This is a genomic window from Brevibacillus sp. NPDC058079 (assembly GCF_042885155.1).
Classification (GTDB): Bacteria; Bacillota; Bacilli; order Brevibacillales; family Brevibacillaceae; genus Brevibacillus.
Genome location: NZ_JBHVSO010000004.1, coordinates 402,386 through 460,056, shown reverse-complemented (window position 1 = coordinate 460,056; position 57,671 = coordinate 402,386). Strand labels below are relative to the sequence as shown.

Here is a 57,671-nt window from a genome sequence, read left to right as displayed (position 1 = left end):
TGAATTAACTAATAAAGCGCAAAAGTTAATCGGTTTTTTCAGCAGTATCTTAAACTAATATAATTTATCCCCCTATGGTCAACGTAGCTGATTCGATGTACAGTGTAAAAGGGATTCTCGGAGGCATTCATGCCCCAACCACACTGGAGTCTCTCTTTAAAAAAGTATGTACACCTCGACATTGCAGCCGTGGTTTGTTATCACGGGGGATTCAGTAACGGAAAGGTGAAGGATCAGATCGTAGAACTTAGTCAGGGATGATAGCTCCATACTCACAAAAAACGGCAGCCAGATTCATCGGCTGCGTTTTTTTATGCCAGAGACATGTCCTCACCCGTTAATTCTTAATCATAACGGAAGGAGTAGCCGTTCGCACGAAGATGATCGCATCAAAAGCTTTTGCTGGAACCATCTGCAACGTATACAGCTTCTCCATTTTTCCATACCATCCACTAAAAACATCACCGATTGCACTGATGGGCTGAGCTTTGTTCAAATAGGTGTAAAAATCCGCATGATGTTTTGCCTTTGCAAAGTCAAGGAATCCATCCGCCATGCCAGTCTGTGCAAACAGAACAGCTAGCCGATTATTGCCACTATTTTTTACCGTAAACGCTTTGCGCTCATTGGTAGTGGCGTCATTCGCAAGGAAGGTGCTTTCGTAGAATTCACTTCCGATTGCGTAATATTGGTCCCCCAATGCTTTTGCGAGATGTGCCCCCATGCAGGTTGTCATTCCTGCGGAAGTGGAGGTCTTTTCAATGTGTCCATTATGTCCGGCGATGAACAGGTTGTTGCGACCGTACTGTTTCTTTTCAAAGGATAAAATCCACATTACTTTGTCCGCCATATAGCGATCACGGGTGTTGCTATAGTTCACATTTGTTCCGCGCAGTGTAGCGTTTTGCTTGATTGATTCTGCGAAGGAAGTAGCCAGCTCATACTCTTTCTCAGAGCTTTTCGCGATGTAAACGGATTGGTTTTGTTTCATCTGCTCCATTAAGCTTTTTATGTGGGAGAGCGCTTCCTGTACGAGGGCGATCTTTTGATCATACACCGTCTTATCATTCAGATTCGTAAGCAGCTTCTCATACTTGGATGCGAGTGTCGGATCAACTTTTTTCAAATAGGAGAATAGCCCGTTTTTGTTATGATCATAGCGTTGCATGTCAAAGCCATAGAAATGAATTTGATCTTTGGCATCCCGCTGCTCATTAAAGGCGCGCATCCAAGAGAGAAGGGCGGCCATTTCTTCTGTATGGTAAATCGTAAATCCGATGGCTTTTGCGGCATCCTGCGCAGTTCCGCTGCCTCCTAAAATGTATTCATTGACCTTTTGTCCCCCGCCAAAATCACCTTCGATGGCAAATACGCGATAACCTTGTTTTTCTACCAAATGCTTAAAAATATCTAACTTCAGCGTAGTGAATTGCTTGTTGCCATGTGTAGCTTCTCCAAACCCGATGATGGTTTTTGCAGGAAGCTCCATTTTTGAAACAGGGACAAGGTTTGCTTGCAATGACTGCTGCAAGGTGTTGGCTGATGCAGGATGGAACCCTGTCAATACACTCAGGAGGATGAACAAGCTGATAGTGAATAGGAGTTTTCTCTTCATGTCACTCTCTCTTTCTTGCGCTGATCTATTGTTTATAAGTGGTTTTTCTTACCATTTCCTCTATTATACTCCTTTATGAAGTCGTTTACCTAGATTAAAAAAACGCACCTGGGTTTGAAAATCCCCGGGTGCATTTTCTCTTTGTTATTTTACATATTTCGCCCGATACTCATCTGCCAGCATGGACATGAGAATAGAGTCGTGATAGGCATGGTTGTAATAAAGGGCTTGGCGCTGTACGCCTTCACGTTGGAAGCCGAGCTTTTCATACGTGTGGATGGCGCGTTCGTTAAAGGCGAATACGTTAAGTTCGATGCGGTGCAGATTGAGGATGCCAAAACCATAATCGAGCATCAGCAGGAGGGCTTCGCTCCCGTAGCCTTTGCCTTGATGGGCATTTTGGTCAATAGAAATTCGGATAAAGGCGTTGCGATTATTCCGATCAATATCCCCGATCTGGACGTCGCCAATCACCTGATCATTTTCACACAGGCAGATCAATAAGAGGATACTGGAAGAGTCCTGGCCTTTATTTTCGATGTACTGGTGGATTTGCTCACGCGTGAAATGCTTTTGGGTACCAGTCAGCATACGCGTTTCCTTGTTGAACAAGGAACGGTAGAGTAATTCAGTATCTTCTGTGCCAATCGGTCGCAAAAAGACGCGTTCTCCTTCCAAAAAGCGAACCGCTGCACGTGTATTCTCCTGTGTCATAGACATAGTCGTTGTCCTCCTGTTCGTTCAAAACTTCTTTTTCTTAGGATAACGAGCAAGTGTATACTTGAAAATATGCAGTTTTGTAAAAATGAAAAGGACAGATGGAGGGGGAAATCGAGATGCTCTTGACCCCAAACTGGCAGGAAAACGACAACGAGCCGCAATATGTACAGCTTTATGCATATTTGAAAAAGGAAATCGTCGCCGGACGCTTGGCGGTGAGTAGCAAGCTGCCGTCCGTTCGCAAGCTGGCTGACTTGCTGGGTGTAAGCACAACACCCGTGGAGATGGCATACCAGCAGCTGTTGGCGGAAGGTTTTATCCAAAGCAAACCGCGCAGTGGGTACTATGTGGAGAAATTACCTGATCCTGAAGTGAAGCCGAGTGCTGGTGAGAGCACACAAACCATCCAGCGGCCCATGGTGCGTGACGAGCGAGAGTACAACTATGACTTTCATCTCTCCCGCAATGATTTTTCGTTATTTCCAACCATGATTTGGCGTCGTTTGTACAATGAGACGCTTCATATAGAGCAGCAGGCGAATCTTTTTTATGGGGATCCGCAAGGGGAGGCTGGACTCAGGAAGCAAATCGCTGGCTACTTGCACAGGTACCGGGGTGTCGCTTGTTCACCAAATCAAGTGGTGATTGGGGCGGACCAGTTTGGTTTGCTGTCCCTGATCTGTTTGATGGTAAAGCCGCAGTTCCAACGTATCGGCGTAGAAAATCCGGGATATTTGCTATTTGCCAATACGTTTCGCCAGCACGGATACGACGTGGTACCGATCTCACTGACAGAGGACGGAATTAGTGTCAGTGAGCTATATGAGTCAGGGGTTGGGTTGGTCGCCGTTTCTTCGGCTCATCAATATCCGCGTGGGATGATCATGCCCATATCCAAGCGGCTGCAATTGCTCGAATGGGCCAAAAATGTGGGAGGATACATCATCGAAGACGATTACGACGGAGAGTTTCGTTATCATGGCAGGCCGATTCCGTCCATGCAGGGTTTGCTCCCGCATGCGAATGTTATCTATATGGGGAGCATTGCGCAGGTGTTGGCGCCAGCAATCGGCATTTGGTACATGGTCTTGCCCGAATCTCTGCTGGATACATACTACAACCTGCTGCACGAGACATTGCTGGAACCATCCTCATCCCGACTGCATCAAAGGACGATGGAAGCCTTTATGGAAAAAGGATATTTCGAAAAGCATGTTCGCAAAATGCGCAAGCTGTATCGTAAAAAGCACGATGCACTGCTACTGGCTGTGCAAAAGCATTTTGGCGAAAGAGCGACTGTCATCGGAGCTGATGCGGGTTTTCATGTCCTGCTGCGGGTAAACAGCGCGCGAAGCGAAGAGGAGTTGAAAAAGCTGGCGATTCAGGCAGGCGTGAGAGCCTCGTCCGCGTCGTTTACATGGCTGGTGCCACCCAATCCCTTGCCAAAAGAGTTTTTCCTCGGCTTCGCGGGCATTCCATTGGAAAAAATCGATCCCGGTATCAAGGCACTGAGCCAAGCGTGGTTTGGCGATTGTTGACAAGGCATGAGTACGCCGTTATGCTAAAAGTACGTTTTGGAAAATATGAAAAACAGAATATTTTCCTTGTTTTCGAGAGGGGGGCAAGAATATGCAGGAGCGAATCCTACAATGCGCCTATCATGAGATTGAGACCAAGGGCGTCCGTTTTACCATGTCCGATTTAGCTCGACGCGCAGGCGTTAGCACCAAGACGTTGTATGCGAGCTTTCCATCGAAAGAAGCCTTGATCACCAAAGTCATTGAAGAAAACATCGAGGATTTGCGTAAAGCGGAAGATCAGATTTTACAAGATCCTGACCTCGATTTGATAGAGAAGATGCGACAGCTCCTGGCACTGGTCCCGAACAACTTCTCACGAACGGACCTGCGCGTGTGGTATGAGCTGAAGCGCTACTATCCGGAGCAATGGAAGCGGATCGACGAGTTCAATCAACAGGAGTGGGAGCATGTTCGGATCATTCTGGAGCAAGGGGTAGAGGAGGGCGTGTTTCGTCGTATTCAGCTTCCGATCTTGATTCAGATGTATACGGGAACGCTCAACCAGCTGATTGATCAGCAGTTAGCAAACCAGCATCATGTGACGATTGGCGATGCGTTGGATGCGGTCATCGATATTTTACTAGGCGGCATCGTAGATTCTTCGTCTTCAAACAAGTAAGTAGGAGGAACATAATGAGTTGGGTCTATCTATTAATGGCCATTTTGCTAGAGGTGGCTGGAACAACATCGATGAAGCTGTCTGACGGCCTGAGCAAGCCTGTCCCCAGTGTGATGATGTTTATCTTTTATATTTTGTGCTTCTCATCGCTGAGCCTGGCGCTCAAGGAAATGGAGGTCGGGACTGCCTATGCCATCTGGTCGGGTCTTGGCACAGCGATCATCGCGGTCATTGGTGTGGTGATCTTCAAGGATGCCTTCACTGTCAAAAAGGTAATTGCTGTCGGACTGATCATCGTGGGTTGTGTGCTGTTGAATCTGGGAGACTCCTCTCACGCGCAATCTTCGAAGGATACAGGAGTAGCTGAGGCGAAATGAGTGAGAAAAATGTAAGGGCAATGCTAGTGTTCTTTTGGGTCACCGATGTGGCTTTTATCGTATACTGGCTCATTACATTTTTGGAGCTTCTCCCTGTGGAATACCTGTATCAGGATTACTACGACCCCAATTTGCTCGCATGGAACCTGTCCTTTTTTCCATTGGATATTTTTATTTCCATCACGGGCTTTGCCAGTCTGTACGCCTATCGCAGAGGACGGCACATCTGGAAGCCGCTCGCCATGCTGTCGCTCGTTTTGACATCCTGCTCGGGTTTGCAGGCGATCGCTTTTTGGGCGTTCAAGGCAGATTACGATTGGTCATGGTGGATTCCGAACCTGTACCTGTTGATGTACCCGTTATTCTTTTTGCCGGGCTTGATGCGAGAACTGGCAAAAGTGAAGGAAAGGGATTCTTGACAAATTTTGAGCAGTGGCTATATAGTAGGTCTTAAGTTAATAGTGCTGTGGAGATTGGGAGATCAGCTAATATTTGTAAAATGAGGGCATTGGCTCTTGTTTTGCGAGTATTAGCTTTTTTATTTTCTCTCCAAGCAAACCACAAAGGAGTTAGCGTATTGTAAGCGCTTTACGGGAATAGGTTTACGTTTTTTCCAATAAGGGGGAGGATGGGCCATGTCTATTTATGTAGGGGAATTGATCGGGACGATGATCTTGATCATTTTGGGGGCAGGTGTTTGCGCCGGACAGAACTTGAAAAAGGCGTATTCCCAAAACGGCGGTTGGATTGTGATTACGCTGGGCTGGGGGCTGGCAGTTGCGTGCGGAGCGTATGCAGTAGGAAGCATTAGCGGAGCGCATTTGAATCCGGCACTTACGATTGCACTGGCAAGCATCGGTCAATTTCCGTGGGAGCATGTGCCGGGCTACGTAGCGGCTCAACTGATTGGGGCGTTTATGGGAGCGACGTTCGTTTGGATCTTTTATTACCCGCATTGGCGTGAGACGAATGATGCAGGAGCCAAATTGGGCGTATTTGCAACAGGTCCCGCGATTCCCAATACAGTCGCGAATCTGTTCAGTGAAATTTTAGGTACGTTTTTCTTGGTGCTCGGTCTACTGGCGATTGGAGCGAATAAATTTGCAGAAGGACTGAATCCGTTTATCGTCGGCTTCCTGATTGTCGCAATCGGTTTGTCTCTTGGTGGTACTACTGGCTATGCGATCAATCCAGCTCGTGACCTAGGACCTCGTCTCGCTCATGCTCTCTTGCCCATCCACGGCAAAGGAAAGTCCAACTGGCGCTATGCATGGATTCCTGTTGTTGGACCTATCATTGGAGCAGTAAGTGGAGCGTTTTTTTACAAATGGACGTTTACAGATCATTCGCTGACAGGTGTAATAGCATTAGCGGCTTTCATGGTGATTGCCATCGTTGTCGGAATGACAACCAAAAAATCAATCGGCAGCAAGGAGCGACTCGCATCCGAAAGTGCGCGTTCCTAACATAAAGGTAAGAATGAAGGCGATTCCATATGAGTGAAGGAGGAACAGTTGTCATGGACAATAAATATATGCTTTCCCTCGATCAAGGAACCACGAGCTCTCGCGCTATTTTATTCGATAAATCAGGTGCCATTATCGGTGTTGCCCAGAAGGAATTCACGCAAATCTATCCGAAGCCGGGGTGGGTGGAGCACAATGCCGAGGAAATCTGGGAATCACAGCTGGAGGTTTTGAAAGCGGTTTTACTGGAGAATCATGTGAAACCGGAAGAAATTGCAGGGATCGGGATTACCAATCAGCGTGAAACAACCGTGGTATGGGATAAGCACACGGGTAAGCCGATCCACAATGCGATTGTATGGCAAAGCAGACAGTCCATCGATATTTGCAACCAGTTGAAAGAGCAAGGCTATGAGCAAACCGTTCGTGAAAAGACAGGATTGTTGATTGACGCTTACTTTTCCGGTACAAAGGTAAGATGGCTGCTTGATCATGTGGAGGGAGCACAGGAAAGAGCCGAGAAAGGCGACCTCTTGTTTGGAACCATCGATACGTGGCTGATTTGGAAGCTGACCAATGGCCTTGTACATGTGACCGACTATTCCAATGCTTCGCGCACGTTGATGTTTAATATTCATTCCTTGGAGTGGGACGACGAGCTGTTGAACATGCTGCAAATCCCGAAAGCCATGCTGCCAGCTGTCCGTCCTTCCAGCGAATTGTACGGTTACACAGACGAGAAGCTCTTCGAATTCCAGATTCCGATTGCCGGGATTGCCGGAGACCAGCAGGCTGCTTTGTTTGGGCAGGCGTGCTTTGCAGAAGGGCAGGCCAAAAACACATACGGAACAGGTTGCTTCATGCTGATGAATACCGGAGAAAAGGCAGTTGCATCCAAAAACGGATTGTTGACGACCATTGCCTGGGGAGTGGATGGCAAGGTAGAGTACGCCCTGGAAGGCAGTATTTTTGTGGCTGGTGCGGCGATTCAATGGTTGCGTGACGGACTCAAGCTGATCGAAAAATCATCGGATTCGGAAAAACACGCACTCTCTGTTGACAGCACAGATGGTGTTTATATGGTTCCAGCCTTTGTTGGACTGGGAGCACCGTATTGGGATATGGAAGCAAGAGGTGCGATCTTTGGCTTGACCCGTGGAACAACGGAAAATCATTTGATTCGCGCTGCGCTGGAGTCTCTGGCGTATCAGACGCGGGATGTGCTTGAAGCGATGGAGGCTGATTCCGGCATCCGGCTGCAAAAGCTGGCGGTAGACGGTGGAGCCGTGGCGAATAACTTTTTAATGCAGTTCCAGTCCGATATCCTGAATACAGAGGTTGAGCGTCCGCGTGTCAATGAAACGACTGCGCTGGGAGCAGCTTACCTGGCAGGGCTTGCCGTCGGGTATTGGGGCAGCAAGGAAGATATTGTGAATAACAAAGTTGTGGAGCGCTCCTTCTCACCAGATATGGCGGAGGAAGTGCGCCAGGAGCTGTACGCAGGTTGGAAGCAAGCTGTTACAGCAACGATGGGTTACAAGATTAGGCATTGATTTTTGCGTAAAAGAGGTCTAAAGTTAAAGATAAGTTAATCATGCTGTGGAGACTACGGAGACAGCCAGTATCAGAAGAGCAATGACATTGCATTGCTTCTTTTGGATATTGGCTGTCTTTTTCTTTTAGAGAGGATGAGAAGAACGATGAACGATCAACATGCATTATCATCAAGTCAACGCCAGGCTTGTCTGGATAAAATGGCAAACAAACAACTCGATCTTTTGGTAATTGGCGGTGGGGTGACGGGAGCAGGTATTGCCCTCGACGCAGCCGCGAGAGGTCTGAGTGTCGGACTCGTGGAAAAACAGGACTTCGCTGCGGGCACCAGCAGTCGCTCTACCAAGCTCGTTCATGGAGGATTGCGCTATTTGAAGCAGGGCGATGTGCAGCTGGTGCGGGAAGTAGGCCGTGAGCGAGCTATTTTGTATCGCAATGCGCCACATATCGTCATCCCGGAAAAAATGATTTTGCCCATCGTGAAAAATGGTACCTATGGCAAGCTGGCAACCTCTATTGGTTTGTATGTTTACGATGTGTTGGCTGGAGTCGAAAGAAAAGAACGACGCATCATGCTGAACAAACAGAAAACCGTGGAGGCAGAACCGCTGTTGCGCCGCGATATTCTCAAGGGCGGCGGGCTCTATTTTGAATATCGGACAGATGATGCTAGGCTTACGGTTGAGGTCATGAAAACAGCAAGCTCGCATGGAGCGCTCTGCGTGAACTATACGGAAGCCACTGGCTTTATTTATGAAAACGGCAAAGTCATCGGGATCAGCGCGAAGGATTTGCTTACGGGCACGGAGTACTCCCTCCATGCCAAAAAAATCGTCAACGCAGCAGGCCCTTGGGTGGATCAGCTTCGAGAAAAGGACCACTCCCTGTACGGCAAGCGCCTCCACCTGACAAAAGGTGTCCATCTGGTCGTGCCATATAACAGACTGCCGTTGAAGCAGGCTGTTTATTTCGATGTATCTGATGGGCGCATGTTGTTTGCCATTCCACGCAATAACAGTACGTATATCGGTACCACTGACACGAATTACAAAGGTGTGCTGGAGCGGCCAACGGTGACGAGAGAAGACATGGAGTATGTATTGAATGCGGCGAACGAGATGTTCCCTTCTGTGAAACTGACGGAACAGGATGTCAACTCCAGCTGGGCAGGACTCAGACCGCTGATCCATGAAGATGGCAAGTCCCCATCCGAGTTGTCACGCAAGGACGAGATTTTTTATTCCAAAAGCGGGCTGATTACGATTGCAGGTGGAAAATTGACGGGCTTCCGCAAGATGGCCGAGCGCATTGTGGATGTGGTGGCCAAGCAGTTGACCGAAGAAGAGGGCAGAACATTTGAAGCTTGTCGGACAGACAAAATCGTCCTCGCTGGCGGAAAATTTGACTCCGCAGCCAAGATTCCTGTATTTGTGAAAGCACAGGCAGAGCGACTTCGCCAATGGGGAATCACCGAGGAACAAATCCGCGTTCTGGTCGGAAAATATGGAAGCAACAGTGAGCAAATCGTAACAATGTGCCAGGAGCTTTTGACACAAAATGCTCAAAATGTGTCTCCGATCGAAGCACTGTTGAAAGCAGAACTGCGCTACGCTGTAATGGAAGAAATGGTCATGACCTTGAGCGATTTTCTGATTCGTCGCAGTGGCAGACTATTCTTCGAGAGGGATACACTGGAGCCCGTGTATCGATTGGTGGGAGAAGAGCTCGCTCATGAGCTGCAATGGTCGGATGAGAGGAAAGAACATGAAATAAAAGCGTTTGAAGAGGAATATCATCTAGCGAAAACATTTCAATAGGGGTGATTCGTGATTGGCAAACCAGATCAATCAAAAAATACTTCCTGCAGCCCGGTCATTAAAAGAATTTGATGAACTCATGGAAAGCTGCTACGAGCGCATTATTTTGCTGAATGCTCATGTAGCGCAAGTAAAGCCACTGGGAAAACGGGCCAGAGCGTTCGGAAAAAAACTGCTGATCCATGCTGATCTCATAGACGGCTTGAAGTCTGATGAATATGCCATGGAGTTTCTTGCGCAAGAAGCACAGCCCGAAGGAATCATCACCACACGGAACAGTGCCGTTCTTGCCGCCAAGAAAAAAGGGCTCATTTCCATCCAACGACTGTTTCTCATTGATACGATGGCATTAGATAGCAGCCTGACTCAGCTTGCGAGAACCAAACCGGATTACGTCGAGGTTTTGCCAGGAATCATTCCCCACCTGATCGAAGAAATCACTGTACGAACCAATATTCCGGTTATCGCTGGAGGATTTATTCGTACAAAAGAAGATGTGGATCGTGCTATTCTTGCCGGTGCGACATCTGTAACCACTTCTCGCAGAGAGCTGTGGACGAAATCATAATGGCATATCAGGGTAGTCAAAAGCCGGTCATTCCTGTTCGTAGGAATACCGGTTTTTTTGATAGGTAGATACCCTTTTATTTATAGGGATGTCAGTAGTCTATGCGGATGAACGCCACCGTGCATATACACATATAGTCAGCAAAAATAAGAGGAAAGAAGGCGAGTGCGTGAATTATCAAAGCTCTCAATGGCAATCATCGTATTCTTCGCGGGAAGGACATTCTTCTTATTACCCTTGGCAAAGGGATCGGGAACGGCCACCAGGATGGGATCGTGGAAGGGACTGGGACCACGGTAGAGGAAGAGGCGAGCATAGACCTTTCCGGAGTTGGGAGTTTGACCATAGAAGGAGATGCCCGGATCACTGTCGTTGGTGCCCTCCTGGCTGCTGCGGACGCTTTCGTTAACAGATAAGTAATAGACTAGAGCCAAATCTTGAGACGTATGCGAGATTTGGCTCTTTCTTTGGGGAATAGAGGAAGGCGACACTTAATCGCCAATAATACACCTGATCCTCTTGACACCTTCTTCGATCTGTTCCTCGGTAGTATTGCCGTATCCAAGAATGATTTTATCCGTATGATTGCCTTTGACAATGGCGTGTTCCTCGACCGGGTAGACACGCACTCCGGCTTGCTCCAGTGCGGCCAGGACTTCAGGTGTGAAGCGAACCGTTGGAAAAGCAGCTACGATGTGCAGACCAGCAGCCTCCCCCCAAATGCGCATACCATCACCAAAAGCCAGTTGCAGAGCATCAATCAAGCATTGTCGGCGTTTTTTGTACAGCTTTTTTACACGATTCACGTATTTCTCTAGGTGCCCCTCCTCGATAAAAACTCCTAGGGCAAGTTGATCAATCGAAGGGGCGTGCAAATCGGATAGCCATTTCGCTTGCTGATAGGAAGCTACCAATGCTTTTGGCAGGACGAGGTATCCCTGGCGCAGACCGGGAGAAAGAATTTTGCTAAAGGAACCGATGTAGATGACACGCTCCGAGGCGAGTCCCTGAATGGAACTGATGGGAGCAGTCTCATAGCGAAATTCGCTGTCGTAATCATCCTCGACAATGTAACAGTCAGCTTCTCTTGCATAACGAATGAGTTGAAGTCTTCGCTGGATGGGCATGGTGCCGCCGAGTGGGAACTGATGAGAAGGCGTGACAAATACGAAGCGGGGGCGATGGTCAGATAATGACGGTAGCTGTTCCATATCCATCCCGTGAGCATCTGTCGGGACAGGCAGTAAACGAGCGCCTGTCCTGGTGAAAATACTCTGAATATCGTGCGTGATCGGGTCCTCGATGACTACTTGACTATCAGGACGCAGAAGCACGTTGGCAATCAGGGTGAGCGCCTGAGTTGCCCCGGATGTCATAATGATTTGCTCGGGGTCGCATTGCACGCCGCGCGTTCGATACAAATAGCGACACAAAATCGTGCGCAGCTCCGTGCGTCCCTCGGGACGATTATAGCCAAAGACTGACAGTGGCGCTTCCTGACAAACGCGCTGGACGGTTTTGCCCCAGAGGTTGCGAGGAAAGTGCTCCAGAGCAGGAACACCGGAGCGAAAATCGATCAGCTTGCTCTCGGATTCGTTGAAATGCTGATCCACTTTTGACAACCCAGTCTCTGTCACCCGGGCGTGCTGTTCCAAATAAATGCCCGAAGCAATAAAATACCCAGAGCCACGTCTGCTCTCGATGTAGCCCTCGGCTAATAGCTGCTCGTACGCCTCTAACACCACATTGCGAGAGAGGTGCAGTTCACTGGCTACTTTGCGGGTAGAAGGAAGCTTGAAGCCGGCTGTCAGTTCTCCACTCAAAATCTTTGTGCGTAATTCAGAATAGATTTGTCTGATTAACGGAATGGGTTTCTCTCGGTCAATGGTCATCCAGAGCAAGGCGTGTGAGCCTCCTTACGTAACTGGTCCTCTCGAAATAGTGGGAAACTGGACCTAATCCACACAAGCGTACCATGGTAGGGTGATGGAAGAGAAGAGGTATGCCACTGCCAAAGGAGAGAGAAGGATGACACCAGAAGAGAGAAGAACCGCAGAGATTTTGCGTACAATCGCCCGTGATGAACGAATCAAGGAAGCGGTCAGAACATCGCCCTTGCTATATCCGTTGCTTTTGACTGCTGCGAAACGTTATGTGACAGGCGAAACGCGTGCGGATGCAATGAAAATAGCCCAGCGTTTGGAAAAAATGGGCTACCGTCTATCCGTTGAACACATTGGTGAAAATATGCTGGATTTGCAGGTAGTACATGAAGCGCAGAGGGAATTTCTGGCGCTAACTGCGGAGTGTTCCCAACTTCATACACCAGTCGGAATCTCCTTTGATCTGTCCCATCTTGGCTTGTTATTGGATCAAGAGCTGGCTTTTGCTCACGTAGAAGAGTTGGCGGAGCGGGCGAGGCATAACGGACAATATTTGATGATCAGCATGGAGGAATCGACGAAAACAGAGGCGATCATCAGCATGTATGAGCGCTTGGCACAGCGACATGAAAATGTGGGCATTACCATCCAAGCCCATTTGCACCGCTCGTTAGATGATGTGAAACGGGTGCTCGGACTTCCGGGGAAAATTCGTTTGGTCAAAGGCGCATTCAAGGAACCCCAGGAAATCGCATTGGCGCGTTCAGTGGAGTTGAACGAACGATACCTGGAGCTGGCTGACATGTGTGTGCAAGCTGGGCGCGAATGTTCACTCGCCACCCATGACCAAGCGATTGTAGACGAGCTAGCCCGTCGAGACTATTTGCACCGACCAAATGTAGAGGTCGAGCTGTTATACGGGGTTCGCCCTGAGCTGGCTCATGCCTTGCGAGAAAATGGGGTTCCATTGCGCTTGTACCTCACATATGGGACAGAGTGGTACTTGTACTTGTGTCATCGACTGGCGGAGCACCCGCCTCATGTGCATCAGGTGATTGCCGATATGTTTGAGCCGACGAGGCTTCAGGATGTAGGGTATGGCATGGCATAGAAGGATTACGAAAAACGTCAGAGCACTATCCTGACGTTTTTTCTTTTTTTCACGCGTGCACTTGGTGACCAATCGACTTCATTTTGAAAAAAATTGTAGCTATTTGTCTGGAAATAACGTCAATAACTGTATGAGATGAAAAGATAGGAAGAAAAAAGAATGGTCCGTGGAGGTTTTGAACGAATGAAAACGGCGCAGTGCAAGCGGTGGCTCCTGGCCTTCTGTGCGTTCCTCCTGTTGGTAGCAGGTGTTCCTTTAGGCTTAACGGGGACAGCCTTGGCAGAGGGAAACATTCAGCTAGGAGTAACAGTCGGAATTGAAGGAAAGTACAGGCAAACGGGAATGGTTCCCGTTGTCGTCACGGTGAAAAATGGAGGGGCGGATATTGAAGGGGAGCTGTTTGTCGCCACTGGGGAACAGGGAGACAGTCGCTTTGCAGTTGCCAATTATCAGCCGGTTTCGATTGCAAGCGGAGTGACCAAGCAGGTAACGATTCTCGTTCCTGGATCAGAGCTGCATGGCAATTCTTTTGTGGCCTTGATGCAAAATAATAAGATGATCGCGCAAACGCCGATAACAGGCCTTTCATACAGTGAAGATACGCTGATGATCGGCGTGTTGGCAGAAAATCCTGACACAGCTAATTTCCTTGGTGTACTGCCGAAAGGCTCTATTCATAACCCTGTCCAGCTCTTGACGATGAAGGCAGACAATATGCCAGTGACAGGTACACAGCTCCAGATGATTAATATGCTAGTCATCAACAATTTTGCTTTGGATTCATTGAATGAACAGCAGATCAAAGCGATTCGGGATTGGACGAAATCTGGCGGGATGCTGATTTTAGCCGGAGGAGCACAGTACAAGAAATCCGGAGGCGTTTTGGGTGACTTGTCACCAGTAGAAGTGACAGGAGTGACGAGCGTACAGACACTTTCTAGTTTAAAGGTGGATAAGACCAATCCGATTGCATTAACATCCCCCTTTACTGTAAGCAATGGGACATTGAAGGCAGGGAAAGTTCTGTACAGCGAAGGAAATATTCCGTTGATGGCTGTACATAACGTGGGAGCCGGAAAAGTATTGTACGTCGCCTATGATTTGGCGGCGGAACCAGTAGCCAGCTGGGCAGGAAACAGCCGCTTTTGGGCAGATACATTAGTAAAGGCTTTTGGTTCTTTCATCAACGCTTCAAATAGGAGCGTGATCGACAACGCATGGCCGCTTCAGGATGCTGCTGATCGAGTCCCATCATTGAAAATTCCGGAGGTTGGCTGGTTCGCAGTATTTTTCGGAATTTATGCCCTGGTTGTAGGGCCAGTTCTTTTCTATATTTTGCGGAGACGCCGCAAGCAAAGCTACATGTGGGTGATCGTCCCTGCCCTTTCGGTGGTGGCGGGAATCGGAATCTTCTCGATTGGTGCCATTCAGCGCGGTGTGGGTGTAAAGCTGCACCAGGTAGGTTATGTTGAGCTGCAAAACAACGGACAGGCGAATGCGATAAGCGTAACCGCATTATTCGTACCGAGTAATGACGACTATCGTTTAACTTTAAAGGGAGAGGGCATGACCCAGCCTGTCATTGAAAGAAATTATATCGATCAAGTTCCGAAAACGTGGATTTCCATCCAGCCAGATCAGACCCATATTGATTTCCGAGATGTAGAGTTCTGGTCGATGCGCAAGGTTACGACGGAGCAATCCTTACCGGACGTAGGGAAAATAGAATCGAACCTGTCGTATGAGAATGGCGCACTGAAAGGAACTGTGACAAACAATACGAAGTACTCGCTGCGAGATGTGACGATCTCGACAGGTATAACGGTACAAGAGTTTCCGCAGTTGGCGGCTGGCAGCAGTATCGAAGTGAACTTGCCGTTTGCCTCTCAACATCAAGCAAGGCGGAACCAACATCGGATGAATACGGGGAATGCACTGCCGCAGCATATGCAATCGAATGGCTATGACAGACAAACGCGTGAGCAACTCATCGTGGAAATGCTCGACATGATGGACAGACGTGGTGGTCAGTCTGAAGTGGTAAAACTCGTGGGCTGGACCGATGAGCAAGTTGTTGAGGCTGTCGTACCAAACGAAAATACAGAGAACAGCAGCATTGCCATGGTCACTTCGACACTGCAAGTGAATCCATCCAAGGACGGACACATTTATTATCCGACGGGATCGTTTGATGTGACGATGTCGGGCAGCTCAGTTCCGGTAGATGACTACGGAGATGGCTTTAGACTTCCTGCTGGGGATATTACCTTTGACATCAATCTGAATCAGGAAGGACAGGATCTTGCCATCAGCAATTTGTATTTGTACACCTGGTCAGAGGACAATACGACATTTGAAAAAGAGGTTTACAACTGGAAGACGAAAGCTTTCGAACCATTTGAAAAAGCATTCATGAACAACGTAATGACAAGCGACAAGACCACTACTTATGTTTCGGGCGACGGCATTGTCCGCATCAAATTTGCCCACCAGTTTGAGGATGATCGCCACATTGGGGTTCCAAGTGTCAGTGTGGAAGGGAAGGTGAGCAAGAAGTGATCCAGATCCAAAATTTGCGCAAGCGCTACGGCAAAATGGAAGCGTTAAAAGGACTTTCGCTCGAAATTGACAAGGGTACCGTTTTTGGTTTCGTCGGTCCGAACGGGGCAGGGAAATCGACGACGATGTCCATTTTAGCGACTTTATTAGAGCCGACCAGTGGGAAAGCATACGTAGGCGGCTACGAAGTGACCAAGCATCCAAAGGAAGTACGCAAGCTGATCGGCTACATGCCTGACTTTTTTGGTGTCTACGACAATTTGACAGCAGAAGAGTACCTCGATTTTTACGGCGCGAACTACGATATTCCAGCAGCAGAGCGAAAACAAATTATTCCGCAGCTATTAGAGCTGGTGAATCTCACCCACAAGCGGGATGCCTACGTCGACTCGTTGTCGCGGGGGATGAAGCAGCGACTCGGATTGGCTCGCTCGCTGGTTCACAATCCGGAAGTGCTCATTTTGGACGAACCAGCTTCTGGGTTGGACCCACGTGCACGCATCGAGCTGCGGGAGATTTTGAAGGAACTGCGGGACATGGGCAAGACGATTATCATTAGCTCGCACATATTGCCTGAGCTAGCGGAGATGTGCGACGTCATCGGGATTGTGGAGGAAGGCAATCTGGTTGCCTTTGGACGAGTCGATGAGATTTACTCAAAAATGCAAGAACAGCGGGTATTGCGCATCCGCCTGTTGGATCGGGTTGAGGAAGCAATGACGCGCTTGCGTGAGATGCCCGGCATTACCAGGGTGACACGCGAAGGGAACTGGGTTGTTGCGGGCTTTTCAGGCAATGACGAAGAACAGGTTGAGCTGCTGCGGGAGCTTGCGGTGTCAGGCTATCCTGTTGCCGCGTTTAATGAGGCAGTTGGTGATTTGGAAGAAATCTTCTTGGAAATTACGAAAGGGGTGGGCTCATGAGCGACTTGAGACGATTTCGCAATCCTGTCTTGTTCAATGAATGGAAAATGCGGATGCGGACCAATCGGTCACCGTGGATCATCCTGCTCTATTTGCTCGTTTTGGGCGCAATGACGCTCACGCTGATTTTCTTTATGACAAACGGCGGCAGTTACTACAACCCGAATGATACTCGCGAGCTGTTCATGATGCTGTCTGTGTTTCAGCTCGGGATGATCTGCTTTGTCGTACCGGGACTAACCTCAGGTGTGATTTCTGGTGAGCGCGAACGCCAGACATTGAGCGTACTGTTGACCACGAATGTCAGCGCCACTCGATTGATATTAGGCAAATGGCTGGCGTCGCTCAGCTTCATGACCTTCCTGGTCATTGCGACCATCCCGCTCTATGCCATCGTCTTTTTGTATGGAGGAATTTCACCTGCACAAGTGATTAAGGTGTTTGGTTTTTACGTCATTACGATGTTCGGCATCGGCAGCATTGGTGTGCTCATGTCCACGCTGATCAAACGGACAGGTATCGCTACGGTCGTCACTTATGCCGTGGTGTTTGGATATGCGATTGGATCGAGCATACTGGCGGAAATTATCAAAGAGTTCATTCGGTACCAACGCCGGTCGGGTGGCATGTCATCCGCGAACATGCCGGACTGGCCAGATCTATTGCATAATTTCAACCCATTGTTAGCGATGTTAAACATTTTTGAAGAAGGGCCGCAGATCAGGATTGGGAATGTGGACCCGTTTGCGGTTTACTCCTTGTTTTTCGGGATCGTTACACTGTTCTGCCTTTTACTCGCCATCTATCTCATTCAGCCAGTGAAACCGAGATTTCGCAAAGTAAAAGAGGAGCAATAAGCCATGTTTACCTCTAAATCGAGCGATGAGCTGAAGCCACTGCTTGCGCCTATTCGAAAGCAACTGGGCTTGCGTGTATGGATACAGCAGCTAACGGTCTATGGTTTGTGGGGAATGGGGGCGAGTCTGGTGCTCCTCCTCCTTGCCCGCATCTGGCCGATTCCGTTTTACCAATGGATCGCGGTTGTGCTGCCAGTGCTTGTGGTCATCACGGGTCTGGTGCGTGCGCTTTGGATGCGCCCTACCTGGCTCCAATGTGCGCAAGTGGCAGACGGCAATGGTTTGGCTCAGCGAGTCGTCACAGCATGGGAGAATCAAGAGAATCAGTCGATGGTAGCGGGTATGCAGAGGGAAGACGCCCTACAGCATCTGCGAAAAAATTTGCCGCAAATCGTAGAGAGCGTCCGCATCTGGTCGCTGGTCCAAAGAAAGGTGTATGTCACAAGCAGCTTGCTATTGGTGTGCCTGGTGTTGTTTCTTTGGCCGAATCCTCAAGACTTGCGACTGGCCCAGATGGCTGAGGAAAAGAAAGCAATCGCACAGGTCGAGGAAGAAGTAGAGGCAATCAAGCAGGACGTGAAAAAGAATACAGACTTAACCGACGCGCAGAAAAAGCAGCTGGAGGAAATGCTGGAGCAGGCAAAAAAGGCTTTGGCGAAAGCAGACGACCCGGCAGAACGTCAAAATGCACTGCGCGCTGCGGAAAAACAATTGGAGAAGGTCAGAGATACAGAGCAGCGTAAAGAAAAAGCGCTGCAAGCACTCCAGCGCAGCTTGGGTAATCAAGAAGGAACAAAAGCCGTGGCTGGCGCGATGGAAGCAAAAGATCGACAAGCGATGACTGAGGCCCTGGCACAAATGGCAAAAGCCATGGAAAGCATGCCGCAAAAAGAGCGGGAAGAGATCGCCCGCGAATTCGCAAGTGCAGCAGAGCAATTGAAAAAAGAGGCAGAGTCTGCCGACTCGAAGGAGCTGGAGGATATCGCCAAACTACTGGCGGAGGCAGCCCAGCAAACAGCCCAAGGACAAGTGCCTCAAGCGATGACTGCGCTCGAGAACAGCTTGATGCAAGCCATGACGGGCATCCAACAATCTCAGCAAACCATGCTCGCAGCTATACATGCCGCTGCTTCGCTCAATCAGTCGCAAATGACGCTTGCTAGTGCAGGCGCACAAGCAGGAAATGCTGGAGCGAGTGGAGCTGGGGCAGGTACGGCAGCAACAGGACAGGCGACTCCAGCATCGGGGACACCCGGGAATCAGCCAACTGCGGCAACACCGGGAACAGGTACCAACCCAAATCAAGGGGCGAACCCGGCAAACCAGCCTGGGAATGGAAATAATGGCTCGGGGCAAGGGAATGGCAACGGAAACGGCAACGGCAACGGCTCTGGCGGTCAAGGAAGCGGTCAAGGTGGCGGGGCCGGGTTGGGAAAAGGCAAACACGAGCTCGTTACCGTCCCGACAGATCGCATAGGTGGAGATAACGGACCTGTTGATACAGTCGGAGGTCAACTTGGGTCTGGACCTTCGCAGTCGCAGCAAAGCGGAAACACACAAGTTTCCTCAGGTGGAACGCTGCCGTATGAGGAAGTGTACGGCCAGTATGAGCAATTTGCCCGCGAGAGTATGGAAAAAGGCAGTATTCCCGGCGATTATCAAGAGATCGTGAAGGATTATTTCAGCAAAATAGAGCCTTAGATCATTCAACAACAGGAAGGAGACACGGCGATGGCGCAGCAAACGCTAGAAGATTGCTTGCAGCGAGTAGAGCTTGTCAGGCAGGAAATTGGAAAGGTATTGGTAGGACAAAAAGAGGTGGTCGAGCAACTTCTGTGGGCCGTGTTTGCAGGTGGACATGCGCTTTTGGAAGGCGTACCCGGATTGGGCAAAACGCTGCTTGTTCGGACACTGTCCCAAGCCTTCGAGCTGTCGTTTCAGCGGATTCAGTTCACACCGGACCTGATGCCGACAGACATTACTGGAACGAACATCCTGTTGGTCGACGAGAAGGGACAGCAGTCTTTCCAATTCCAACATGGTCCGATCTTCGCTCATGTCGTGCTGGCTGACGAGATCAACCGGGCGACGCCAAAGACGCAAAGTGCCCTGTTGGAGGCCATGCAGGAGCGAACAGTTTCAGCCGGGGGAGTGACTCGTCCGCTGCCAAAGCCGTTCTTCGTTCTCGCGACACAGAACCCGCTAGAGCAAGAAGGGACATATCCGTTGCCAGAAGCGCAAATGGACCGCTTTTTATTGAAGATCGACGTGCCGTATCCGACAGAAGAAGAACTGAAAATGATCGTGCGGCAAACAACCACGAGCCAGGTGATCACCGTGGAAAAAGTGGCTTCAGCCGAGCAAATTGCTGAGATTCAGCAGGCAGCGCGTGAAGTGCTAGTTGCCGATGCGGTACTGGATTACGCCGTGAAGCTGCTTTTAGCGACGCATCCGGGGGAACAGGCGATTGCTTCGGTGAACAAATATGTGCGCAACGGCGCAGGTCCGCGTGGCGTGCAGTCGATTGTCTCCTTGGCAAAGGTACGTGCGTTATTGGCTGGCCGATACAATCTGGCGTACGAGGACGTGACAGCAGTTGCTCTGCCAGCGTTGCGCCACCGCATTTTCCTCAATTTTGAAGGAGAGGCGAACGGCATCCGACCAGACCGCGTCATTATGGATATTTTGAACGAACTGGGGACGCAGAAGGTATGAATCAACATCTGCTTGATCCGTCATGGCTCGCCAGGCTGGAGCGAATGCAGATGGCTAGTCGCAAAGCGGTCAGCGGCAGCCAGGCAGGAAAGCGAAGGGCGAGACAGCTGGGCAGCTCCATGGAGTTCGCAGACTATCGGGCGTATGTTCCCGGCGATGATTTGCGGCAGCTCGATTGGAATGCGTATGCCCGTTCAGGCAAGCTGTTTTTGAAAAAGTACTTGGATGAAACAGAGCTTCATGTGAACTTGTATATCGATTGCAGTCGTTCGATGAGCTACGGACAACCAAACAAAATGGCTCGAGCTGTCGAGATTGCCGCGGCCCTTGGCTATTTGTCCCTGTGCCATCTAGATCATGTGTCGGTCTATGCATTTGACAGCCGCATTACGGCAGCACTTACCGGACTGCAAGGAAAGAACCAGGCGCATCGCTTGCTCAGCTTCTTATCATCCCTGCAAGAAGGGGGAACAGGTGATATTCAAACGGCAATGCGCCAGCCCGGTGCTGTCAGCGGCAAAGCTAGCACATCCATTGTGCTGTCGGACTTTTTGTTCGAGTCAGGCTATACGGAAGGCATCGCGTATTTGCAGGCGGCCAGACAAGAGGTCACGCTGGTTCAGGTGCTTTCCAAAGAAGAACTTGCGCCCACGTATGCGGGAGAGCTGCGGTTGATCGATTCAGAGACCGGCCAGGCAAAAGAAGTATCCTTGACCAGCCTTTTGATGGAAGAGTACCACAAGAGCTTGCGAGATTATCAACAAGAACTGTCCGCGTTTGCTTATGGAAGAGGGATTGCCTTCGTGTCTGTAGAGGCGGAACAATCGCTGGAATCGATTGTCTTCCATGTCTTTCGTCAGGCCGGCTTGATTCGCTAGAGAGGAGAGAGACAACATGCAGTGGATGGGTTTGGGCAACTTGTGGTTTGCGCTGATTATCCCGGCCATCATCGTCCTCTACCTGCTCAAGCGAAAAGTAGAGGATCGTGTCATACCAAGTACACTCCTGTGGCAGCGCACGATGCAAAACTGGGAAGCAGTGAAACCGTGGGAAAGGCTGCGGCGCAACCTGTTGTTGCTACTGCAATTGCTCGCAGCCTGCTTGCTCGTGCTGGCTTTGATACGACCGGCCGTGCCCACTGAGGGAATCACATCCGACCATACGATTTTGGTCGTGGATACATCAGGGAGCATGATGGCGAAGGAAGGGAACGAGACGCGACTGCAACGAGCCGTTTCACAGGCAAAAGCACTCGTAGAGAAGCTGGGAAGCAGCCAGACGATGACCCTCATCGAGGCAGGGCGTGAGCCGAATGTTTTGGTTTCCAAAAGTGCTGACAAAGAGCCGCTCTTGCAAGCCATCGAAAAGCTTGCGCCGTTTTCTGGGACATCCGATCAAATCGCAGCCTTGTCATTAGCGGGAGCTATTGCAGAGAATGAGCCAGGCAGTGGAGTGGTTTGGATGGGGGATGGAAGCGGGGAACGCAAGCTGGATGGAGGCTCAGTCCCTGCTTTTTCCGGGGGCTTTCAGTTCATGCAGATGGGGAGCACCCGCGAGAATACCGCAATCGGTGTTTTTGTGACTCAGCCTACGGCAAAAGGGGTAGAGGGACTGCTGCGGGTGGACAATCACGGTAGTATGCCTGCGAAAGGAAAAGTCACTGTTTTTGATGAGCAAGACAAGCTGCTGGATACGGATTCTTTTGCGATTGGAGCAGGTAGCTCTCAGACATTTTCGTTTCAGAAGCTGGCGGTGTCTAGCGTTTATCGTGCAGTTATCGAACCGGAGCAGGACGGCCTTTCTCAGGATAATGTCATGTGGAGTGTTCCATTCGCTACAGGGAAAGGAAAAGCAGCGTTGTATTCGCCAGAGGGAAACCGTTTCCTCCATCAAGTATTGCAGACAGTCGGAAGTCTTGAGGTGGAAACAATTCAGCAGTCACCAGATGCTGCGGAGGCTGCGCGTGATCTGTGGGTTTTTGACGGAGTCGTGCCAGACCAGCTGCCAAAAGGAAACATTTTGTTGATTGCTCCGAACAAGAAAACAGAGTGGTTGCCGCTTGCTGGAGAAAAAGAACTGGATCAACAGCCAAGGTCAGTTTCCCCGGATGACCCGCTGCTCAAGCACGTAGATTGGCGGGATGTGCACGTCGCCAAAGGATACGGATTGGACGAGATTCCAGGTATGAAGCCATTGGTACGTGCAGGCGATGTCGATCTGGTCAGAGCCGGAATCATAGACGGTCGACGAATGGTCATCATCGGATTTGATTTGCATGCATCGGACTTTCCGCTGCGTCCTGCATTTCCGATTTTCATGCAAAATGTCGTCAACTGGCTGTCACCTGGTCAAACAGCCCCAATCCCCACGGCACATCCGGGAGAAGTCTTGACCATCCCACTCTCACCAGGAGCGACGACACGTACCTTGACGTATCCGAATGGACACCAGCAGTCTCTTACGGAGAATGCCACGTCGAAAACGATGCAGCTACCGGAGCTGACCGGATTGTATCGTCTTGACGAAGGGGGAGATACAGGGAACAAAAGTACGTATTTTACTGTCCAAATGAATGAGGAAGAATCGAATATTACACCAAAGTCTGTGAGCGTTGCCCGGAAGAATGCCGAAGAACAAAAGGAGAGTGAGGAAGCAACAGCGACAGACACAACAGGAGCACTGGGGACGAAGGAGTTGACCTATTGGTTGGCGGCATTTGCTCTCTTGGTGTTATTGGTGGAATGGAGGGTGTATCAGCGTGGGTATTAACTTTATACAGCCGCTATTCCTGTTGCTATTGCTTCCCGTTGCGTACGTCATCATCAGCTGGTGGCGACATCAACAGCAGATGCCAATCGGCAGAAAGGCGACAATTGCAACCATTCGCTCGCTCTTGTTCCTCCTTCTCGTTTTGGCGTTGGCAGGGACACAGCTGTTGACACCTGTTCAGGCGAAAACGATTGTGTTTGTTGTAGATCGATCCGCTTCCATGAAGGACGATCCGCGTGTTCTCTCTTTTTTGCGCGAGGCGATCGGGCAAAAGCAAGCAGCAGATAAGTATGCTGTCATTGCAGTAGGTGCAGAGGCAGCGGTCGATCAACCGTTGACGATACGCCAAGAGGTACAGCCCCTGGGCGTGGATGTCAACCGGAATGCAACCAATTTGGCAGAAGGAATCCGATTGGCGTCTGCCATGATCCCTACCAATGCCAGAGGAAAAGTCGTCTTGCTGACAGATGGTTTGGAAACAAACGGAGATGCGGCACGGCAGACGAGACTGGCGAGGGAGCGAGGAATCGCTGTAGAGGCTGTTTCCTTACAGCAACCACACGGGGATGAAGTCGTTCTTACATCTGTACAGGTACCGCAAAGACTGTATGCGGGAGAGGAATACGGCATTACCGTTGATGTGGAGAGTACGATAGCGACCGAGGCAACCCTACGCCTGTATGAAGGCAATCGCGAGGCGGGCCAGCAAACAGTACAGATCGGCAAGGGCAACAACCGCTTCGTTTTTTCGCAAAAAGCGATGCAGCAAGGTTTCCATCGCTATCGTGTGGAAATCGAGCCGCGACAAGATACTGTAGCGGCGAACAATCAGGCTACAGCCTATACACAGGTAGCCGGGGCACCAGTCGTACTCGTAGCCGAAGGGCATCCAGGTGCCGCTAGCAACCTCATTCAAGCGCTGGAAGCGGGCAATATCAAGGTGGAGCTGCGCGATCTCGCACTGCTGCCAAAGGAGCTTGAGGGCTACAAGCAATTTGCCTCCATCGTACTGGCAGATGTGCCCGCTACCAGCATGACTGATGCGGATATGGAACGCATGAGGACCGCTGTACGTGATTTGGGCATTGGTTTGATCATGACAGGCGGTAAAGATAGCTTTGGTATGGGTGGCTGGTTCCAGACACCAATCGAAGAGGCATTACCTGTTCACATGGATTTAAAAGGGAAGGAACAGCTCCCTTCGCTCGGACTTCAGCTGGTCATCGACAAGTCGGGTAGTATGAGCTCCGATGCCAGAGGTGCGGATAAGATGGCATTGGCTAGGGAAGCCGCGATTCGAGCGACAACCATGATGAATGCACAGGATTACATCGGAGTGATCGCATTTGACGATGCGCCATGGGATGTCGTAGCTCCACAGTCTGTCACGAAGCTGGATGAAATCCAACAGCAGATCAGCAGAATCCAAGCCGATGGCGGGACCGATATTTTCCCTGCCTTACAGCTGGGCTACGAACGTGTAAAGGCGATGAACACGCAGCGTAAGCACGTTATCTTGCTCACAGATGGGCAGTCTGCGCTCGACGACGATTACGAGGGCCTGCTACAACAAATGACGGCTGAAAATATTACCGTTTCAACAGTGGCGCTGGGTGATGATTCGGACAGATCGCTGCTGGAGATGATTGCCGAGTTAGGAAAAGGCAGATATTACTTTGCCAACGATGCCGAATCCATCCCGAAAATCTTCAGTAAAGAAACAGCATTAGCCAGTCGCACGTTTATTGTGGAGAAGCCCCAAGTACCAGGCTATACAGGGGTGGGAGCTTGGCCTACGCTGAAGCAGACATTGCCTCCGGTGCGTGCATATATAGCAACGACACCAAAGCAAACAGCAGAATCATCCTTGATGAGTGCTGACGATGATCCGATTCTCACCCGCTGGCAGTACGGTCTGGGGCGTTCTGTCGCCTGGACGAGTGACCTGGAAGGGAAGTGGTCACCGGACTGGGTGGCTTGGGGAGGAAACAGCCGTCTGTGGAACGAAATCGTGGCATGGTCTTTCCCACAAATTACAGAAGGCGCTTGGAAGACGACCACGAGCGTGAACGGCGCAAAAGGCAATGTGAGGGTTACGATGCCAGCTGGTGGAAGCATGCCCCAAGAGATGGAGGCAGTCGTTCTCAATCAAGAGATGAAGCGAGAGGTCATCAAGCTTAAGCCGGTTGCGCCAGGCGTCATGGAGGGTGCATTCGAGACGGCCGATCCGGGCACTTACATGATTCAGATCTCACAAAAAAATCAAGGTCGAGTCATGGCGAGCCAAACGACAGGATTGACCGTCTCCTATTCACCGGAATACGGAATACATGCCGATGGAGAGAAAGAACTTCAAGAGTGGCTAAGTGCCGGTGGAGGGAATCAGATCACCAAACCGGAAGAGGCTTTTGGCGGCACGCTTCCTGATAAATGGGACACACAGTCAATCAGTGAGTGGTTGCTGATGTTGGCGGCTTTGCTGCTGCCGATCGATATCGCCGTTCGCCGTCTGCAGTTACCAGATCAATGGTGGGCAAGGCTATCTAGTTTATGGAGATTGCGCAAGTCCACGTCTGCTGATTCTGAACAACAGGCTGTATTGTCTCGCCTCGGCGAGAAGCGCTCTGCGACAAGACGGACACGCGAAGAGCGGACAGATGACCAGAAAGTCGTATCGGCTCCCCTTATTCATTCGGTAGGGGCGGCTGGAAATCGGGTGAAGCCAGCAGCAGTCAAGAACGAGCAGGCAAAAGAGAAGCAGGAGAAGCAAACACAGGCGCAGCCTGACGAAACACTAAACAGACTATTGGCGGCGAAGAACCGGAAAAAGTCTCAGTAACAGATAAAAAGAAAACAGCAACCTGGCGAAAATCGCTACGGACTGCTGTTTTCTTTTTAGAGATGCTCTTCATACACGAGCGGGATTGCTATACCAAAAGCAGTTTCACCTTTAGTTAGGCTCTCTTCCATTGATGCACCAGGATTATTCGCGCGGAAAGCAACTTCATAGGTTTCACCTGGCGCTACCTGGAGGGTGTCCGTCCACCATGGACTTCCTGTAACCTTTTTGCCGTCCCGACTCAAGATGAGCATGTGATGACCGTGCAGATACATCGATTGATCCTGGAAGCTGCGGTTGACGAAAGTCAGCTTTATGAGATCACCCTCTTCCATCATCATCCGTGTCTCAGGAAGCAAGTCGCCATTTACGGTCGACAAACGCTCGAATTGACCGTCATAAAATCCGTACTGACCATCAATGAGCAGTTGATATTCCCGATCAAAATGGGAAGAGAGATCAAAAGGAAGCGCAATCGGACTGCCATAACGTGCAGGGTCAAAGACAGAAAGCTCTGCATCTAAAAAGGGCACAGCATCTTCGGACTCGTCTGGACTTAAGAGCAGCCCTTTGTCATGCTGGTTTGCAGCGGGAGCAAATAGCACAGGACGATTAGGCATCGTAAACTGAATGTCGAATCGACCGCCTGCCCCCGGATGCAAGGCTTGATTGGCAATCAAATTCGGTTCGTTTACCTCGGTTCCGTCAATCGCTACTACCTGAAAAGGAGTTCCTTGTAGCAAATAGGTGACAGGAGCATTTTCGGCGTTTATAAAGCGAAGGCGAACCGTTGTGCCAGGAGCAATCGTTTCGATTTTTCGTGTATGTGAGCCGTTTAACGTTGCGCCTGCCTTTTCGTCCTTGTGATGAATCATGGCGATGTCGCGAATAGGTACGCCTGTAGTCGTAGCCTCGGCTGGCTCGATCACAAGGGCGCCGAACAGCCCGTTCACTACTTGCTCAGGAATTTGCTGATGAGAATGATACCAATACGTTCCTGTTTGTTCTGCGCGAAAACGATAAACAGATTTTTCTCCTTTTGCAATGAGATCATAGCTAGCGGGAGTCTGCATGCCGTGCCAGTGGATGTCTAACCCTTCGGAAATATCCTTGTTCAGAAGGATGATTTCGACGAGCTCACCTTGCTTCATACGCAGCTCAGGTCCGGGATATTGTCCATTCAAGGTCCATGCTTCTACGGTTTTTCCTGATGCTTGACGGATAGTTGTTTTCTGTGCGTTCAGCGAAAACGTTCTATCAGGGGGTTCTTGTTTTAGTTCTGTTGGTCCATCGACACTTCTACGTTTCCCTGTGGAAGGCATCGAATGGGCACTTGCCTTTACAGGGAAAACGAAATCGGGAAGAGCGTGATCGTCCTGATTCTGACCTCCCAAAGGTGAATGATCGGGAAGACGACTCGCTATCATCGCTTGATTTCCCCAGATCGTCGCAAGTAAAGCAGTCATCAGGAAAAACGCGGCAAAACGGATAAAGTGGTGCAGGCGGCGTGGTTTTACCCAATTCTCCGCAGTGGAGTGGTATTGATGCTTCCACGATTGCCGAATCCAGAGCAGGGAAACCCCGGCTAATAATACGCCCCAAGCGAGAAACAAAATGGACGGTTCCAGCGTAACAGCCGGAAAAAAGACTTGAAGGAAGAGTGCAATCAGACAGCCCAAGACGCTTGCTTGCAGCGGAACGAGCAATTCGGGGCAAGATGCGTCTCCTCGCCACTCTGCATCTAATGCGTCGTCTAGATCCGGCGAGTTTGCTTTTGCAGACCTAACATTTTTCTCTTGTAACAAAATGCGGGTATAGTCCGTATCTACTTGTGACTGCCTTGACTCTCTGCCGCCTTTCCCGGTCAACTCCCACAATCGTGGAAAAGTAGAGAGAAGGCAAAAGAGCGATGGAACAAAAATAAAAGGTAAAAAGCCAAGCAACGTATCCTTTATGTAAAGCCAACCAAAGGATTCAAACAAAACCCACGTCATCACCAAATGCCCCGCAAATACAAAAAGGGCCGACCATGAAAAACATAAAGTGATGCGAGCACTGCTTATGAAAGCCCGTTTCGTTGGACGGAAAACGAGCTGGTTTGCCATGATTGTCGGGACCAGCATGACGATGAGAAGGACCAGAAACAATCCTTGATGAATCCCGGCAAGCACTTCAAAATCAGCCATGATCAGTTCCTCCTGTTTACTAGTTCGATACTAATGATATAGAGAAACGGCTGAGTACCAAACGTACCGAGGCAGTATTTTCACTCCGCCTTAAGTCGGAGAAGTGCACTTGATCTATATACAGGATATACGTTACAATTTTGGTATTATTTTTCGGCTTATCAGAATATTGGGAAGGGGACTTTTTCTCATGTCCTTTGATTTTGTACAAACATAACAACGCGCTCGAGCTCCTCCTGCCTCGTCTGGTTTGAAGGCGAACAGACTGGTATACACGAGAGGAGAAGCAGAGATGGAAAATAAGGATTGGATCAAAAGCTTTCAAGAGGAAGTGGAGGCACCATTCGCTGGGTGGGATTTTGCCAGATTGACTACGACAGGCAGGATGCAGGATGCACCACTTGGCTGGAACTACGTCAATATCGTGAAAAAGAACATGCTTGGGATTCGCTCTATGCTGGAAATGGGAACAGGTGGTGGAGAATTGTTTTCTACGCTTGCGCCGTTCCCCGTGGAGACGTATGCGACAGAAGGCTATGCGCCGAATGTAGCGGTGGCAAAAGCCAATCTGGAGCCCTTAGGTGTTCGTGTGTTTCCGGTAGACGGGGAAGAAATATTGCCTTTTGGAGATCAGTCACTCGACTTGATTATCAATCGACATGAAGCTTATTTGCCGTCTGAAATGATGCGCCTGTTGAAACCAGGGGGCACATTTGTTACCCAGCAAGTAGGCGGTCAAGACAATCTCGACCTGAATCGATTGCTGGGCGCTCCGATTCCGCCAGATTACCTACACTGGAATCTGGCCTATGCAGTGAACGAACTGGAGGAAGCCGGCCTTACGATTGTGGAGCAAAGAGAGGAAATGAGCTTTTCGCGTTTCTATGACATAGGTGCCATTGTTTACTACTTGAAGGCTATCGAATGGCAGATTCGCGACTTTACTGTAGAAAAGTACGCCGATGCCTTGCTCGATCTGCACCAGAAAATCGGAGCGGTTGGGTATATCGATATTCCTACCCATCGATTTCTCATGATTGCCCAACAAAAGTCCTAATTAAATCACTACCGATTGTCGATAAGACTGGTAGGGAGTGTTTAGGAAAAGCACCCTTTTTGGGTGCTTTTTTTATCGAGTAACACCGTGTGAGAACAGCAATGCTGATCCTTTTACGAAAAGGCAAACCCTCCCGCAACAATGCGTCCGCTCCCAGGTGGGTGGTTCGCAGTACACATATCGTAACCGGCGAAGGAGAAGTGAAACAGGATGAGTAAGAGCTTGGCAACACGGGTCGTTGCTCTTGTAGCGGTGATCATTGCCGTCATGATGGCAATCAATATTATCATGATTTACGAAAACAGCGTAACTACTGTTGAAAAGACACTCTCGCGCTCAAGCATCAACACAGCATTGCATATCTCCCAAGGGCTTGACTCAGAGAAGATAGCGAAATTTATATCTCAGCCACAAGAAACCGATGACTATTGGACTATCCGAAATACGTTGCTTGAGTACACTGAAAAAACAGGTGCCCTTTATATTTATATTCTTCATACAGACGGTGAAAAGGTAAAGATTATGGTGGATGGAACGGCGAAAGGAGCAGAGGGAGCATCTACAATCGGTCAAGAGACGACCTCTACTGGCATGGCTGATATTGCTCCTGCTCTAGAAGGCGGATCGAACAGTACACCAATCGTCAAAGACCCTGTGTTTGGGGACTACCTAAGTGCATTCGCGCCGATTGAAGATCCATCTGGTCAAGTGATTGCGGTGCTTGGTGTGGATACTGCGGCAGACAAAGTGGAGCTGATTAATGATCAGGTTTTGGATGAAACCATGCCACGTATCATTATCGCTATGATTGTCGTAACGATTATTGCTTTGGTTGCTGTATTCTTCTTGATCAAGAAGATGTTGCGTCCACTGCAAGTTGTACAAGAGGCGTCTATGCGCATTGCTTCTGGTGATCTCACGTCTACAGAGATTTCTGTTTCCAACAAAAAAGATGAGATTGGCCGAATTGTCGTTGCTTTTGGTGAGATGACGACACAGCTGCGTCAAATCATTGGCGGAGTAAAAGAAACAACCGAGCATATCGACAGCATGGCGAATTCCATTCGGGAAGGTGCCAACTCTGTCCGCGAGCAAAACAAAAATATCGTGGTTACCAGCCAAGAGATTGCGCAGGGGAATGAGCAGACAGCAACTGCGATGGAGATGACGGTGCAAACGGTTCAAGAATTCTTGAGCGAGCTGTCTGAATTGAATACGGCGATTGACGAGATGGATGCAGTATCCAATCAGGTGTCCGATATCGGAGAGAGCAGCTACAAAGTATTGCAAGAGTTTTTGGCAGATGGAACAGAGACGAACAAGCAATTTCATGAAGTGCAAAATACAATGGCGATTCTCGAAGAAAAGTCGAGCCGAATTAACGACGTGATTGAAACGATTCAGCAAATCGCCGGACAAACCAATCTGTTGGCGTTGAATGCAGCCATCGAGAGTGCGCGTGCTGGAGAAGCGGGCAGAGGCTTCGCTGTGGTAGCGGGAGAAGTTCGCAAGCTGGCTGAACAGACGGGTGCGGCAACCCACGTCATTCAGGAGAGCATCAAAGACATTCAAGATCAGGTAAGACAAGCTACGGAAAAGACAAATGCGACGCTGGATCGTTACAATGCGGGTACAGAGCGTTTGGATTCCGTTACACAAGGCATTACGGCTCTGTCTGACATGACGCATACGTTGAAGACGTCGCTTTCGAATGTCATGGCAAGTGTAGAGACGATGAAGCAAGGTCAGAACAAGGTGAATGAATCTGTGTTGACGGTTACTGCCATCTCGGAACAAACAGCAGCGGCTACCGAAGAAGTATCTGCTACGATGCATGAGGTGAGTGGAAACGTTGATCAGTTCGTGTCTGAAACCGAGCAGGTGACAGACAGCATTCAGGAGCTGCGCAGCAAGGTGGATACGTTCCGACTGTAGACAAATTGCTTTATCTATAAATGAAAAAACAGCGCTTCTACTGGCAGGATGATGCCGAGAAGAGCTGTTTTTTTGTGTGGCTGTAGTGGAGGGACGAAGCGGCTTTTGATAAAAAGCATTCTTTAACTACAATAGCCCAATGAGCACAAGCACTACACCGTGCAAACCCAACAGAACCATACGCAGCCAGCTGAAAGCCTGTCTCATATGACTATCCCGAATCGGAAAGATCGAATAACCACTGCGCTTTTGCTGGTGGCGCCAGATGCTGCCGATTTGGCTGGCTGTCATGAAGAGAAAGAGCAGGCCAGCAATGACTTTTGCATACGGACCGGGCAATATGAGAACGACGAAGCCTGACAGCAGGATGAGTCTCAAATAAATGCCCGCAAAGTCACCAGAGCGAATAAATTTTTTGGTAAACAAATGACGTCCTGCTGTTGATTGACGGTAAGGCAGCAGCTTCGTCAGGGTAATGAGCCATGAGCGTGACTTCACCTGGTGCTGCATGGCAGGGACATCCCTGAAGTTGTTCACGAACTGATAAAAGCGGTGACGCAAGCCACTTTCGATGACCAGCAGGCGATACCATTGTATGGAATGTTTTTTCTTATAGGTCAACATTTGCGAATGGAGCCAGATCAAGAGCGCAGCGCAGATCAGAGCACCAAATGGGAGAATACCCACGCGTAAGAATTGTCCTTCACTCAATACCCAAGCGAGGAGGATGTACGAAAAGACAAATCGAGCGAGTGTATAGAATCCAATCTTCTTCTGATCAGGCAAACGCAAGAACGTCCAACTGCTGTAAATATTCCAGCCCTTCAAGAGCAGGGGAATGCACCAATAAACCCACAGCTGCACGCCTTGTGCACCTACGACCTCTGTATACATAGGCATGAGCAGGAGTAGGATGATAAACACCACCATGCTCTGAATAGCAAAATTGTAGACGAGCGCCTTCCGGAAATAGCGATCCAGCCTTACTTCGTGCGGAGTCAAAAAAAGCAAATCCGCTTCCAGCAAAAACGTGCGCAGGGGGCTTCTCACAACGACAATAGCAATCACGAGAGCCATGGCATACGGCAAAGGGAACCAAGGCGGGATCATGGCGATGATGCTGCGGTAGTAGAAGGCGAGCAACCCCATTAAAAAGATCGCGACGAACATCAGGCCGCCATTGGCCATGTACTGGGCATATCGAATAAATTCTACTGAAAAGGCATGGAACCGTTTGCGAAATAATTGATCTACGTCTATTTTCACTGGCCGTCATCCTCTACGATATGCAAGTATATGTCGTCCAAGGAGCTATCTGGGAGCCCTGTAATACGCCGAAGCTCCTCTAGCGTTCCTTGGGCTCTAATCTCGCCTTTGTGCAAAATGATGAATCGGTCACAATGCTTTTCGGCAGTGGCCAAAATATGTGTGGACATCAGAATGCCTGCCCCTTGCTCCTTGCAACGGTTCAACCACGTGAGAAGAGAACGAATCCCCAGAGGGTCCAGACCCAGGATCGGTTCATCCACGATGTACAGAGGCGGTTGTACGAGCAACGCCATCATGATCATGAGCTTTTGTCTCATGCCTTTGGAAAACTGCTGGGGAAATCGGTCTTTCATTTCTTCCATGCGAAATTCTTTTAAGAGAGGACGTGCTCGTTCATAAAAAACTTCCTGGTCCAGCCCATGGCTCATCGCCATTAACTCGATGTGCTCCCACAGCGTAAGCTCTTCGTAATAAATGGGAGACTCGGGGATATACCCGTAAGACAAACGATAGTTTTCGGGGTCTGATTGAAAGGTTTTCCCCGCAATGCTGATTTCACCTGCGATTGGTTCCAAGAGACCTAAAATATGCTTGATTGTGGTGCTTTTGCCTGCGCCATTCAGCCCGATTAGCGCTACAATCTCTTTTTCGCGTATGTGAAAGGAGACGTCTTTGATTACAGCGTGGTTGTAAGAGTACCCGCCCGTTACCCCTTTTACCTCCAACAAGGTTGTCATGGTATCCTCCTTTATGAATAAACGGTCTTGTCCCCGTTTATTTGAAAGAAATGCTAGATAGTCTTCCATCTATTTTAGCTGAATTCAGGATTTGGAAATACATTTGTTTGCCGCCTTTTTTTACACGAGACTGAACAAAGAGGGATAACCGTACAAGCAATGCTCCTCTCCGCTACATAAATAAGTAGTATAAAGGACGGACGGGGGAGGTGGAATCTATGACAGCGGGACCATATGAAAATCAGAAAAATATAGATCAGCATATACAACGCATCTATTTGAAATTAGATAAATTCGAAGAACGAATCGATCAGCTTGAGGGACAAATGATAGTAGTCACGAAGTGGTTGGAACGAATTGAACATCAATTGGGACGCATGGAGGATGTGCGTTATGATGTACTGCAAGTTTTGAACAAGCTACAGACTGAGTTAGAAACGAAAGCAGAGAAGACGGAAAAAGACAAAGATATTATCCTGCAATTACTGGCTAACGATAATCGGGATAAGGAAGCACTCGCTCAGTTTATGGAAGTAGAAAAAGACCGGAAACAAGAACGCTTTTTACAGGTTTGGGCAGTTTTAGGTCCTGTCATCGCCTCCGTTCTCTCCTCTTTTTTTACCCGATTTTTTATGTAGCGCATAATATGTTTAGAATGTGGAAAAGTTGTGTAATACGCTTTCCATTTTTCTACCGTAACTTCTTTCTATACTTGGAGGGCAGATTATAGAAAGAGAGGATATCCAAGTGAAGAAGTTTGATCTTTCCATGCTTTCGGTTGCCATATTATTAACGGGGTTAGCTGTTTTAGGGTTTTATCAATCATGGGCAAAAGGCAATGACCCTGTATTGGTAACGGCTGGCGATACCTCCATTACACAAAATCAGCTTTACGGTGAAATGAAGAAAATGTACGGAAAAACAATGATACATGAACTTGTTGCGGAAGCGTTAATCAAGCAGGAAGCCAAGGCGCAAAACGCCGCGGTGACGCAAGAAGATATGGATAAAGAGATTGATTCGATGAAACAACAGGTAGGTTCACCTGAGGCATTCCAAAACTACTTGAAGAGTATGGGAATGACCGAGGCCCAGCTTCGGGATAAGTTGAGCGTGCTCATGACACGGGATAAGTTGTTGGATAAAGCATTCCCGGTTACCGAGGAGCAAATCAAAACCTACTACGATACAAATAAAGAACAGCTGGGGTCACCAGCACCTGAGTTTGATAAAGTCAAAGATCAGATCAAGTTGATGCTGACTGACCAAAATCGTAGTCAGAACTACGGTACCTGGTTAAATACGCTTCAGGAAAAACATAAAGTAGAATGGCACGACCCGTCCTTTGACGATGCACCAGTACCAGGTGATGCACAAACACCTGCTCCATAGTGTAGAACATATACCAAAAGACCTTGTCCTCTTAAATGAGTGCGAGGTCTTTTTCTGTGAAAACGGACAGGAGCGTTTTGTTTAGTAATGGGAGCAATCGGAGAAACTGTGTTCATAATTGCCGATGTGAGGAGCAATCCGAATGGCTCAGATTGGTTGCAGCTTAGACGACAACGTTCACTATATTAAAGAATCGCTCGGATACAGCAATGACATTGTGATTCGAGAGGTAGTCCTAAATAGCCTAGAACCCGTTCGGGCAGCTGTCTTGTATGCGGATGGCATGGTTGATTCGTATATGGTACAAGCCGTATTAATCGATAGTCTCTTATACAAGGCGCGTTTGAAGGAATGGGAAGGGATACGCGAGGAGGAGTTCGTTCCCTTTTTAAAAGAATCGGTCCTGACCGTTGGGGATATGGGGGATTTATTCGACTTTCCCACCTTGTTTACAGCGTTGCTGTCCGGCTGTGTCATCATTCTCATAGATGGCTGCTCGCAAGGAATTCATATTGGTTTGCAGGAGTGGAAGGATAGAGGAGTCACTGAGCCGTCATCGCAAACAGTCATTCGTGGACCGAGAGAGAGCTTCACGGAGACACTCCGTACGAATATTACATTGCTACGGAGACGGATTTCCAGTGAAAAGCTATGGATTGAATTCAACAGAATTGGTGAGGAAACCAAGACAGAAGTCGCTGTTGTGTATATGAAAGGGATTGTAGAAGAGGGGGTTGTAGAAGAAGTACGCAATAGACTGGATCGAATCAGCATCGATGGCATTATGGAAAGCGGAATGATTGAGGAGTTGATCCAGGACGAAGCTTACACGCCTTTCCCCACCATCGCTAACTCGGAGCGCCCGGATGTAGTGGCCGCGAATCTATTAGAGGGACGCGTAGCGATTCTTGTAGATGGGACTCCCTTTGTTTTGACCGTGCCCTCTCTTTTTGTTGAGTTTTTTCATTCAGCAGAAGACTACTATCAGCGCTTTGATTTTAGTACGTTGATTCGCATGCTGCGGTTTGCCTGCTTTTTAATCGCGTTGCTTGCTCCCTCCCTCTATATCGCCATTACGACCTTCCATCAAGAGATGCTCCCGACACAGTTGCTAATTAGCTTGGCGGCACAGCGAGAAGGAGTGCCCTTTCCAGCCTTTATTGAGGCGATCATGATGGAAGTGGCTTTTGAGATATTGCGAGAGGCTGGAATCCGCATGCCGCGTGCAGTAGGTCAAGCCATTTCCATCGTGGGAACATTGGTCATCGGACAAGCAGCGGTGGAAGCGGGGATTGTTTCGGCCGCGATGGTTATTGTGGTCTCGATTACCGCAATATCGAGCTTTATTTTCCCAGCGAGCAACATGTCGATTACCGTGAGGATTCTTCGTTTTCCTCTGATGGTTCTGGCTGCTTCTTTTGGCATATACGGGGTTATTGTAGGGATGCTTGCGTTAGTGCTGCATTTATGCAGTCTGCGCTCATTTGGCGTACCGTATATGGAATCGTTTGCCCCGTTTTCCTTGAAAGAGCAAAGAGACACGATCCTTCGCTTGCCTCGCTGGGCCTTGGACAAACGGCCTGAATCGATTACCAAAAACAATTTGCGTCGCCAATCTAAAGGGATAAAGCCATTACCACCCCAGAAGTAAGCGGCTTTTCACAGCATGTAAAGGAGTGGGCACCAGTGAAAGGGATAAAAGTTCTTCTCTGCATCGTGCTCGTTATTATCCTAGCTGGTTGTTGGGATCGAAAAGAACTAAACGATTTGGCGATTGCTGTCGGGATCGGTATTGATAAAGTGCAAGGAGGCTATCAAGTTTCCGTTCAAGTTGTAGACCCGGCAGAGGTGGCGGCCAACAAAGGGAAGCCTGGACGGGCGCCCGTTACGCTCTTTACCATGAACGCTCCGACCATCTTTGAGGCTGTGCGTAAAATGACTACGGTATCTCCGCGTAAAATATATATGGCGCACACCAGGATGCTCATATTTGGCGAGGAGGTGGCCAGGGAAGGGATCTCTCCAATCACTGATTTTGTCTCACGCGACCATGAGTTTCGAACTGATTTTTATATCGCAGTAGCTAGAGGAACAACGGCCCGCAATATCTTGAAAGTGATCACACCGCTTGAACAAATTCCTTCCACAGAAATGTTTGCTTCTTTGGAGACATCTTCCAAAGTATGGGCGCCTACCGCAGCAGTTACGATGGATCAATTGATTACCGACTTTACCAGCAAGGGAAAGCAAGCTGTATTGACAGGTATCCGCACGGCTGGGCCAGGAAGTGAGGGAGACGAACGAAAAAATGTGGAAGAAATAGATACACCTGTCCTGCTTCAATACACGACATTGGCTACTTTCCGGGGGGATAAGCTGATCACCTGGCTGAGTGAAGCGGACAGCAAAGCGTATAGTTACATTACGGGCAAAGTAAAAAGCACGGTTGGAAGCATGCCTTGCAAGGGGGGAGGACTCTTGACGATGGAAGTCATGCACGCCGACGCCAAAATCGAGGCTACTATGAAAAATGGTGCGCCTGAAATCATCGTTCACATCGGTTTGGAAAATGACATTGGGGAAGTGCAATGCAAGCTAGATCTGACAGAGAAGAATACGATCAAGGAGTTGGAAAAAGAGTCGGAAAAATCAATGGAAGCATTGGCGACAAAAGCAATTGCCAATGCCAAGAAAAATGGCGTAGACATCTATGGATTCGGAGAAGCGATCCATCGAAAATACCCGAAGGTATGGAAGAAGATAGCGAGCAAATGGGAAAAGGAATTTACCAAGCTACCTGTACATGTCATAGCTGATGTGAAAATCAAACGTTTAGGAACCATCAATAATGCCTTTGATGAAAAGTGATTTTGTAACAGGATCAGGGGGAGTCTGCATGTCGACATTTGCTGTCATCGTTGTATCCATAATCGTTTGTGCATACGAGCTGCCCCGATTGATGCGGAAGCAGCAGCGCAAAGAGATCGCTGTCTTTCTCGGGTTGCTTATCATCAGTGTTGGCTTGTACGCAGGAGCCGAAAAAGGGGTTGTCCCCAATCCTGTTTATTGGATGGAAATGGTTTACAAGCCGGTATACGACGGAGTCATGACATGGCTGAAGTAAACGAGGGGCATACTGAGTACACCCCCAGTAAAGGAGAGTAAATAGACGTGGACGGTCTTTTGATGAAGCTGCTCGTTAGTCCGGTGTTGGTCGTTTTGGCAGATGCTCTCTTTCCAGAAGTGAATTTCGCAAATCTATATCAGTCTGTCGGAGTCGGATTTGTCTTGGCAGTCGCCGGATATTTTTTGGATAGGGCGATTCTTACATCAGGGAGTCTTTGGCTGACGACCATGTTTGACTTGATTATCGGCTTTTTGATCGTTTATGGAAGCATTGTGTTTTTGCCGACGGCTCAAATCGCTGCAATCGGGGCCGGTTTTGTTGCGATATTTTTTGGCGTAGCGGAATATATCCAACATGTTTGGTTGATACGCACAGGACGAACGGAAAGTGTATAGTGTTTAATGTACAAACACACTCCTTACAGGGGTGTGTTCTTTTATGCATAAAACAAAACATCACGATCGCTTTGTCACGATTCGCTCAATCCATGACCACGGAAGCCAATTTTTTGCGGTGATCGTGAATGCCACGCCTCGGCCAACCGGGTAGCGGAATCGCGGCTTGGGAGTGGTGGCCGCATGGACAATCGTCGAGATGACTTCGTCGGGTGCAGGTGCCTTTTCTATGATCGCTTCTACGTGACGCATCAGTTGTTTAATTTGGGTGGCGTAAGGAGAGGCTTCATCAAGCGGTTGGTCTTGCATTCCTTTCTCCCAGATTGCTGTACGAAAGGAGCCGGGCTCAACAAGGACGACTTGAACGTGAAAGGGTAGCATTTCAAGACGAAGCGATTCACTGAAGCCTTCAACTGCATGCTTGGATGCAGCATACGGCGAGAGACCGGGAAATCCAAATCGCCCACTGATGCTGCTTACGTTAATAATTCGTCCAGATTGTTGCTGGCGCATATGAGGCAAGACTGCCCGAGTGACGTCGATCAGTCCGAACACATTTACATCAAACTGCTTGCGCCATTCCTCAGAAGAGACTTCCTCAGCAAAGCCACCCAACGCATATCCGGCATTGTTCACCAACAGATCAATGCGCCCATGCTTTGCAATGATGGAGGAGATCGCATCCTGAATTTGTTCCGGAAGCGTAACATCAAGAGAAATGACTTCCAGATGATTAGGATCTATGTGCAAGCTTGCTAATTTGTCAAGAGGGTCTCTTTTTGCTAGATCACGCATAGCAGCAATTACCTGAAAACCAGCCTTGACTAAAGCGACTGATGCGTGCTTACCAAAGCCACTTGAGGCACCAGTGACTAGTGCAATTGGTCTTTTTTGCATGGAATTCTCCTTTGAATTGGGTAATATGGTATAATTTAGCTGCAAAGTTCACAAATTTGTTCATAAATTTGTTAACAAAATCATAACAAATAGCCTTTGTATTAAGGAAAATTTATGTATACTTAAATGGTTACCACGCTTGGGTAGAAGTGTGCAACACTGCCCCTTACTTTCCTGTTTGTTTTTGGAATAGCTGCTAATACTTTTCCTGTTTGGGCATTATAGTTGTGGAAAGTATTGAATGCGATTTCTTAATGCAGATAGAAAAGTTCGAAAACTTCTAGTTGTAGGCGTGGCTAGAACGTTACCAACACGAAGAAAGAGGGGTTCATTGGTATGAAGGGTTGGCAACAGTATTGGCGTCAGTTTTCCCTGTTTGCTCTGCTGGCGCTAGTGTTAACCGGGTGCGGCAAAGATGAGCTCTCAGCGCTCAAGCCCTCTGGTCCGGTAGCTGCGATGCAGTTTGACCTGATGAAGCTGTCCTCCGCTATCATGATCGGCGTCTTCATTGTCGTTATGGCGATCTTTACGTACGTCCTTATCCGTTATCGTAAGCGTCCCGGACAGCAAGGCATTCCTAAGCAGGTCGAAGGAAATCATGCACTTGAAATTCTTTGGACGGTAATTCCATTCTTGCTCCTCATCATCATGGCGATTCCAACTGTTACTACCGGTTTCGCACTGCACAAGGAGTATCCAAAAGAGGAAGCAGTTCAAGTAAAGGTTACCGCTCACCAATTCTGGTGGGAATTCGAGTATCCTGATCTTGGAGTAGCGACTGCTCAAGACTTGGTATTGCCAGTTGGCAAAAAGGTTCAATTCGTATTATCAGCGTCTGATGTTAAGCACGCATTCTGGATTCCTGCATTGGGCGGTAAAATCGATACGAACCCAGGGCAAGAAAACAAAATGTGGCTGCAAGCAGACAAAACAGGCACCTACTACGGTAAGTGTGCGGAGCTCTGTGGAGCGTCCCATGCCTTGATGGACTTCAAGGTAGAAGTGAAGGAACAAGCAGATTTTGACACTTGGGTAGCTAACATGAAGGGCGTTCAGGCAAAAGAACCTGTAGCTGCAACTTCTCCACTGGCTGCAGAAGGTCAACAAATCTTCGATAAGAGCTGTTTGGGATGTCACGCTGTGGCAGGTAAAGGCGGTAAGATGGGTCCAAACCTGACTAACTTTGCAGATCGCGAACGTGTAGCAGGTATCAAAGCACATACGCCTGAAAACATTGCAGATTGGCTGAAAGATCCGCAAAAAATAAAGCCGGGCAACAAAATGCCTAACCTCAACCTCGATGACAACCAAGTGAAAGCGCTTGTAGAGTACATGGAGACATTGAGCGTAAGCGAGAAAAAGTAAAGTAAAACCTCATAAAACTTATTGCATTGACAATCGTCATAGGCAGTGACGCTTAAAAAGGAGGTAAACCCGTGTCTGCACATGCTTCTCATGCACCAAATCGCTCGGGGCTGTGGGATTATCTTACGACAGTGGACCATAAGAAGATTGCGATCCTGTATTTGATTGCTGGTGGAATTTTCTTCTTGGCCGGTGGTTTGGAAGCCCTGCTGATTCGTTTGCAGTTGATGTACCCAGAGATTGAATTAGTTGGTGCCAAAACGTTTAACGAATTAATTACAATGCACGGCACTACGATGATTTTCTTAGCGGTTATGCCGATCATTTTTGCTTTGATGAACGCGATTGTTCCCCTTCAAATCGGTGCACGCGACGTAGCATTCCCGTTTGTTAACGCACTCGGATTCTGGCTATTCTTCTTCGGGGGAGTGCTACTGAACACAAGCTGGTTCTTGGGTGGCGCACCTGATGCTGGTTGGACATCGTATACAACTTTGGCTTTGAATCAATACAGTGGAATCGGCGTAGACTTCTACGTACTCGGTTTGCAAATTGCCGGTCTAGGAACGCTGATTGGTGGTATTAACTTCTTGGTTACCATCATCAACATGCGTGCTCCAGGTATGACATTCATGCGTATGCCAATGTTTACCTGGTCGTCCTTTATTACATCCGGTTTGATCCTCTTCGCATTCCCTGCGATTACGGTTGGTTTGGTTCTGTTGATGTTTGACCGTTTGTTCGGCGGAAACTTTTTCAACCCTGACGCAGGTGGTAACGTTGTTATCTGGGAGCACTTGTTCTGGATCTTCGGTCACCCCGAAGTATACATTTTGATTCTCCCAGCATTCGGTATCATTTCTGAAGTGGTTTCTACATTCTCAAGAAAGCGTCTGTTTGGTTACAGCTCCATGGTATTTGCAACTGCGCTGATCGGTTTCTTGGGCTTCATGGTGTGGGCTCACCACATGTTCACAACAGGTTTGGGCGCAATTGCCAACACGCTGTTTGGACTTGCAACCATGTTGATTGCTGTTCCTACAGGTATCAAAATCTTTAACTGGCTGTTGACTATGTGGGGCGGCCAAATCCGCTTCCCTACCGCAAACCTGTTTGCAGTAGGATTTATCCCAACATTTACAATCGGTGGTATGACAGGGGTTATGCTTGCGGTTCCGCCGGCTGACTACCAATACCATGACAGTTATTTCGTAGTAGCTCACTTCCACTACGTTATCGTAGGGGGTCTCGTATTCGGTCTCTTCGCAGGTCTTTACTACTGGTGGCCGAAAATGTTTGGTAAAATGCTGAACGAAACAATCGGTAAATGGAACTTCTGGACGTTCTTCATTGGTTTCCACCTTACCTTCTTCCCGCAACACTTCTTGGGTCTGATGGGGATGCCGCGTCGCGTCTTTACATACCTCAAAGATCAGAACCTGGATATGGGGAACTTTATCAGTACGATTGGTGCATTTGGTATGACGATCGGTACCATCCTATTCTTGATCAACGTAGTCGTTGCAGCGAAAAGCTCCAAACGCGCTCCTGCAGATCCGTGGGATGGACGTTCACTCGAATGGGCGATTCCTTCGCCGCCGCCGGAGTACAACTTCGTTCAAACGCCTCTCGTTCGCGGTTTGGATGCGTTGTGGGTGGAGAAAATGGCTGGTAACAAAGGCATGACGCCTGCGGAGCCTATTGGCGACATTCACATGCCATCGCCATCGTTCTTGCCATTCCTGATGTCACTCGGATTGTTCGTGGCAGGCTATGGCTTTATCTACCACAACTATGTGGTCGTAGTCATTGGATTGCTCTTAACACTGGGCTGCATGTTTACCCGTTCTGTGAAAGACGATCCAGGGTATCACATTCATGAAGATGAACTCGAAGAGAAAGGGGTTAAGGCTTAATGGCTAACCATCACGCGCATGCAGTATTGCCTGACGAACCGGAAAAAGCCACCCTTGAAGGCAAGAATAAGGTTCTTGGCTTCTGGCTCTTCCTCGGTGGGGAGACAGTTCTCTTCGGTTCCTTGTTTGCAACATTTATCGCTCTTCGTGATCAGGCAAATGGCGGACCAACATCCCAATCGTTGTTTGACATGAATCTCGTTGCCGTGGCAACACTTCTCTTGCTTACCAGCTCGATGACAAGTGTTATGGCAACACTGGCTCTGCACAAGAAAGACCTGAAGAAGATTCAGCTTTGGCTGACCATCACTGTATTGCTCGGTCTCGGCTTCCTTGCTTTGGAGATTTACGAGTTTGTACACTATGTGAATGAAGGACTGAAAATGTCAACGAGTGCATTCTCGTCTGCCTTCTACACATTGGTTGGATTCCACGGAGCTCACGTAGCGTTCGGGATTAGCTGGATCATTCTTTTGCAAGTATCTGCGACGAAAAAGGGCCTGACGGTAGTAACTGCACCGAAGTTCTACCTGGCATGTCTGTACTGGCACTTTATCGACGTTGTATGGGTATTCATCTTTACCGTGGTATATCTCATGGGTATGATCGGTGGAAAGGTGGGATAATCTATGGGAGCACAAGCTCATAATGAAGAGGTACGCAAGCCGAAAGTCAAACACGAGGGTCCGAAAAGACACCTAGTTGCTTTCATCGGATCTCTCGTATTGACTGCACTGGCATTCATTGCAGTGGCGTATGAAGCAATTCCATCAGGTTTTACCGTACCATTCATCGTTGCTTTGGCCTTCGTTCAAGCGTTCTTCCAACTGTATGTTTGGATGCACATGGATCAAAAAGGTCATGAGTTTGCACGTATCAGTATTTTTGCAGGGTTATTCGTAATCCTGTTGGCGATTTTCGTCTTTATTTTCTGGGTTTGGATCTAGGAAGTGGAGCGAATAGAAGAGGACAGACATTGGGTCTGTCCTCTTTTTTTGTGTTTGATTTTATGAGTGGCTGTGTGGGAGGGGAAGAAGCGAATTTCCAGTCTACGCTTCGGCCTACGCCCCGCAAGGGGAGATTCACTGTCCGCTCCGGAAAAAATGGCGGGAGCGCTTCAAACGTAGAAGTTTCGAGGATGTTTTTCATAAGTGAAGCTGAAATTCCCCGCCATTTTTTCCGGAGCTAGGTCGGGCTCCAGAGGCGCTTGGACTGGAAATTCGCTTCTTCCCTACGCTGCTTCACTGAAATCCTCAACCAATGCTTTAAAATATCAAATGCAACCACAGCTGTTCGAAAGTCCTGTCACATGTTTGGAAGGAGACCGCCCGAACAAAGTGAGGATACAGGCGACTGGAAAACATGTGGCAGGGCTTCCCCCGACCACAAAAGATGGAATTGATGGAATTCACCCCATCGAAGCATATTCTGTCAGCCTTTTCCCAGTCATAAACATGAAGAGAAGGAGGGAAAACAATTCGTCAGAGTTTTATTGCTTTTTGAAAAATACTTGCACCTGTCACAAAGGCTTTATATAATAAAAATATTAACATGCGTTAAAATAACGTTATATGAATTAGTCGTCACAAACTGCAACTATAATCTAAGGAAAGCAGGGATCATGATGGTGAAATTGGTAGCAATTTATCGCAAGCCCGAAGATATCGATGCTTTTGATAAGCATTATTTCGAGGTACATGGCCCATTGGCAGAAAAAATGCCTGGCTTAATCAAAATGGAAGTAAGCAAAATCTACGGAACACCAATGGGAGAATCCGACCTGCATCTGATGGCAGAAATGTACTTTGAATCAAAAGAAGCTTTGATGGAAGCGTTGTCATCCCCAGAAGGTCGCGCAGCAGGAAAAGACCTCCGTGGCTTCGCTGGACCAATTGTGTCCATGCATTTTGCAGAAGTAGTTTAATCATGACCACGAAAAGATTGATAGACGAACAAGCGCTCCATCAGAAGCATTACGATGAGATTTGTGAAAAGCTAAAGCAAGATCCATTTGCACAATTTTTGGGCATCAAGCTGATTGAGCTGGGAGAAGGAACGGCGACTGCGGAAGTCACAGTTGCCGAGCATATGCTGAATGCGCATGGCACTGCTCATGGCGCAATCATCTTCTCCCTGGCAGACTTTGTTTTTGCAGCGGCCTGTAATTCCTATGGCAAAACGTCTGTGGCACTGTCGATGAATATCGGATTTTTGGCTGCTGCCATGAAAGGGAATCGCTTGGTGGCAACAGCGACAGAAGAGAAGAAAAACAATCGCACAGCCTGGTATCGCATCCGCGTAGAAACGGAGCATGGCTTGGTAGCGACACTGGATGCATTAGCTTATCGGAAAAGTGATTACTTCGTCGAAATCGACGAAAATGAATAACTGACAGCGAAAATAAAACGGAGAAAGGATGCCAAAAGCCACGTGCTTAGGCTCCTTTCACTGTTTCAAGACGATACGAGAAAGGGGGCAAAGATGTCAGTGGAGATCCGTAATCGATTCAACCACTACCTGGGCATAGAAGTTGTGCACCGAGATGAACAGGGCTGTAAGGTAGCACTGAAAATTCGCCCCGAGCTGTTTAATAGCATCGAAGGTGTCGTACACGGAGGCGTTACGGCGACATTAGCCGATGTGGCAATGGGGCATGGGGCAGCACCTCATGTGGATGGTGTACAGCAATGTGTGACGGTGGAGAGCAAGATTCAATACCTGCATCCTGCTCGCGGTGAGGTACTCGAGGCACAATCCCATGTATTGAAACAAGGAAAAAGCTTGATCGTGATGGAAGCACGCGTGACTTGTGATGGCAAGCTTGTGGCTTTTGCTACCGGCACGTATGCGCGGGTTAACCCGCCTGCACAAGGAGGACGTTGATGATGGAAGAGAGCGTTCGCTTTGAACGTGAAGGACATATAGGACTGATTACGCTGAATCGTCCAGATGAGCTGAATGCGCTGAACTACGATACATTGGAGCGTCTGGGAAGCTTGATTGAGCAGGTGCGTCTGGATGCAAAGGAGATTCGCGTGGTCATCGTGAAGGCAGAAGGGCGAGCATTTAGTGCAGGGGCAGATTTGAAGGAACGCCGTACACTGACGGAACAACAGGTACGCCGCAATGTCCGCAAAATCCGCGATGTATTTACTGCGTTGGAGAGGCTTCCGCAGCCGACGATTGCCATGATTAACGGATTTGCTTTTGGCGGGGGTTTTGAGCTGGCGCTGGCCTGTGATTTCCGCTATGCAGTTGCAGATGCCAAAATGGGTCTGACAGAGGTGAGCTTGGGCATCATTCCTGGGGCGGGTGGTACGCAGCGGTTGTCTCGCTTGATCGGACCTTCCAAGGCAAAAGAGCTGATCCTGACTGCCCGACGCATCCATGCACAGGAAGCGTATCAAATCGGTTTCGTAAATGCTGTTGCAAAAGATACAGAGGAGCTGCGTGAGCTGGCAATGGGGTTGGCGAACGAGATTTTGGCAAATGCTCCGCTGGCGGTTTATCAGGCAAAATCAGCCATTGATCGCGGAAGCAGTGTTGATTTGCAGACAGGTCTAGATATCGAAACCATGTGCTATGAAGTGATTATTCCCACGACAGATCGTCTGGAAGCATTGGAAGCCTTCCGCGAAAAGCGAAAACCAGTTTTTAAGGGCGAGTAATATTTTCAAACAAGTACTCCTACCGAGTCATAAAGCAAGGGAATGAGGGAAGCGACATGATCTTTAATACAGAAATGGAAACGCTACCAAGAGAGAAAATGACGGAACTGCAACAGGCACGCTTGAAAGAAACGGTCAAACGCGTATACGAGCGCGTCCCTTTCCACACAAAAGCATTCAATGAGGCTGGTGTAAAACCAGAAGATATTCAATCGATGGAAGATATAAAGAAGCTTCCATTTATGAAAAAGACAGATTTGCGAGAAAATTACCCGTTCAATCTGTTTGCAGTCGAAATGAAGGAAGTAGCACGCATTCACGGTTCATCCGGGACAAAAGGAAAACCGACTGTTGTCGGCTACACCAAAAAAGACCTGGAGAATTGGGCGGAGATCGTGGCGCGCGCCATTTGCTGTGCGGGCGGAGAGCCGGGAGACATATTCCATAACGCGTATGGCTACGGTCTTTTTACAGGTGGTTTGGGTCTGCACAACGGCATCGAGCACATGGGCGCAGTCGCAGTGCCAGTATCCGGTGGTAATACCTCCCGTCAAATTACGTTGATCGAGGACTTCAAGCCACGTGGTATTGCAGCAACGCCATCCTATGTCCTCAACATCGTCGAAGAGATGAAAAAGCAAGGAATCGATCCACGAGAGACGAGTGTCAAATACGGGATTTTTGGTGCAGAACCGTGGTCGGAAGAAATGCGCGTACAGCTGGAGCATGAGCTCGACATTAAAGCCGTAGACATTTACGGGCTGAGCGAAGTGATGGGGCCAGGTGTTTCCATTGAATGTCATGAGGTGCAGGATGGTCTGCATATCGCAGAAGACCATTTCTACGCAGAAATTATCGATCCGAATACAGGAGAAGTGCTCCCATACGGACAAGAAGGTGAGCTCGTATTCACGTCGCTGACGAAAGAAGCATTCCCGGTTGTGCGCTATCGCACGGGTGATATCGCTTCCCTCAATTCTGAGCCCTGTAAGTGCGGACGGACAACCATGCGGATGTCGCGCATCAAAGGGCGTGTAGATGACATGCTTATTATTCGCGGGGTCAATGTGTTCCCGACAGAGATTGAGTCCGTTCTGCTTACGTTCAACCAATTGGCTCCACACTATCAGGTCGTCATTGAACGCGATGGTGCCCTCGACCGTTTTGAGGTGCACTGCGAGCTGACAACAGCATATGCAAATGAGATCAGTGGAAATGACAGCTCTGCTCTCTCGCCATTGGTGAAAGAAATTTGCCATGACATCAAAAATACGTTGGGCGTGTCCGTGGTGCTGCGGGTGCAACCGCCGAATTCCTTGACGCGCAGCGAAGGGAAAGCGATTCGTGTCGTGGATAACAGGAACAAATCACAGGCAGCTATTTAAACCAGCTCCTGTAAAAAAGGGTGTGACAGTTCATGGCCTATGAATATATTAGCGTAGCCAGTGAAGATGGTGTCGGTATCATTACGTTGAATCGACCGAAGATTCTAAACGCACTGAATTTGCAGCTCGTCGACGAATTGGTTGACCAGCTGGAGCAAATGGACCGTGACCCGGGGATTCGGGTGATCATCCTGACTGGCAACGCGAGGGCGTTCGCAGCGGGTGCCGACATTAATGAAATGGCGGAAGCATCAGCCATCGACATCATGAAGCGCAATCAGTTCGCGGTTTGGGATCGCATCTCACTCATCTCCAAGCCGATTATTGGTGCCGTCAGTGGCTTTGTGCTCGGTGGTGGCTGTGAATTAATGATGAACTGCGATATTGTGATCGCTTCGGAGACAGCCGTCATTGGTCAACCGGAAATCAAGCTGGGAGTCATGCCTGGGGCTGGTGGTACACAGCGTCTGACGCGTGTGGTAGGTGAGCGAAAAGCACTAGAGATGCTGCTCACAGGTGAACCGATTTCGGCCAAAGAAGCGTTGAAATACGGACTGGTCAATCGGGTAGTTCCAGTGGAGGCGTACTATCAGGAAGCGCTCAAGCTGGCGAAGCAAATCGCCCAGCAGCCGCCGCTCGCGGTACAGGTCATCAAAAAAGCCGTGTACAAAGCTGGTGATCTCCCCCTTCAAGAGGGAATGGATTACGAGCGAAACAGCTTTTATCTTCTTTTGGCAAGCGAAGATCGAAAAGAAGGCATGCAAGCTTTTCTGGAGAAGCGCAAACCCCGTTTTACGGGAAATTAGGAGGCGGCCATGTACGAATCGATTCTTTATGAAGTGTCAGAAGGCGTAGCAGTAGTGACCTTGAACCGTCCGGACAAATTCAATGCGTTTACAGCCGTCATGAACAAGGAAATCACCGATGCGTTGAAGCAAGCGCAGAAGGATGCGGATGTGCGTTGCATCGTTCTTACCGGAGCAGGGCGGGCGTTCAATGCGGGGCAGGATCTCAGTGACGTTTCTGGGGGAGGAGATGTGGATTACGGTGGTTTCTTGCGGGATCGTTATAATCCAATGATCCTCCAGTTTCAAAAAACAGAGAAGCCGATCATCGCAGCGGTAAACGGTGTAGCAGCAGGTGCAGGTATGAGTGTTGCGCTGGCATGCGATATTCGCCTGGCATCGGAAAAGGCATCCTTCGTCAATGCTTTTGTTAACATCGGGCTCGTTCCCGATTCAGGAGGTTGCTACTTCTTGCCGCGCATCGTCGGGATCGGCAAGGCGTTGGAGCTGGCGATGACGGGGGAAAAGGTATCCGCTGAGGAAGCGCTGCGATTTGGATTGGTCAATCAAGTGTACCCTGCGGAGAGCTTCATGGAGGATGCGTTGGTGTATGCGCGCAAGCTGGCGTCACTGCCGACGAAGGGAATTGGTTTGATCAAGCGCACGATGTACAAAGGGCTTGAGATGGGGTTGGAAGAGACCTTAGAATATGAAGCTTTTGCACAAGAGGCGGCTGGCAGCACAGCGGATCATAAGGAAGGGGTCACCGCTTTCATGGAAAAACGTGCGCCTCGTTTTACAGGCCGTTAGAGGCGAAGGGAGGCAAGCCCAAGTGAGTATAAAAACAGTAGGCGTCATCGGGGCGGGAACAATGGGAGCGGGGATCGCTCTCGTCTGTGCTCGCAAAGGACATCAGGTCATGCTGCTGGATGCAAATCAGGCGGTGCTGGACAAAGCGCTTGTCTATTTGGAATCGATCCTGACAAAAGACGTGGAGAAAAACAAAATCAGTGAACAAGAAATGACAGAGACCTTAGAGCTAGTCCATCTCGTATCGGAAATAGAGCAGTTGGCAGACTGCGATATCGTCATCGAAGCGGTGCCAGAGCGTCTCGATTTGAAAAAAAGCATTTTCAGCCAGCTTTCTGGGATTTGCAGAGAGGATGCCCTTTTACTAACGAATACTTCTTCCATTTCGATTACGGAGATTGCAGGAGGACTTTCGCATCCCGAGCGCATTCTCGGATTTCATTTTTTCAATCCGGCACCCGTCATGCCCTTGGTTGAGGTTATTCGCGGGAAAAAATCAAGCGAGGAAAATGTGGAGGTGGCGTATCGATTTGCGCAAGAGTTGGGCAAGGTGCCTGTTCTGGTGACGGACACCCCTGGCTTTATCGTCAATCGAATCGCGCGGCCTTACTATAATGAAGCATTGCGTATCTTAGGTGATCATGTGGCAGGTGTGGAGCAGATTGACCGCATCATGAAGCTGGCTGGCGGATTCAAAATGGGACCGTTTGAGCTGCAAGACATGATTGGCATCGACATCAATTTTGCCACCACCAAATCGGTCTATACCGACTTCTTCCATGAAGGACGATTTAAGCCTAGCCGGATTCAGCAACAAATGGTTCAATCCGGCAGCCTGGGCAGAAAGACGGGGGAAGGCTTCTATGACTACAACAAATAAGGCTGTATTGCTCGTGGGCACAAGCCCGCTGTACGCAGAGTTGAATCATCTGATGGTAGAAAGAGGCTACCAGGTGCTTACGCTTGCAGAAGCGATGGCGGAACCTGAGCTGGTTGAATTGGCAGTGGAAGTGAATAGCGTCGATATGCAGGCGAAAAAGAGGCAGGTACGCGAGCTGGATGACCTATTGCCACCAAACGTACCGATCATCACGACTTCGCTCGCGATTACAGCTACAGAAGTAGCGTCCTGGACACAGCATCCTGAACGCGTTTGCGGATTTGGAACGCTCGTACCCTTGGTTGAACGGGAGCTGATCGAGATTGCCCCTGCCCTGCAAACGGAGCTGGATACGATTCAAGCAACGGACGTTTTCTTTCAATCGCTCGGAAAAGCGACGGAAACTGTAAATGACGAGGTAGGTCTCGTGTTCCCGCGCATTTTAACACTCATTATCAACGAGGCTACCTTTACTCTGATGGAAAAAGCAGCAACCGCTACCGATATCGATATCGCGATGAAAAAAGGAACCAACTATCCATACGGCCCTCTCGAATGGGCAGATCGCATCGGGTTGGATGAAATTTTTGCGATATCGAGAGGTTTGCAGCGCGATCTGGCCGAGGAGCGTTATCGCACAGCGCCGCTATTACGAAAGCTGGTGCTGGCAGGGCGTGTCGGCGTACGCAGTGGGCAAGGCTTTTACACGTACGAAGAAAAAGTGGGTGTAGAGGCATGAGCTTGACTAACAAGGAGGTGTACGTAGCAGCAGCAGTACGTACACCAATCGGCAAGATGGGCGGAAGTCTGAAGAACACCCCCATCGACGACCTGACAGCCATTGTCTTGAATGGAGCGCTTGCGAAGGCAGGACAATCCGGTGAGATTGTTGATGGGGTCATCATGGGTAACGTCATATCGGCCGGACCGTTTATTAACATTGCACGCGTTGGTTTGTTGAAAGCAGGGCTTCCTGACACCGTACCTGGACTGACTGTGAATCGGGTGTGTGCATCCGGGCTAGAGGCAGTCAATTTGGCTGCGCAGTCCATCCAAGCGGGACATAGTCAGGTCATGCTGGCTGGCGGTGTAGAGAATTTGACTCGTTCACCGTACATCATGGAAAAATTCGAGCAGCCGTATCAACGTGGCGGACAGACATTGATCGAGTCTTTTGGCGGACCACGTTCTGCTCCTGTTTCGCTTTATGGAGATTTGACCATGGGAGATACAGCGGAAAACGTTGCGGAGCAATTCGGCATCAGTCGCGAGGATCAGGATCGTTTTGCAGCAGAGAGTCAGTCTCGGGCTATTAACGCGATAGATGCAGGTCTGTTTCGCGAAGAGATCATTCCAATCACGTTAAAAGGGAAAAAAGGGGAAGAAACGCTGTTTGAAACGGATGAATTCCCAAGAAGAGATTCCAGTGTGGGGTCATTGTCCAAGTTGCGACCTGCCTTCCGAAAAGATGGTAGCGTCACAGCAGGCAACTCCTCCGGTATCAACGATGGCGCAGCGGCTTTGCTCTTGATGAATGAAGAAATGCTGCAAAAGACAGGCGTCGCTCCTTTGGGGCGCATTGTTCATTTCGTCAGTGCTGGTGTTGATCCGCGCATTATGGGCATTGGTCCGGTCGCTGCGATTCGCAAGCTGCTCGCAGAAACGAGCATGACCGTAGATCAAATCGACCTGTTTGAGTTAAATGAAGCTTTTGCTTCTCAGTCACTCGCCTGCATGCGCGAGCTGGGACTGGATCCTTTGAAAACCAATGTAAACGGTGGAGCAATCGCGTTGGGTCATCCACTCGGAATGAGCGGTGCCCGCCTGGCAGGTACGATTCTTTTCGAGCTGAGACGTCGCCAAAAGAAATATGGAATCGTTTCGTTGTGCATAGGCGGCGGCCAAGGATTGGCCACGTTAGTAGAAGCGCTATAGAAAAAAGCCCTCGTGCAGGGAAGGAGTGGAAGAATGAGTACACCAGTCATCATAGATGCTGTGCGCACGCCAATCGGCCGTATTGGTGGTGCGTTGAAGGAAGTGCGCCCGGATGACCTGGGCGCATTGGTGATTCAAAAGCTGTTGGAACGCAACTCCATCGATCCGAAGACGATAGATGATGTTATCATGGGCTGTGCCAATCAGGCTGGGGAGGACAACCGCAATGTCGCGCGTATGTCACTTCTGTTGGCGGGACTACCTGTCGAGGTGCCGGGAGTGACTGTGAATCGCCTGTGCGGCTCAGGTCTGGAGGCTGTGAATCAAAGCGCGAATGCAATCAAAGCCGGAGCAGGTCACTTCTATATCGCGGGCGGTACAGAGAGCATGACGCGTTCTCCGCTGGTGATGATGAAGCCTGGCACGGCTTTTCAGCGCGGCAATCAGCAGTTGGTCGATACGACGTTGGGCTGGCGATTGGTTAACGAAAAAATGAAAGAAATGTATCCACCGATCAGCTTGGGTGAAACAGCAGAGAAGGTAGCGGAGCAATACGGCATTAGCCGCGAAGCGCAGGATGAGTTTGCTTTGCGCAGTCAGCAAAATTATGCACATGCCTTGGCAAAAGGAAAGTGGGATGCCGAGATCGTTCCCGTAGAGCTGAAAGGGCGCAAAGGTGAGGTCACGCTGTTTGAACACGATGAGCATCCACGTCCGGAGACGACTATCGAACAGCTGCAAAAGCTGAAACCAGCATTCCAAGCAGATGGCAGCGTCACAGCAGGCAACTCCAGTGGTCTAAACGATGGAGCCTGCGCTCTGCTCATTATGGAACAGGAAGCGGCTCTTGCAGCCGGCTTGAAGCCTCGTGCAAGAATCGTTGCATCCGCAGTGGCTGGTGTAGATCCTTCCGTGATGGGAATTGGACCTGTACCTGCTACACGTAAAGTGCTGAAGCAAGCGGGCTTGTCACTTACGCAGATTGATCTGTTCGAATTCAACGAAGCTTTTGCGGCGCAGGCAGTAGCGAGCGTACGCGAGCTGGGGGTCAACCCTGATCTCGTCAACGTAAATGGCGGAGCGATTGCTTTGGGCCATCCGCTCGGGTGTAGCGGAGCACGCATCCTTACTACTCTTCTGTATGAAATGGAGCGTCGTAATGCCCGTTACGGGTTGGCAGCGATGTGCATTGGAGTTGGACAGGGCATTGCGACGATTATCGAGCGTGTGTAGCTTGGGTAGATAGGGAGGCAGGTACTTTTGATAGATAGACTGCAGCCGGGTACGACGGAAGAGTTTACTGTGACAGTGACAAAGGACATGCTGCCTGTTTTTGAAGGCGAAGTCGTGCATCCCGTGATGTCGACCGTCAGCATGATTTATTACATGGAGTGGGCGGGAAGACGCGTTATTTTACCGTACCTGGAAGCCGATGAAGAGGGCTCGGGATTTGCTGTAGATATCAAGCATGTCGGCCCAGCAGTGATTGGTCAGGAGGTCACGTTCCGAGCTACCTGTGTGCAGGTTACCGAAAAACGCGTAGTGTGCGAGGTTACGGCGGACACTACGCGTAATCGTGTAGGACTCGGGACGTTCGTCCAGGCCATCTTCAAAAAGGACGAGATCAAGCGTCGATTTGAGGTCTTGCAAGCAGAGATCAATCAGGAAGTAAATGGGAAATAACAAATTTGACAGAATAAATTGACTCTTTTAAAATGTTTTACTATAATTACGTTTAAATTACGTTATACGATTTTATCGTCATATACTCTCGATCGATTCACGCACTTCCTACAGAATATGGTACAATTTCACACAGCTAATAGGTATGAATCGATTTGGGGGTAGAAGAAACGTGAAGCCACAATCCATGCTTTTTACAATTTACGGTGAATACGTCCGCCATTATGGAAGCGAAATCTGGATTGGTAGTCTGACCAAGCTGATGGGGGAATTCGGACTGTCGGAGCCAGCTGTTCGTGCAGCAATCTCCCGGATGCTTCGCCAAGGCTGGCTGGAATCGCGAAAAGTAGGGAACCGCAGCTTCTACTCGGTATCCGAGCGCGGCAAAAAGCGGCTGGAAGAGGCAGCGGCACGTATTTATAAGGTCGAGACAGATGTGTGGGACGGCAAGTGGTGCATTGCCAGCTACAACATCCCAGAGGAGCGTCGAGCGCTGCGTGATCAACTGCGCAAGGAGCTGGGCTGGATGGGCTTCGGGATGCTGACGACCAGCACATGGATCAGCCCGAATAACCTCAGTGATCGCGTAAAGGACCTGACGGAAGCACACGAGATTACGGAGTATGTCGAGATTTTTACATCAGAGCATATGGGCTGGAGCAATCCGAAACAGCTCGTACAGAAATGCTGGGATATCGATGAAATCAATGAAAAATACAAGGCCTTCATCGATGCCTACCGAGAAGAATACGAGCAGCTTTCTGCCAAACTTAGCAATGGGGAAGAAGTTCCAGACAGCCATTGCTTCGTGGAAAAGACAAAGCTCGTCCACCAATACCGCAAGTTCTTGTTCATCGATCCTGATTTGCCGCAGGAATTGTTGCCAGAGCTGTGGTTGGGCAAAGAGGCGGATCAGTTGTTCCAAAATTACTACCAGTTATTGAATCCAGGGGCAGTACGATTCTTCGAGACCGTGTATGAAGCTGCGCCATCCGCATAGGCGAAAGCTGCGAAGGAAAGGCCCTAGCACGTCTAGGGTCTTTTTCAATCAATCGTTTTTCCATTATTTAAAATGTAAGCGTTTTACTTGGGTGTAATTTGGTGGACGCGAATCAAAGGGGGTACAGCACGAATATGACGGAATTGCTGCAGTACGTTGCAAACGGCCTCGTCAGTGGCGGGATTTACGCGATCGTAGCGGTTGGTTTCATCACGATTTACAACGTAAGCAAGGTGATTAATCTGGCGCAGGGTGAATTTTTGATGCTGGGCGGAATGGTTACAGTCGCCTTGATAGGTATGAATCTTCCGTATGGGTTGGCGGCATTGCTCGCGATCCTCATGGTCACTTTGATCGGAGTTTTGATGCAGAAATATGTAATCGCTTACGTAAAAAAAGCTAATCCAATTAGTTTGATTATTTTGACGATAGGTATTTCGACACTTATTCGAGGCATTGCCAGCTTTATTTGGGGAAAAGATGCGTTTGCACTCGAACCGATTACGAGCAATGAGCCGATCTCGATCGGCGGCGTGATGATCGCACAACAAAGTATCTGGATTTTGGCTGCTGTTCTTATCATTCTTTTTCTACTTTGGTACTTGATGGACAAGACGATTCTCGGTAAAAAAATTAACGCCTGTTCGGTCAACCCGATGGCAGCTCGCCTGATGGGGATTAGCCCGACAAAGATGAGTATGCTGGCCTTCGCTATCAGTGGAGCGACTGGAGCGATTGCAGGAATCGTGATCGCACCTCTTTCCGTAACGTCCTACGATATTGGCGTGCTTCTCGGGATCAAAGGCTTTTCCGCGGCTATTCTTGGCGGACTGGGAAATCCATTGGGTGCAGCTGTAGCGGCATTTTTACTCGGTATCGTCGAATCGCTGGGGGCTGGCTACATCAGTTCCGGTATGAAGGACGCAATCGCCTTTCTAGTGTTGATCGGCATGCTGTTAATTAAGCCATCTGGCATCTTTGGAGAACGCAGCGTTGGAAAAGGAGGGCTATGATGAAGCAGATCATCGATAAGTGGGGTAAAAGCATAGGAATCTACCTGTTTTTGATGATTCTTTTCCCATTTGTTATGCCAGATGAATACTATCGTTCTGTCGGAATTATTATCGGTCTTCAAGCAATCGTAACCATCGGGCTCTGCCTCGTGATGGGACTGGCGGGACAAATTTCGCTGGGACAAGCAGCGTTTTGGGGGATAGGCGCCTATACGTCGGCAGTATTGACGACGAAGTACGGGCTGCCGCCATTTATCGGCCTCATAGCTGCTGCGATTGTTCCAGGGTTATTCGCCTTTATCCTCGGGCGGGCGATAGCGGGACTGCAAGGCTACTACCTCGCGATGGCGACACTAGCATTTGGCTACATCGTCCAGATCGGGATTACGGAATGGGAGTCGGTCACCGGGGGAGCAAACGGGATGATCAGCATTCCGCAGATGACTTTCTTCGGTGGAAGCGAGTTATCCATGTACTTTCTGATTTGGGGAGTCGTCACCTGTGTGCTGCTCTTCTCACTTAATCTCTTGAATTCACGTGTCGGCAGAGCGTTTCGGGCGATTCACAAAAGTGAGATTGCCGCGACCTCGATGGGAATTGATGTCCGCAAGTTCAAGCTGAATGCTTTTGTAGTAAGTGGCATGTTCGCTGGTATTTCCGGCGGCTTGTACGCGCATTACATGGGAATTCTCGATCCACAGCCGTTCGGATTGCACGAGTCGATCAAGTTTCTCACGATGGTCGTCATCGGCGGGATGACAAGCATCTGGGGCGCTTTGATCGGGGCGATCCTGATTGGCTTTATCAGTGAAGGGCTGGTCCTCATGAGTGAAGTGGTGCCGGGCTTGCAGGGGGATGTGGACACGATTGTATTCGGTGCGATTCTCGTGCTGTTCATTATGTTCATGCCAGAAGGATTGGTTCCGCGCATCCGGGCTGCTTTCGAAAAAGGGCAGGCGAGAAAGGCGAAGGCCATGGCTGACGAAGCACAGCGAAAGCAGCAGGTGGAAAGGAAGGCTGCAACATGACAACACTTTTGGATGTGCAAAAGCTCTCTCGTGATTTTGGCGGTGTACGGGCAGTGAATCAAGTAGATTTTCAGGTGCGGGAAGGTGAGATTCTCGCGCTGATCGGTCCGAATGGCGCTGGGAAAAGCACCGTGCTCAACATGGTGTCGGGTGTGATCCCGCCTTCGGAAGGAGAGATTCGCTTTAGCAGCCAGCCGCTGACGCGTGTGCAAGGCTACGAATATGCCGGAATGGGCATCACGCGAACCTTTCAAAACCTCCAAACGTTTGACGATATGACCGTCTTGGAAAACGTGATGGTCGGCATGCATACCAAGACAAGCGCGAGTCTCTTTTCCTGCGGCATGAATCTGGCAAAGTCCCGCAAGGAAGAGAAGCTGATGCAGGAGCAGGCACAGACGTGGATAGAGAATGTTGGGCTGGCAGAGGTAGCGTCCTCGCTGGCTGGGAGCTTGCCATACGGGAAGCTGCGGCTGATGGAGATTGCCCGTGCGATGGTAGCCAAGCCGCGGCTGCTCTTGTTGGACGAGCCTGCTGCGGGTCTGAATCATACCGAGACGGCGGAGATGAGCCGCATGTTTTGCGAGATTCGAGACAACGGAACGGCTATTTTGCTAGTGGAGCATGACATGGACATGATCATGACGATTGCGGACCGTATCGTTGTATTGGATCAAGGATCAAAAATCGCAGAAGGAACCCCGCGTGAGATTCAGGAGAACCCACGAGTGATTGCGGCGTATCTGGGTGCAGAATGAAGCGCGAAAGAGGTGGAACATGATGGGGAAGACAGTCCTTACAGTAGACAACATCACGGCTCGCTACGGTCCGGTAGAAGTGCTGCACGGTATTACTCTACAAGTGAACGAAGGGGAGATCGTCTCCCTGTTAGGCGCAAATGGGGCAGGCAAAACGACGCTTTTGAACTGTATCTGCGGTTTGCACGGCGACAAGGAAGGGAAGATTTGGTTTCGTGACGCGGATATTACGCGTGTCCCTGCGGAGCTGGTGGTACCCCGGGGCATGGCGCATGTACCAGAGCGCAGACAAATTTTTTCGACGCTGACCGTGGAGGATAATTTGTGGCTGGGTGCTTCGCATCGGATGCCCAAGACGAGCAAAAAGGAAATTGCCAAAGAAATGGAGACGGTGTATGAACGTTTTCCCATTTTGGCAGAGCGGAAATGGCAGCTCGGGGGAACGCTTTCTGGGGGGCAACAGCAGATGCTCGCCATT

The 57,671-nt window shown here is 49.2% G+C and carries 55 protein-coding genes and 1 pseudogene (1 of these 56 cut by a window edge); 49 read left to right on the top strand and 7 right to left on the bottom strand.

The features are described from left to right. Nucleotides 1–89: 89 nt before the first annotated feature. A pseudogene (locus ACFVS2_RS15400) lies at nt 90–261 on the top strand (MBL fold metallo-hydrolase); the annotation flags it as partial. A 76-nt stretch (nt 262–337) separates the two neighbouring features. On the opposite strand, the gene ACFVS2_RS15395 reads toward ACFVS2_RS15400, so the two are convergent. Both ACFVS2_RS15395 and ACFVS2_RS15390 read right to left on the bottom strand, forming a co-directional pair. After that, nucleotides 338–1,615, bottom strand: a complete 1,278-nt coding sequence (locus ACFVS2_RS15395) for an erythromycin esterase family protein (RefSeq protein ID WP_390235236.1) — start codon at nt 1,613–1,615, stop codon at nt 338–340. Between the two features lie 144 nt (nt 1,616–1,759). Beyond that, nucleotides 1,760–2,335, bottom strand: a complete 576-nt coding sequence (locus tag ACFVS2_RS15390) for a GNAT family N-acetyltransferase (protein ID WP_390235233.1) — start codon at nt 2,333–2,335, stop codon at nt 1,760–1,762. 116 nt (nt 2,336–2,451) lie between these two features. Here ACFVS2_RS15390 and pdxR (ACFVS2_RS15385) point away from each other — a divergent pair, with 116 nt between their 5' ends. From pdxR (ACFVS2_RS15385) to ACFVS2_RS15345, 9 genes are all read left to right on the top strand, one after another. Next, nucleotides 2,452–3,873, top strand: coding sequence for a MocR-like pyridoxine biosynthesis transcription factor PdxR (gene pdxR, locus ACFVS2_RS15385; protein WP_390235231.1), 1,422 nt, complete (start codon nt 2,452–2,454; stop codon nt 3,871–3,873). Between the two features lie 91 nt (nt 3,874–3,964). Beyond that, a complete protein-coding gene (locus ACFVS2_RS15380) occupies nt 3,965–4,534 on the top strand; it encodes a TetR/AcrR family transcriptional regulator (protein ID WP_390235229.1) in 570 nt (189 codons plus the stop codon). 14 nt (nt 4,535–4,548) lie between these two features. Beyond that, nucleotides 4,549–4,911 (top strand): DMT family transporter, encoded by a 363-nt coding sequence (locus ACFVS2_RS15375; protein WP_048034755.1) that lies wholly within the window; start codon nt 4,549–4,551, stop codon nt 4,909–4,911. Next, entirely contained in the window at nt 4,908–5,330 is a 423-nt protein-coding gene (locus ACFVS2_RS15370; protein WP_390235226.1) for a YvaD family protein, read from the top strand. Before ACFVS2_RS15375 ends, ACFVS2_RS15370 begins: the two co-directional genes overlap by 4 nt. 216 nt (nt 5,331–5,546) lie before the next feature. Beyond that, a complete protein-coding gene (locus ACFVS2_RS15365; RefSeq protein ID WP_173616738.1) occupies nt 5,547–6,377 on the top strand; it encodes an MIP/aquaporin family protein in 831 nt (276 codons plus the stop codon). Between the two features lie 53 nt (nt 6,378–6,430). Next, the gene (gene glpK / locus ACFVS2_RS15360) at nt 6,431–7,930 is read left to right on the top strand and encodes a glycerol kinase GlpK (RefSeq protein WP_390235224.1); all 1,500 of its coding nucleotides are present in this window, start codon (nt 6,431–6,433) and stop codon (nt 7,928–7,930) included. Nucleotides 7,931–8,077: 147 nt separating this feature from the next. After that, the gene (locus ACFVS2_RS15355; protein WP_390235222.1) at nt 8,078–9,748 is read left to right on the top strand and encodes a glycerol-3-phosphate dehydrogenase/oxidase; all 1,671 of its coding nucleotides are present in this window, start codon (nt 8,078–8,080) and stop codon (nt 9,746–9,748) included. A 13-nt stretch (nt 9,749–9,761) separates the two neighbouring features. Next, complete coding sequence (locus ACFVS2_RS15350; protein ID WP_390235220.1) at nt 9,762–10,316, top strand: glycerol-3-phosphate responsive antiterminator; 555 nt, start codon at nt 9,762–9,764, stop codon at nt 10,314–10,316. Between the two features lie 275 nt (nt 10,317–10,591). Further along, complete coding sequence (locus ACFVS2_RS15345) at nt 10,592–10,732, top strand: hypothetical protein (RefSeq protein ID WP_173616735.1); 141 nt, start codon at nt 10,592–10,594, stop codon at nt 10,730–10,732. A gap of 75 nt (nt 10,733–10,807) precedes the next feature. Here the strand turns inward: ACFVS2_RS15345 and pdxR (ACFVS2_RS15340) are convergent, their stop codons facing one another. Then, the gene (pdxR, locus tag ACFVS2_RS15340) at nt 10,808–12,217 is read right to left on the bottom strand and encodes a MocR-like pyridoxine biosynthesis transcription factor PdxR (RefSeq protein WP_390235218.1); all 1,410 of its coding nucleotides are present in this window, start codon (nt 12,215–12,217) and stop codon (nt 10,808–10,810) included. A 127-nt stretch (nt 12,218–12,344) separates the two neighbouring features. Here pdxR (ACFVS2_RS15340) and ACFVS2_RS15335 point away from each other — a divergent pair, with 127 nt between their 5' ends. The 9 genes from ACFVS2_RS15335 to ACFVS2_RS15295 all read left to right on the top strand — a co-directional run bounded on the left by ACFVS2_RS15335 (nt 12,345) and on the right by ACFVS2_RS15295 (nt 25,972). Further along, on the top strand, nt 12,345–13,310 hold the full coding sequence (locus ACFVS2_RS15335) for a proline dehydrogenase family protein (RefSeq protein ID WP_390235216.1): 966 nt from the start codon (nt 12,345–12,347) through the stop codon (nt 13,308–13,310). A 183-nt stretch (nt 13,311–13,493) separates the two neighbouring features. Next, nucleotides 13,494–15,869, top strand: a complete 2,376-nt coding sequence (locus tag ACFVS2_RS15330) for a DUF7408 domain-containing protein (RefSeq protein WP_390235213.1) — start codon at nt 13,494–13,496, stop codon at nt 15,867–15,869. After that, complete coding sequence (locus ACFVS2_RS15325; protein ID WP_173616725.1) at nt 15,866–16,792, top strand: ABC transporter ATP-binding protein; 927 nt, start codon at nt 15,866–15,868, stop codon at nt 16,790–16,792. The genes ACFVS2_RS15330 and ACFVS2_RS15325 overlap by 4 nt, the downstream gene beginning before the upstream one ends. Next, the gene (locus tag ACFVS2_RS15320) at nt 16,789–17,649 is read left to right on the top strand and encodes an ABC transporter permease (RefSeq protein ID WP_390235210.1); all 861 of its coding nucleotides are present in this window, start codon (nt 16,789–16,791) and stop codon (nt 17,647–17,649) included. Before ACFVS2_RS15325 ends, ACFVS2_RS15320 begins: the two co-directional genes overlap by 4 nt. A gap of 3 nt (nt 17,650–17,652) precedes the next feature. After that, on the top strand, nt 17,653–19,350 hold the full coding sequence (locus tag ACFVS2_RS15315; RefSeq protein ID WP_390235208.1) for a coiled-coil domain-containing protein: 1,698 nt from the start codon (nt 17,653–17,655) through the stop codon (nt 19,348–19,350). A gap of 30 nt (nt 19,351–19,380) precedes the next feature. Then, nucleotides 19,381–20,364 carry an AAA family ATPase gene (locus ACFVS2_RS15310; protein ID WP_390235205.1) on the top strand — a complete coding sequence of 328 codons (984 nt, stop codon included), beginning with the start codon at nt 19,381–19,383 and terminating at the stop codon, nt 20,362–20,364. Continuing rightward, a complete protein-coding gene (locus ACFVS2_RS15305) occupies nt 20,361–21,242 on the top strand; it encodes a DUF58 domain-containing protein (protein ID WP_173616721.1) in 882 nt (293 codons plus the stop codon). Before ACFVS2_RS15310 ends, ACFVS2_RS15305 begins: the two co-directional genes overlap by 4 nt. 16 nt (nt 21,243–21,258) lie before the next feature. Beyond that, nucleotides 21,259–23,133 carry a VWA domain-containing protein gene (locus tag ACFVS2_RS15300; RefSeq protein ID WP_390235203.1) on the top strand — a complete coding sequence of 625 codons (1,875 nt, stop codon included), beginning with the start codon at nt 21,259–21,261 and terminating at the stop codon, nt 23,131–23,133. Further along, nucleotides 23,123–25,972, top strand: coding sequence for a VWA domain-containing protein (locus tag ACFVS2_RS15295; protein WP_390235201.1), 2,850 nt, complete (start codon nt 23,123–23,125; stop codon nt 25,970–25,972). The genes ACFVS2_RS15300 and ACFVS2_RS15295 overlap by 11 nt, the downstream gene beginning before the upstream one ends. Nucleotides 25,973–26,028: 56 nt before the next feature. Here the strand turns inward: ACFVS2_RS15295 and ACFVS2_RS15290 are convergent, their stop codons facing one another. Then, a complete protein-coding gene (locus ACFVS2_RS15290) occupies nt 26,029–28,158 on the bottom strand; it encodes a multicopper oxidase family protein (protein ID WP_390235199.1) in 2,130 nt (709 codons plus the stop codon). Nucleotides 28,159–28,450: 292 nt separating this feature from the next. Here ACFVS2_RS15290 and ACFVS2_RS15285 point away from each other — a divergent pair, with 292 nt between their 5' ends. Both ACFVS2_RS15285 and ACFVS2_RS15280 read left to right on the top strand, forming a co-directional pair. Then, nucleotides 28,451–29,215 (top strand): class I SAM-dependent methyltransferase, encoded by a 765-nt coding sequence (locus ACFVS2_RS15285; protein ID WP_390235197.1) that lies wholly within the window; start codon nt 28,451–28,453, stop codon nt 29,213–29,215. A gap of 210 nt (nt 29,216–29,425) precedes the next feature. Further along, on the top strand, nt 29,426–31,150 hold the full coding sequence (locus ACFVS2_RS15280; RefSeq protein WP_390235195.1) for a methyl-accepting chemotaxis protein: 1,725 nt from the start codon (nt 29,426–29,428) through the stop codon (nt 31,148–31,150). A gap of 126 nt (nt 31,151–31,276) precedes the next feature. On the opposite strand, the gene ACFVS2_RS15275 is transcribed toward ACFVS2_RS15280, so the two are convergent. Together ACFVS2_RS15275 and ACFVS2_RS15270 are read right to left on the bottom strand one after the other, a co-directional pair. Beyond that, nucleotides 31,277–32,416, bottom strand: a complete 1,140-nt coding sequence (locus tag ACFVS2_RS15275; protein WP_390235193.1) for an ABC transporter permease — start codon at nt 32,414–32,416, stop codon at nt 31,277–31,279. After that, nucleotides 32,413–33,156, bottom strand: coding sequence for an ABC transporter ATP-binding protein (locus ACFVS2_RS15270; RefSeq protein WP_007723346.1), 744 nt, complete (start codon nt 33,154–33,156; stop codon nt 32,413–32,415). The genes ACFVS2_RS15275 and ACFVS2_RS15270 overlap by 4 nt, the downstream gene beginning before the upstream one ends. A gap of 218 nt (nt 33,157–33,374) precedes the next feature. Between ACFVS2_RS15270 and ACFVS2_RS15265 the strand changes: the two genes are divergently transcribed. From ACFVS2_RS15265 to ACFVS2_RS15240, 6 genes are all read left to right on the top strand, one after another. Continuing rightward, nucleotides 33,375–33,794: a hypothetical protein gene (locus tag ACFVS2_RS15265; RefSeq protein ID WP_390235190.1), complete on the top strand. Its 420-nt coding sequence runs from the start codon at nt 33,375–33,377 to the stop codon at nt 33,792–33,794. 109 nt (nt 33,795–33,903) lie between these two features. After that, complete coding sequence (locus ACFVS2_RS15260) at nt 33,904–34,548, top strand: SurA N-terminal domain-containing protein (protein ID WP_390235188.1); 645 nt, start codon at nt 33,904–33,906, stop codon at nt 34,546–34,548. Between the two features lie 142 nt (nt 34,549–34,690). After that, the gene (locus ACFVS2_RS15255) at nt 34,691–36,199 is read left to right on the top strand and encodes a spore germination protein (RefSeq protein WP_390235186.1); all 1,509 of its coding nucleotides are present in this window, start codon (nt 34,691–34,693) and stop codon (nt 36,197–36,199) included. A gap of 35 nt (nt 36,200–36,234) precedes the next feature. Continuing rightward, entirely contained in the window at nt 36,235–37,416 is a 1,182-nt protein-coding gene (locus ACFVS2_RS15250; RefSeq protein WP_390235184.1) for a Ger(x)C family spore germination protein, read from the top strand. A 28-nt stretch (nt 37,417–37,444) separates the two neighbouring features. Beyond that, nucleotides 37,445–37,672 (top strand): hypothetical protein, encoded by a 228-nt coding sequence (locus ACFVS2_RS15245; protein WP_390235182.1) that lies wholly within the window; start codon nt 37,445–37,447, stop codon nt 37,670–37,672. Nucleotides 37,673–37,719: 47 nt separating this feature from the next. Further along, a complete protein-coding gene (locus ACFVS2_RS15240; protein ID WP_017251586.1) occupies nt 37,720–38,070 on the top strand; it encodes a DUF2512 family protein in 351 nt (116 codons plus the stop codon). 60 nt (nt 38,071–38,130) lie between these two features. Here ACFVS2_RS15240 and ACFVS2_RS15235 read toward each other — a convergent pair whose 3' ends face one another. Next, nucleotides 38,131–38,967 carry an oxidoreductase gene (locus tag ACFVS2_RS15235; protein WP_390235180.1) on the bottom strand — a complete coding sequence of 279 codons (837 nt, stop codon included), beginning with the start codon at nt 38,965–38,967 and terminating at the stop codon, nt 38,131–38,133. A 336-nt stretch (nt 38,968–39,303) separates the two neighbouring features. Between ACFVS2_RS15235 and coxB the strand changes: the two genes are divergently transcribed. The 22 genes from coxB to ACFVS2_RS15125 form a co-directional block, all read left to right on the top strand. Beyond that, nucleotides 39,304–40,332 (top strand): cytochrome c oxidase subunit II, encoded by a 1,029-nt coding sequence (gene coxB / locus ACFVS2_RS15230; protein WP_007723378.1) that lies wholly within the window; start codon nt 39,304–39,306, stop codon nt 40,330–40,332. 71 nt (nt 40,333–40,403) lie between these two features. Next, on the top strand, nt 40,404–42,248 hold the full coding sequence (ctaD, locus tag ACFVS2_RS15225; RefSeq protein WP_173616707.1) for a cytochrome c oxidase subunit I: 1,845 nt from the start codon (nt 40,404–40,406) through the stop codon (nt 42,246–42,248). Further along, the gene (locus ACFVS2_RS15220) at nt 42,248–42,874 is read left to right on the top strand and encodes a cytochrome c oxidase subunit 3 (RefSeq protein ID WP_017251582.1); all 627 of its coding nucleotides are present in this window, start codon (nt 42,248–42,250) and stop codon (nt 42,872–42,874) included. The genes ctaD and ACFVS2_RS15220 overlap by 1 nt, the downstream gene beginning before the upstream one ends. A gap of 3 nt (nt 42,875–42,877) precedes the next feature. Beyond that, nucleotides 42,878–43,195 (top strand): cytochrome C oxidase subunit IV family protein, encoded by a 318-nt coding sequence (locus ACFVS2_RS15215; RefSeq protein WP_007723383.1) that lies wholly within the window; start codon nt 42,878–42,880, stop codon nt 43,193–43,195. Nucleotides 43,196–43,399: 204 nt separating this feature from the next. Then, complete coding sequence (locus ACFVS2_RS15210) at nt 43,400–43,786, top strand: hypothetical protein (RefSeq protein ID WP_390235176.1); 387 nt, start codon at nt 43,400–43,402, stop codon at nt 43,784–43,786. Nucleotides 43,787–43,872: 86 nt separating this feature from the next. Beyond that, nucleotides 43,873–44,172, top strand: coding sequence for an EthD family reductase (locus ACFVS2_RS15205; RefSeq protein WP_007723387.1), 300 nt, complete (start codon nt 43,873–43,875; stop codon nt 44,170–44,172). A 2-nt stretch (nt 44,173–44,174) separates the two neighbouring features. After that, nucleotides 44,175–44,636, top strand: coding sequence for a PaaI family thioesterase (locus ACFVS2_RS15200; protein ID WP_173616706.1), 462 nt, complete (start codon nt 44,175–44,177; stop codon nt 44,634–44,636). A gap of 93 nt (nt 44,637–44,729) precedes the next feature. Continuing rightward, on the top strand, nt 44,730–45,131 hold the full coding sequence (locus ACFVS2_RS15195) for a PaaI family thioesterase (protein WP_016741459.1): 402 nt from the start codon (nt 44,730–44,732) through the stop codon (nt 45,129–45,131). Continuing rightward, on the top strand, nt 45,131–45,916 hold the full coding sequence (locus ACFVS2_RS15190; protein ID WP_390235173.1) for an enoyl-CoA hydratase-related protein: 786 nt from the start codon (nt 45,131–45,133) through the stop codon (nt 45,914–45,916). The genes ACFVS2_RS15195 and ACFVS2_RS15190 overlap by 1 nt, the downstream gene beginning before the upstream one ends. 56 nt (nt 45,917–45,972) lie before the next feature. Then, nucleotides 45,973–47,301 carry a phenylacetate--CoA ligase PaaK gene (gene paaK / locus ACFVS2_RS15185; RefSeq protein WP_390235170.1) on the top strand — a complete coding sequence of 443 codons (1,329 nt, stop codon included), beginning with the start codon at nt 45,973–45,975 and terminating at the stop codon, nt 47,299–47,301. A gap of 32 nt (nt 47,302–47,333) precedes the next feature. Beyond that, a complete protein-coding gene (locus ACFVS2_RS15180) occupies nt 47,334–48,107 on the top strand; it encodes an enoyl-CoA hydratase-related protein (protein ID WP_390235167.1) in 774 nt (257 codons plus the stop codon). A 9-nt stretch (nt 48,108–48,116) separates the two neighbouring features. Next, a complete protein-coding gene (locus ACFVS2_RS15175) occupies nt 48,117–48,896 on the top strand; it encodes an enoyl-CoA hydratase-related protein (protein ID WP_390235165.1) in 780 nt (259 codons plus the stop codon). Between the two features lie 22 nt (nt 48,897–48,918). After that, entirely contained in the window at nt 48,919–49,776 is an 858-nt protein-coding gene (locus ACFVS2_RS15170) for a 3-hydroxyacyl-CoA dehydrogenase family protein (protein ID WP_144619243.1), read from the top strand. After that, a complete protein-coding gene (locus tag ACFVS2_RS15165; protein ID WP_173616700.1) occupies nt 49,760–50,515 on the top strand; it encodes a 3-hydroxyacyl-CoA dehydrogenase family protein in 756 nt (251 codons plus the stop codon). Before ACFVS2_RS15170 ends, ACFVS2_RS15165 begins: the two co-directional genes overlap by 17 nt. Beyond that, complete coding sequence (locus tag ACFVS2_RS15160; protein WP_390235161.1) at nt 50,512–51,711, top strand: thiolase family protein; 1,200 nt, start codon at nt 50,512–50,514, stop codon at nt 51,709–51,711. The genes ACFVS2_RS15165 and ACFVS2_RS15160 overlap by 4 nt, the downstream gene beginning before the upstream one ends. A 33-nt stretch (nt 51,712–51,744) precedes the next feature. Next, nucleotides 51,745–52,944 carry a thiolase family protein gene (locus ACFVS2_RS15155; protein ID WP_390235159.1) on the top strand — a complete coding sequence of 400 codons (1,200 nt, stop codon included), beginning with the start codon at nt 51,745–51,747 and terminating at the stop codon, nt 52,942–52,944. A gap of 27 nt (nt 52,945–52,971) precedes the next feature. Next, a complete protein-coding gene (locus ACFVS2_RS15150) occupies nt 52,972–53,394 on the top strand; it encodes a thioesterase family protein (RefSeq protein ID WP_390235156.1) in 423 nt (140 codons plus the stop codon). A gap of 172 nt (nt 53,395–53,566) precedes the next feature. After that, nucleotides 53,567–54,394 (top strand): phenylacetic acid degradation operon negative regulatory protein PaaX, encoded by an 828-nt coding sequence (gene paaX, locus ACFVS2_RS15145; RefSeq protein ID WP_016741468.1) that lies wholly within the window; start codon nt 53,567–53,569, stop codon nt 54,392–54,394. A gap of 134 nt (nt 54,395–54,528) precedes the next feature. Continuing rightward, nucleotides 54,529–55,407 carry a branched-chain amino acid ABC transporter permease gene (locus tag ACFVS2_RS15140; RefSeq protein WP_106656170.1) on the top strand — a complete coding sequence of 293 codons (879 nt, stop codon included), beginning with the start codon at nt 54,529–54,531 and terminating at the stop codon, nt 55,405–55,407. Next, nucleotides 55,407–56,435, top strand: coding sequence for a branched-chain amino acid ABC transporter permease (locus ACFVS2_RS15135; protein ID WP_173617004.1), 1,029 nt, complete (start codon nt 55,407–55,409; stop codon nt 56,433–56,435). Before ACFVS2_RS15140 ends, ACFVS2_RS15135 begins: the two co-directional genes overlap by 1 nt. Next, entirely contained in the window at nt 56,432–57,193 is a 762-nt protein-coding gene (locus ACFVS2_RS15130; protein ID WP_173616696.1) for an ABC transporter ATP-binding protein, read from the top strand. Before ACFVS2_RS15135 ends, ACFVS2_RS15130 begins: the two co-directional genes overlap by 4 nt. Nucleotides 57,194–57,215: 22 nt before the next feature. Continuing rightward, nucleotides 57,216–57,671, top strand: partial view of an ABC transporter ATP-binding protein gene (locus ACFVS2_RS15125; RefSeq protein ID WP_390235153.1) — the 5' portion only. It continues 288 nt past the right edge of the window; only the first 456 of its 744 coding nucleotides appear in the window; the start codon lies at nt 57,216–57,218; the stop codon falls past the right edge of the window.

Excerpts from the sequence above, each read along its gene's own strand:
- ACFVS2_RS15395 (WP_390235236.1), bottom strand. The coding sequence starts at position 1,615 with ATGAAGAGAAAACTCCTATTCACTATCAGCTTGTTCATCCTCCTGAGT.
- ACFVS2_RS15390 (WP_390235233.1), bottom strand. The coding sequence starts at position 2,335 with ATGTCTATGACACAGGAGAATACACGTGCAGCGGTTCGCTTTTTGGAA.
- pdxR (WP_390235231.1), top strand. The coding sequence starts at position 2,452 with ATGCTCTTGACCCCAAACTGGCAGGAAAACGACAACGAGCCGCAATAT.
- ACFVS2_RS15380 (WP_390235229.1), top strand. The coding sequence starts at position 3,965 with ATGCAGGAGCGAATCCTACAATGCGCCTATCATGAGATTGAGACCAAG.
- ACFVS2_RS15375 (WP_048034755.1), top strand. The coding sequence starts at position 4,549 with ATGAGTTGGGTCTATCTATTAATGGCCATTTTGCTAGAGGTGGCTGGA.
- ACFVS2_RS15370 (WP_390235226.1), top strand. The coding sequence starts at position 4,908 with ATGAGTGAGAAAAATGTAAGGGCAATGCTAGTGTTCTTTTGGGTCACC.
- ACFVS2_RS15365 (WP_173616738.1), top strand. The coding sequence starts at position 5,547 with ATGTCTATTTATGTAGGGGAATTGATCGGGACGATGATCTTGATCATT.
- glpK (WP_390235224.1), top strand. The coding sequence starts at position 6,431 with ATGGACAATAAATATATGCTTTCCCTCGATCAAGGAACCACGAGCTCT.
- ACFVS2_RS15355 (WP_390235222.1), top strand. The coding sequence starts at position 8,078 with ATGAACGATCAACATGCATTATCATCAAGTCAACGCCAGGCTTGTCTG.
- ACFVS2_RS15335 (WP_390235216.1), top strand. The coding sequence starts at position 12,345 with ATGACACCAGAAGAGAGAAGAACCGCAGAGATTTTGCGTACAATCGCC.
- ACFVS2_RS15330 (WP_390235213.1), top strand. The coding sequence starts at position 13,494 with ATGAAAACGGCGCAGTGCAAGCGGTGGCTCCTGGCCTTCTGTGCGTTC.
- ACFVS2_RS15320 (WP_390235210.1), top strand. The coding sequence starts at position 16,789 with ATGAGCGACTTGAGACGATTTCGCAATCCTGTCTTGTTCAATGAATGG.
- ACFVS2_RS15315 (WP_390235208.1), top strand. The coding sequence starts at position 17,653 with ATGTTTACCTCTAAATCGAGCGATGAGCTGAAGCCACTGCTTGCGCCT.
- ACFVS2_RS15310 (WP_390235205.1), top strand. The coding sequence starts at position 19,381 with ATGGCGCAGCAAACGCTAGAAGATTGCTTGCAGCGAGTAGAGCTTGTC.
- ACFVS2_RS15305 (WP_173616721.1), top strand. The coding sequence starts at position 20,361 with ATGAATCAACATCTGCTTGATCCGTCATGGCTCGCCAGGCTGGAGCGA.
- ACFVS2_RS15300 (WP_390235203.1), top strand. The coding sequence starts at position 21,259 with ATGCAGTGGATGGGTTTGGGCAACTTGTGGTTTGCGCTGATTATCCCG.
- ACFVS2_RS15290 (WP_390235199.1), bottom strand. The coding sequence starts at position 28,158 with ATGGCTGATTTTGAAGTGCTTGCCGGGATTCATCAAGGATTGTTTCTG.
- ACFVS2_RS15285 (WP_390235197.1), top strand. The coding sequence starts at position 28,451 with ATGGAAAATAAGGATTGGATCAAAAGCTTTCAAGAGGAAGTGGAGGCA.
- ACFVS2_RS15280 (WP_390235195.1), top strand. The coding sequence starts at position 29,426 with ATGAGTAAGAGCTTGGCAACACGGGTCGTTGCTCTTGTAGCGGTGATC.
- ACFVS2_RS15270 (WP_007723346.1), bottom strand. The coding sequence starts at position 33,156 with ATGACAACCTTGTTGGAGGTAAAAGGGGTAACGGGCGGGTACTCTTAC.
- ACFVS2_RS15265 (WP_390235190.1), top strand. The coding sequence starts at position 33,375 with ATGACAGCGGGACCATATGAAAATCAGAAAAATATAGATCAGCATATA.
- ACFVS2_RS15255 (WP_390235186.1), top strand. The coding sequence starts at position 34,691 with ATGGCTCAGATTGGTTGCAGCTTAGACGACAACGTTCACTATATTAAA.
- ACFVS2_RS15245 (WP_390235182.1), top strand. The coding sequence starts at position 37,445 with ATGTCGACATTTGCTGTCATCGTTGTATCCATAATCGTTTGTGCATAC.
- ACFVS2_RS15235 (WP_390235180.1), bottom strand. The coding sequence starts at position 38,967 with ATGCAAAAAAGACCAATTGCACTAGTCACTGGTGCCTCAAGTGGCTTT.
- coxB (WP_007723378.1), top strand. The coding sequence starts at position 39,304 with ATGAAGGGTTGGCAACAGTATTGGCGTCAGTTTTCCCTGTTTGCTCTG.
- ACFVS2_RS15220 (WP_017251582.1), top strand. The coding sequence starts at position 42,248 with ATGGCTAACCATCACGCGCATGCAGTATTGCCTGACGAACCGGAAAAA.
- ACFVS2_RS15215 (WP_007723383.1), top strand. The coding sequence starts at position 42,878 with ATGGGAGCACAAGCTCATAATGAAGAGGTACGCAAGCCGAAAGTCAAA.
- ACFVS2_RS15205 (WP_007723387.1), top strand. The coding sequence starts at position 43,873 with ATGGTGAAATTGGTAGCAATTTATCGCAAGCCCGAAGATATCGATGCT.
- ACFVS2_RS15200 (WP_173616706.1), top strand. The coding sequence starts at position 44,175 with ATGACCACGAAAAGATTGATAGACGAACAAGCGCTCCATCAGAAGCAT.
- ACFVS2_RS15195 (WP_016741459.1), top strand. The coding sequence starts at position 44,730 with ATGTCAGTGGAGATCCGTAATCGATTCAACCACTACCTGGGCATAGAA.
- ACFVS2_RS15190 (WP_390235173.1), top strand. The coding sequence starts at position 45,131 with ATGATGGAAGAGAGCGTTCGCTTTGAACGTGAAGGACATATAGGACTG.
- paaK (WP_390235170.1), top strand. The coding sequence starts at position 45,973 with ATGATCTTTAATACAGAAATGGAAACGCTACCAAGAGAGAAAATGACG.
- ACFVS2_RS15180 (WP_390235167.1), top strand. The coding sequence starts at position 47,334 with ATGGCCTATGAATATATTAGCGTAGCCAGTGAAGATGGTGTCGGTATC.
- ACFVS2_RS15175 (WP_390235165.1), top strand. The coding sequence starts at position 48,117 with ATGTACGAATCGATTCTTTATGAAGTGTCAGAAGGCGTAGCAGTAGTG.
- ACFVS2_RS15165 (WP_173616700.1), top strand. The coding sequence starts at position 49,760 with ATGACTACAACAAATAAGGCTGTATTGCTCGTGGGCACAAGCCCGCTG.
- ACFVS2_RS15160 (WP_390235161.1), top strand. The coding sequence starts at position 50,512 with ATGAGCTTGACTAACAAGGAGGTGTACGTAGCAGCAGCAGTACGTACA.
- ACFVS2_RS15155 (WP_390235159.1), top strand. The coding sequence starts at position 51,745 with ATGAGTACACCAGTCATCATAGATGCTGTGCGCACGCCAATCGGCCGT.
- ACFVS2_RS15140 (WP_106656170.1), top strand. The coding sequence starts at position 54,529 with ATGACGGAATTGCTGCAGTACGTTGCAAACGGCCTCGTCAGTGGCGGG.
- ACFVS2_RS15135 (WP_173617004.1), top strand. The coding sequence starts at position 55,407 with ATGAAGCAGATCATCGATAAGTGGGGTAAAAGCATAGGAATCTACCTG.
- ACFVS2_RS15130 (WP_173616696.1), top strand. The coding sequence starts at position 56,432 with ATGACAACACTTTTGGATGTGCAAAAGCTCTCTCGTGATTTTGGCGGT.